Genomic DNA, 57671 nt, shown 5'->3' on the forward strand with positions numbered 1-57671 from the left:
CCTGTCGTTCATCAATAAATTTTGATGAACGACAGGTTTTATTTTTGATCCTAGTAGCGTGATTGGTGAGCCGCAACACTGCGACGAATTGCTTGTTTTGAAACTTCTTCATGATGTTCTTCTGCTTGTTGTGCCGGCTTAATAATTGTGTGACGATAACTAAGTGCTGTAGCAGCAGCTAGAGCAGCTGAACTTAAAATACCAACAATAATACCTGACTTAAATGATTTCATAATAGTAACAACCTCTTTCTTAAGTTTTATTAAAGTCTATTATCAACTATTTTGACGCATTTGTAAATGAATTTAGTATAATTAACTTATGACTATTAAAACACAAATTATTGCGCATCGTGGCTACCGTGCTGTCGCACCGGAAAATACTTTGCCGGCTTTTGAAGCGGCTTTGGCTTATCAACCGGATATGTTAGAAATGGATGTTCATCGGACTATAGATGGACATCTGGTAGTTATTCATGATGAAAAAGTTGATCGCACGACGAATGGTACGGGCTTTGTTAAAGACATGACTTTAGCTGAAATTAAGTCGCTAGATGCTGGTATTTATAAAGAACCAAAAATGGTTGGTGTAACTATTCCAACTTTTGATGAGTTTTTAACTTTTTTGCGGGCGCAAAATTTTGATCAGACACTAATGTTAGAAATAAAAACAGATCATGTTTCCTATCCAGGTATCGAGAAAGAAATATTGGACAAAATTGACACATACCAACCGGAATATCATGTGCTGTACCAAAGCTTCAACTTGAATTCGTTAAAAATTGTCCGGCAATTACAACCAAAGGCAGATATTGCGGCGTTAGTATATTGGGCGACACCGAGCGTTTATTGGTTGAAATGGCGAGGTGTGTTTGATTATATTCATTCAGATATTCGTATTTTAAAAAATAAGCCAAGGATTTTTTGGCGACCTAACGTGCATATGAGAACTTGGACTGTTGATAACGAAGCTGATATGCGACGTGTTTTTAAGGCTGGTTTACGAGGTATGATTACAAATAAAGTGGCATTAGCCACCAAGATACGTCGAGAGATTCAAGGGGATGAACATGACTAAACTGGTCGTTATTGCGGGTCCGACTGCGTCGGGTAAAAGTGATTTAGCCATTGCCATGGCACAAAAATTTAATGGCGAAATTATTTCCGCCGATGCGATGCAAATTTATCGTAAGCTAGACGTTGGTACAGCAAAAGTGACAAAGGCTGAACGTGCATTAGTACCACATCATTTGATAGACATCGTTGATATGACAAGCCAATTCTCTGTGGCTGATTTTATTGCTCGCGCTGATGAGGTAATTGCTGATATTGTGTCACGTGGTAAATTACCAATTATCACAGGTGGGACGGGATTCTATGTCAAAGCATTACTTGGTGAACAACCACTTGATTTTGTAGCAAGTGACGAACAGGAGATCAACGATTTAAAACAACGCGATTTATCTGAACTGATGCGGACATTGCAAATTCTTGATAGTACCTTGGCAGAAAAAGTTGATCAGCATAATAAGCAACGTGTCATTCGAGCGATTCAAATTGCCCGCCATGGTGCACATACCATAAAACAGATACGTCCTAAATATGAGTCACTAGTTGTTGGTATTGATTGGCCACGTGATATGCTATACGAGCGGATTAATTCACGAGCTCAGAAAATGATTGATGCGGGTTTGTTAGCAGAAGCGCAGCTCATTTTGGATGCCGGTGGTGAAGATTGCCAAGCGGGGAAAGCAATCGGTTATAAAGAATTTTTCCCATATTTACTTGGCCAATCAACGCTAAATGAGTCTATAGCAGACATGCAACAAGATTCAAGACGCTATGCTAAGCGTCAACTAACCTATCTTAGACATCAAATTCCAGGATTGATTTGGATTAATGGGGCGCAAGCAAAGGCAGAATTGGCGGTATGTATTGAATCGTGGGTATAAAAATGATGATTTAGTTGGTAGTGTTACGTGCTGTATTTTTTTGCAGAATTGAACGTGTAAAAATTCTAACATAGTTGTTTAAAAAAATAATGAAATCCATGTTTAATTATGATGGATGTCATTATTTTTTATGACGAAACATTATACTTTTGATTCAGTATAGTCATCTGTATCAAATTGTTCGGTTTGATCTAACTGTAACATTTGTGCTTGATTGATTTCTTTGTAAAGCGTACTAGCCATTGGTTGGACAATAGAACCCCCAGAAACACCTTGTTGCACGAAGTCATACTCATATTGGAATGCCTGAATGTAAAGTGCACTACTAACAGGCACAGATTCGTCTTTGTAATCACGTTTCACACGACTGAAGAAGCGATTCATTGCTTCACGAACGAAATAAATATGATCATTATCACTGTGTTGGGCAGCAAGGCGTTCACGTAATTTATTATCTAAATAAGTGTCTGTAGCGTGAGTCAAGTCGTTGTTGAGCGCAATGAGTTCATCACGTGTATCAGTCCATTTTTTAATGTTTGCAGCAAATGTGCTATCAGTTGCTAATTTATTTTTTCGGAAACGCTCGCGTTGTGCACGTGTAATAACGCCATTTGCGATGTGCCAAGTTGATTCGCGCGCATATCGACGAAAAGTACGTTTGAGTTGATGCTTGAATGACATAGTCTGCTTTGGACCATTATTGCGTGTGCGTTGTAAAATTTTAGCGTATATGCCAATTGCGTTTGGGCTGTAAGTTTGTGTGGTAGAATCACTGTGAATATACGCCAAAGCAAAATCTTGTGTATCTGCTAGTAGTTCAAGAAATTGCGGTGAAGCGTGTTTTCTATCATCCATCATGAATAATTTATTTTTTTGTGACTGAAGTTGTGTCGACAGTGTTTCACGGATATTATGATCTGATACATGATCAAGAATTTTTAGTGAAGCGTAATCTATCATTTTATCACGGGTTTGGTTGAGATCATCTACTGTATATGATTCGATTTTTGCAGGTAATTGTAACGGTAAAACAATTGCGCTAACAAGCATGCTGATTAAAATAACTAAAGTTGCAATAATAATGAGTGTTTCGCGGTAGGGAAATGCATGACCTGCAATTTTATAAGGTAAAGAAAAAGCCATGGCTAACGTCACAGTGCCGTGCACACCACTAATAGCAAAAATACGAGCGTAAAATTTATGTTGTTTATTATTACGATCACCAAAAAATAGTGTGAAGCTATTTGATTTACGACGATGTTGTTTATTATGATTGTCGCGCAAAGCCCAAAAGTATCGTAAAATCAGCATGATGACATAGATCAAGACACTCAAAGCTATGAGTTGTAATGTAGCAGACACGCCAAGTTTTGTGATTGATAGCCATACGCCCGGTAACGAAATACCTAAAATTAGAAAAACAATATCATTTAATACATCTGCAATGGTTTGCCAAATCGTCCGCGAGGTTAGTTGCACAGTTGTCGAAGTCAAACGTAAGCGGCTTGACTCCCAGTTATGCACTATGCCAGTTGCCACGACTGCCAAAATACCAGAGGTCCCTAAGTGCTCAGCGAGTAAGTAAACAGCAAATGGGGTTAATAAACTAATGGGAATGATCGTCGTTTCAGGGTTTGACGCACGTTGTTGTAAATTAACGCGTAATGCTACAATGAGAAAGCCTAGAACTGTACCAACAAGGATACCGCCAATTGCCACAAAGAAAAAATGTTCTAACCCATGCACAACTGAAAAAGTGCCTTGTGATAAAACAGATAGTGCTAAATCTAACATCACTAGTCCGGTAGCATCGTTAAAAAGTGATTCAAGCTCTAGAGCCTCACTAACACCTTCAGGCATATCAGTGCCCGCTGTTAATGATTTAACGGCGACAGCATCAGTGGGTGTGATAATAGCAGCTAATGTGATAGCTAAGGGTAGTGTCCAAGTGACTTCAATGTGATTGGTAATGATACCAACAACAAGCGTCGTCATTACAGCTAAAACGACCGATAATAGCCAAATACCTTCAAAACGTTGCTTGATTTTAGCAAATGATTGTTTTTGACCGTCGATAAACATGATTGGCGCGATAATCATTAACATGAAAAATTCAGGTTCAAGTTCAAAATTTTTAAAAATTGATGTAAATGACATAGCAACACCAACAGCAATTAAAATAAAGGCTTCAGGTATTTTTGGGATAAATTCTTTAATGATATTGGTTGCAATAACACCAATCAATAGTAAAGCTAGTGTATATAAAGTAGTCATGTTGTTCCTTATGAATTTTTTATAGGGCAAACTATGTCAAATTAAATAGTCACGGCAAAATGACGTTTTTTTGAGGGGAAAACGTCATTTAACTTATCATAATGAATCACGTAATTGAATAGTAGACGGAATTCGGATGTTTTTAGGCAGAAGGCCATGTTCGTTTATAATCAAATTTAATTTTTCGGCAGCGGTACGACCGATTTCTTGAGGATTTTGTGAAATAGAAGCAATTGCTGGTGAAACCATATCTGCAAATTGGTCATCATCATAACCAATCAATCCGATATCTTCTGGTACACGTAGCTGCTGTGCCTTTAAAAAACGGACAACAGACCATAGTACTTGCCCGTTGAGTGCAAAAATAGCTGTTCGATGATAAGTTGCTAAGGTAGTTTTTAGTATTGATTGCCAATTGGGATCATCGATTTCAATCAAGTGAACTGCTATCTGACTTCCTGTCAGACCAGCTTTTAAACCATTATAGCGATTCATACGACTTGATACACCAGTAATACGATTGGCTAAGACGATGACTGTATCGTAATGTTTTGTCTTAAATATTTTAGCGAGGTCAACCGACTTTTGAAAATTATCAGACACGACGGCGGGCCAAGTAAACGGTTCGGTGTAACGATCGACTTGGACCACTGGTGTTTTTTTATTGATTAAAAACTGATAGTGCTCGGGTTGATGGACTAGTGGTTGCAAAATTATACCATCTACTTGTTCGGTCATCATTTTTTCTAAATTACTTAATTCGCGATCAACGTTGTTATCAGCGTCCATAATTAAAACTTGATAATGTGTTTTTTGAAAATAGTCACCAATGCCTTTTAGCAAACGAGAGGTGTACATATTAGAAATATCAGCCACAGAGACGCCAATTAAAAAAGAATTGCGTGCTTTCAAGGCTTGTGCTTGTCTGTTGGGACGATAGTCAAGTTCAGCAATTGTTTGTTCAATACGAACTTTTGTTGTTTTTGACATATTGTCGAATTTATCATTTAAATAACGAGAAATTGTTGTTTTTGAAACGCCAGCTTTTGCAGCAATATCGTTAATTGTGATTTTTTTATCCATGAAGACATTATACGCTAAATTAAAAATAAGGGCTTGACAAAAATTTGAAAGCGTTTACAATAGATCTTGTAAACCGGTTTCCGAAAACGATAAACTAAAAAGGACAAATGATGGAAAAAGAAAAAATGAGTATCAATCCTGAGAAATTTGCACTACAGTTCATTGCATCTGTTAATTTTGATTTTGATGAAAAAGAACTTGAGAGTATGGCTAAAAAAGAGTTAGCAGCTTATCTTTCTGCTTATTTTCTTGCTGAAAAATTCAATAAAATTGAAAGCAAGAATTTTGATAAATCACAACCACTTGATTTATCAGAGTTAGGTTTTGACGCGTTATTGAAACATGTTGCAGATTTAAACAAATATTAAGGAGTATCTCATGAAAAAATCACAAATTGTTTTGAATCATTTAGTGTTCGCATCAGATCGTGAAAATGGCGGGCAGCAGTTAGATATGTTAAAAAAAGTTGTTGGGTTTGGAATTCAATCTGCTGAGTTACGACGTGAATACTTTGACGATATTATTGCAGAAACATCGGCAATCTCAACTTATGCTAAATCAGAAAATCTGCGTCTTTTCTATTCGGTACCCGATGATTTGTTTGTTAATCATCGCGTTAATCCAAAGCTGAGTCAGTATTATCATGAAGCGATTCAGTTAGGTGTTAGTGTTATCAAATTTAATACGGGAGATTTTGAAACCTTATTGCCAGAAGACATTGCGGCAATAGATAAACTATTACAACTTGGCATTCAAACAAATATTGAAAACGACCAAACACAGACATCTGGTAAAATGCACGCTATTGAAAAATTCATGACAGCAGCACATGCAGCAGATCTTGCTATTGGCTATGTTTATGACATGGGAAATTGGCGTTATGTGGGAGAAAATGAGCTGACAGCAGCAAAGCAGTTAGCATCATATGTCAGATATATTCATGTGAAAGATGATAAAGGTCTAGGGGATAAGTTAGTCACTGTCCCATTAAACGAAGGCGAAATTGCATGGCAAGAAATTTTGCATATCTTGCCGCAAAATGTGCCAGTAGCTATTGAGTATCCAACTGCAAGTGAACAGACCATTCTTGATGGTATCCAAGCACTTAAAGTGTTTAGTTGAGGTGTATGATGACCAATATTATTATTAGTATTTTACTGTTATTAACGTTTGTCGGCTTCATCTACTATATTGTTAAAGGTGGCAATTTAGTGATTGGTTTCTTCATTATGGCGCTACTATGGTCAGTCATTGGCCTGGTTCCTTTTAATGTCGTGATTCAAGATGTCATTGCAAAACCAGCACTTAATTATGGGCCGACAATTATATATATCGTGTTTGGCTCGTGGTTTGGTCGCGTATTAGTGGATTCTGGTATTGCCGGATCCATCTCTGCTCAAACTGAAAAAGTTGGTCGGAAGGCGCCGATTCTCGCGGCAATCTTAGTTGTATTAGTCACAGCTCTGATTTTTTCGTCAGCTTATGGTGTCGGATCAGTTATTGCGATTGGGGTTATTTTGATTCCAATTCTGTTATCCATTGGTGTTCCCAAAAAGGTGGCCATTCCAGCATTTACAATGGCTATTGGTGCGCCAATGTATATTAACGTGGTTTTGTTTAATCAAATTAAAGCTTTTTTTCCATCAGTTAGTTTCTCCGGTAAATATTTAATTTTTGGTTTAGCAGCCATGAGTGTCCAATTGATTGGTGTGATTATTTTTATTTTAGTGAACAGTAAAAGTATTAAAAACGGTAAAATTGAAACGATTGCTACCAACAGTCAGGTTGAATTCAAAAAGACACATCCAATTACTTTCATTGTACCCGTCATACCAGTTGCCCTAAATATGTTTTTTCATTGGGATGCCATTCCAGCGTTGCTGTTAGCAACAATTATTGCTTTACTTTTAACTGGCCAAATGAAATCTTATACTGGCTTGGTTGCATTTATCAATAAAACAGTTTCACAAGCAATTAATGACATTTCTGGTTTAATTATCTTTTTGATGGCATTGGTTATGTTTGCCGGTGCTGCGACGGTTAATGTTCCTCATTTTAAGGGTATCATTGAAGTGATTTTGCCTCATAGCCCCTTAGTTTTGGCCATTGCAGTTGGTATTTTGGCACCATTAGCCTTATTCCGTGGACCGCTTCATGTTTGGGGTGCTGGTGCAGCAACGGCAGCAGTCTTGGCGGCAACTGGGACATTCCCACCAATTTTTTTGTTACCACTGCTATACACAGCAAGTATTATGGCGGTTTCTATCGACTTAACACAATCATGGAACACATGGGCATTAACGTACTCTAAACTTGAAACAAAAGAGTATTTAAAAATGGGTATTCCAGTGATGTGGCTAGTGTCGATTGTTAATGAATTATTAGTGTTTGCTTTTTTTGGACATTAGGACGATCAATTTAAGGAGAATAAAATGAGTGAAATTTTAACATTAGGTGAACCAATTGTTACTTTTACATCAACTGATTTGAATGCGGGATTAGTGGATAGCATTAATTATTATAAATTTTTGGGCGGTGCTGAACTTAATGTTATGATTGGCGCCAGTCGTTTAGGTCATAGCACTGAATACATTTCGCAAGTGGGGGCCGATCCATTAGGGCAGTTTGCAATCAAAGAAATATCAAAATACCATGTTGGTAATCATTATATTTCAACTGATGACGATAACTGGACCGCTTTTCAGTTAAAAGAGTTAGTTGATCAAGGTGATCCAACCACCTTTAATTTCCGGCGTCGGTCGGCAGCGGCACATTTTGATAAATCAAATATTGATCATATTGACTTTACTGGGGTTAAAATAGCACATTTATCAGGTATTTTTCCAGCTATTTCAATGCAGGCACGAGAAGCATTTCGTTACTTCGCTGAGCAACTTATTGTACGTGGTATTCAAACAACTTTTGACCCTAATTTACGTCCAGCTCTATGGGAATCACAGGCGGTAATGATTGAAACAATTAATGATTTAGCTAAATATGGTGAAATTGTTTTACCTGGTATTAATGAGGGCGAAATTTTGATGGGATCACGCGACCCTGAAAAAATTGCCGACTTTTACTTGGCTAATAGCGACAGAACGAAGACCGTAGTGGTAAAACTTGGGCCAGAAGGTGCGTATGTCAAAAATAAGTCCGGTGATAGTTACATAGTTAAAGGGTTTAATGTTAAGAAGGTAGTAGACACGGTTGGTGCGGGGGATGGTTTTGCACTAGGGTTGATTACGGCGCTAATTGAGGGATTACCAATGACTAAAGCTGTTGAACGTGGAAATGCGGTTGGTGCTTTACAGGTGCAAACAACTGGTGACAATGATGGCTATCCAACACGCGAGCAATTGACACAATACTTAGTATCAGAACAGAAAGAGGATTAAACATGACAAAGCAAGTATATTTACCAGATGATATTCCGTCAGTCGGTAAGAAAATTTTAACTGATGCCGGTTTTGAGGTTGTCGTTGGTTCTGGACGTGAACGTCAAACAATGCAAAAAGAAGGTGCTCAAGCATTCGCAGTTTTGATTGGTACGCAGACTTTTGATGGTGATATTATGGACAGCATGCCCAATTTAAAAGTGATTGCCCGTAATGGTGTTGGTTACGATGCGGTTGATGTTGATGCAGCCACAAAACGTGGTATTTACGTGGTGAATACACCCAAAGCCTTATCTGGCTCAGTTGCTGAAACAGCTGTCTCTGAATTATTAGCGATTAGTAAAAACTTGTATCAAAATTCAGCAGCAATTCATGAAAATAACTGGAACTACCGTAAGGCGCATCCTGGTCGTGATGTTGCAGGTAAAACAGTAGGTATTCTTGGTTTTGGTCGCATTGGCCAACAGGTAGCTAAAAAGTTAAGTGGATTTGATGTCAAAATAATTGCTTATGATCCATTTGCAAAATCAACAAATGATGTTGAAATTGTTGACCGTGAAACGATTTTTAAAACTGCTGATTATGTCATGGTTCATTTACCGGCAATACCTGAAACAAAACACTCAATTGGTTCAGCCGAATTTAAAATGATGAAAAACGACGCTTATTTGATTAACATGGCTCGTGGGGTGATTATTGTTGAATCAGAGTTAGTGACTGCTTTAAAAAATGGCGACATTGCTGGTGCTGCTCTGGATGTTTTTGAAGAAGAACCATTGCCAGTGACCAATCCTTTAGTTGGTTTAGACAATGTTTTGTTAACACCACACATTGCGTCTAACACGATTGAGACAAAGGCACAGATGGCAACTGATGCAACAAAAGATATTGTGCGTGTATTGCAGGGGAAAATGCCAGAAGCTAATGTGAATCAGTTAAATTAATATTTGTTTTTTAAACGTTCTTGATGAGGGACGTTTTTATTTTAAACGTGTATAATGGAATTATTCTAACAATTCCAAGGAGAAATTATGGCTGAATTAACACGATTTTATAATACATTTCAACCGAACCATTATGATATATATTTGGATATCGATCGTTCGTCAAAAAAAATTAGTGGGAAAACAACGATTTCAGGGGTAGCGCAAACTTCAAAAATAGCCCTGCATCAAAAGGATTTGTCTGTTAGTGCCGTACAAGTTGATGGTCAGCAAGTGCCATTTATGCTTGATAGTGAACTAGATGCACTTAACATAACATTGCCAAAATCTGGGGAAATACAGGTAATCATTGACTATACCGCACCGTTAACTGATACGATGATGGGTATTTACCCTTCTTATTACGAAATTGACGGTGAAAAAAAGCAAATTATTGGGACACAGTTTGAAACAAACTTTGCACGTCAAGCTTTTCCTTGTATTGATGAGCCAGAGGCTAAAGCAACATTTGATTTAGCAATTAAATTTGATGAACAGGCAGACGAAACGATATTGGCTAATATGCCAGAACTACGCGTTGAAAATGATGTTCATTATTTTGATACCACGGTAAAGATGTCAACTTATTTAGTTGCATTTGCATTTGGTGAGTTACAAAACAAGCAAACGCAAACGGACAGTGGGGTTAAGGTTGGTGTTTATGCGACAAAGGCACATGATCCTAAAACACTTGATTTTGCATTAGATATCGCTAAACGTTCAATTGAATTTTTCGAAGACTTTTATCAAACACCTTATCCATTATCACAATCAAATCAACTGGCATTACCTGACTTTTCAGCGGGCGCCATGGAAAACTGGGGCTTGGTCACTTATCGTGAAGCGTATTTAGTACTTGATCCAGACAATACGGCGTTAGAAGCCAAACAGGTTGTGGCAACAGTGATTGCCCATGAACTCGCGCATCAATGGTTTGGTGATCTGGTGACGATGAAATGGTGGGACGATTTGTGGCTAAATGAAAGTTTTGCCAACATGATGGAATATGTTGCTATTGATGCGCTTGAACCTGATTGGCATATTTGGGAATTATTCCAGATATCTGATGTACCAGCAGCTTTACGTCGTGATGCAACCGATGGCGTGCAAGCAGTGCATGTTCAAGTAAATCATCCAGCTGAGATTGACTCACTGTTTGATGCCGCCATTGTTTATGCAAAGGGGGCACGTATGCTTGTCATGGTACGTGCGTTAATTGGCGATGATGCTTTGCGTGAAGGCTTGAAGAATTATTTTGCTGCGCACAAATATAATAACGCCACTGGTGCTGATTTGTGGCAAGCCTTGGGTGAGGCCTCCGGGCAAGATATTTCAGCTATCATGAATTCATGGTTGGAACAACCAGGCTATCCAGTCCTTTCTGCTGAAGTGCTTGATGGACAGTTAACTTTAACACAGCAACAATTCTTTATCGGAGAAGGGCAAGATGCCAATCGTTTGTGGCAAATACCTGTTAACAGTAACTATGAAGTAGTACCCAAAATAATGACTGAACAAAAGGTTGTTTTAGGTGATTATGTGACGTTAAGACGAGATGCGGGCGAAGCATTTTATCTTAACATGAGAAACGATTCACATTTTATTGTCAAATATGACGCAACTCTCTTACAAGATATTTTAATTAATGTTGACCAACTAGATGCGATTACACAACGTCAAATCATTCAAGATATGCATATGCTTGCTCAGGGACGACAAATCGCATTTGCAGAAATTGTGCCGTTACTCTTACGTTTTGCTAACAGTGAATCTAAAATTGTTAATGATGCAGTATATACTGTTGCACAAGACTTACGTCAGTTTATGACACCTGATTCTGATGAAGAAAAGAACTTGAAGCAATTTTATGACAAACTGAGCCGTCAGCAATTTGAACGGTTAGGCTGGCATGCAAAAGATAATGAGTCATTAGATGATGAATTAACGCGTCCTTATATTGTTGCTGCGGCGTTATATGCCGAAAATACCGTAGCAACAACACAAGCGCATGAGTTATTCAAAACACATGAGGGCGACTTGCAGAATTTAGCAGCAGAAATACGGTTGTTCATTATTCGCAATGAGGTTAAAAATTACGGCAATCAGGCGTTATTTGATACATTGTTCTTAAACTATCGCAAGTCCTCTGATGCGAGTTACAAAAAAGATTTGTGTGCTGCGATTACGAGTGTGACAGATCCACAACTTATTAGTCAACTAGTGACGGCATTTAAAAATTCGGATGTGATTAAACCACAAGATTTACGGGGATGGTTTGGTAGTGTTTTGCGTAATCCACATGGCCAACAAGCCGCTTGGGATTGGTTACGACAAGATTGGGATTGGTTAGAATCTAAAGTTGGGGGTGATATGGAATTTACAACCTACATTACTGTGGCAGCTGGTATATTAAAGACAGCTGAACGTTTAGAAGAATTTAAGTTATTTTTTGAACCAAAAATTGATCAACCTGGCTTAACTCGCGAAATTAAAATGGATACACGTGTGATTAGTGGTCGTGTGGCACTGATCGAATCTGAAAGAAATGCAGTAAATCAAGTGATAATTGATAATATTTAATAACGAAGGAGGAACCATAATTTTGGTTCCTTTTTATTGTAGAAAAAAATAAAAAATCAAGATAATGATAAAGTTATGAAGCACTTAGCTGTTTTATTTTGATAAAAAAAGAAATAGATGTCTGTATTTTAATAAAAATGTCAAACGTTTAATTGCTTCTTATCTTTATTTATGGTTTAATATTTAACGGACAAAATAAAGGTTGCCAGTGAGCAATCATTTTGAAGGGGAATTATTAATGATACAAAGTCAGTCAAGTAACAAAGAAGACAATTTAATGTCAAGCAAGATGACTAGTGAACAAAAGGTGGTACTTGGATCTACAACACTTGGATTCACATTAGACCATATGGACGCAACATTTTTATCATTTGCTTTGGCACCAATGATTGCAGAATTGCACATTACTGGGGCGCAAGGTGGTATTATTGCTGCCATGTCTAACTGGGGTGCATTACTCGGTAGTGTCCTGTTTGGCATATTAGCTGATCGCATTGGTCGTGTACGTGTTTTGTCTTATACAGTGATGTTAGTGACATTTGCGACTGTTATTCTAGCATTCTTAGATAATGCACATACGATTTATGCCTCTCGGTTCTTATTAGGTATGGGCACTGGTGGTGAATACGGTGTCAGTATGGCATTGATTGCTGAAAGTTTTCGTGCTAATCGTGTCGGCAGAATGAGTTCAATTACAGCAATTGGTGGTCAAGTTGGGGCTATTTTGGCAGCGATTTTGGCAACACTCATTATGCCAGCATTTGGTTGGCGTGGTTTATTCATGATTGGTTTCTTACCACTAATCGTCGTTTATATTGTTCGTCGTCATTTAAAAGAAACACCAGCGTTTGAACAACTTAAATCAGATTATAAATCAGGTCGAAAAAAATTCAGCTTTAAGTTTATCGCCAATACGCCAAAACGTGCTTACACGTCACTTGTGTTGATCATTATGTTAACCATTCAAACGTCGGGGTATTATGGCTTGATGAATTGGTTACCAACAATCATGAGAAAGCAGTTGGGGATAACGGCAACTGTGACAGCAGGCTATGTGAACTTAGGCATGATCCCAATTATTATGGGAATGGCAGTTGGAATGATGACATTTGGGACTATTTTAGATAGAATTGGGCCACGACAGGCATTTGCTATTTTCTTGATTGGTTCTGCTATCATGATTTACACGTTTACGTTTGCTTATAATATGTGGACGCTAACCATATTGGGAGCTATCGTTGGTTTTTTCTCTAATGGCATGTACGGTGGTTTTGGTGCCGTTATTAGTCGTCTGTACCCAGCAGAAATCAGAGCAACGGCGGCTAACACGCTCATGGGATCGGGACGTGCTTTAGGCGCTTTCTCGTCAGTTGTTATAGGTTGGATCATGGATAATTATGATGTCGCCGCAGTTATGTTGAGTTTGACAGTTATGTACTTGATTAGTTTGGCATTCATGCTAACAATCCCAGACTTTAAAAAACTGGGTGCAAATAGTCAGTATCAAGAAACAAATTAATGAATCTTGTAGTCCGCAAATCATTTAACAATAAATGTTTTGTGGATTTTTTGATGTCGTCTTAATGGGTGTATAATGAGAATAATTATTGAAAGGCATGTTAAAATGACAAATATACAACAATTCGGCAAAAAAATAGTGGATAAATCAACTGAAATATCTGAATTATCAACAATTGGCTTTTATGATGAGACATGGGCAAAAGCAGATATTTTAAATCATTTAATACGTCAGGCGTTGCCTGAGTATCATAGTCATGCCTTAGAAAATGACTGGTTAACTGATCATCTGGCCACACTAGAGTTAACAATATTAGATTTTTTGAGAAGCCGACAACCGTTAACGATACCTATTTTTTATACAATTGCTGCACAGTTATTAGGCTTTGACGACGAAGTGCAGGCGACTAATTTTGATGGGCGACAGGTCTTTAAAAATATTGGGCTTACCACAACTGACGTATCAGATATTTATCACGCATGGTATGTCCTTTTAAACACACATACGAAAAATGGCTTAATGTTTGTTGACGAGTTAGCAAGCCATGGTTATTTTAAAGCCACCAATCAGCGTATCTTATTTAATGGTAAGTCCTTAGTGACTTACGATACGACAGATTTAATTCAAGAAACCGTCTGGGTAGAAACAACAGTCGATTCGGATAATGATGGTCAACTAGATCTTGTGCAAGTTGACATTCAACGACCAAGATCTCTTGAAAAGTTACCAGTTTTATTTACGGCGTCGCCGTATTATCAGGGGATGATGGTGAAAGAAAACGATGCGAAAATTCATGATGTTAATCAACCGTTGACCTATAAAACGCCGACGCTAGTGATTGATACGCCGACCTTTCATCATGATATGCAACATACGCCGACAATTTTACCACGATCAATTGTCGGTGCAACAACAACTGCAACAAAAACCTTTACAGATCTTGCAGGTCGTGCTTGGGACTTGAATAATTATTTTCTATCACGCGGTTTTGCGGTAGCTTATGCTGCTGGTGTTGGTACGAGGCATTCTGATGGCATGCAAGACACTGGTTCACCAGAACAGGTTGAATCTATGAAGAACGTTGTAGAGTGGCTAGCAGGCAATCGTGTGGCTTTCACGGACAGGACAAGTCAGGTTGCAATTACTGCTGACTGGTCTAATCATAAAATTGCCATGACTGGCCGTTCATATTTAGGTACGTTAGCAACCGCAGTAGCGACAACAGGTGTTGAAGGCTTGGAAACAGTTATTTCTGAAGCGGCTATTTCTGATTGGTATCAATATTATCGTGATAACGGTTTAGTGATTGCGCCAGGTGGTTTTCCAGGTGAAGACATGGATGTGTTAGCTGAATTAGTTTATAGTCGCATGCAGGATCCTGCTGATTGGTTACGTACACAAGCATCTTGGCATGCCTATCAAAATAACACGACGCGGTTTCAAGATCGTCAAAATGGTAACTATGATGGTTATTGGGATGCACGAAATTATCTGAATCATGCTAAAAATATCAAGGTAGACATCATTTCTGTGCATGGCTTAAATGATTGGAATGTGAAGCCACGTCAAATTTATCGTTTGTGGCAAGCACTGCAGGGCCAAAGTCATCGGCATAAATTAATTTTGCATCAAGGACAACATATTAACATTAACAACAATCGGTCGCTTGATTTTGCTGATCAAATCAACTTGTGGTTCTCTGACAAGTTATTAGATCTTGATATTAACGCCACAGCAATTTTACCAACAGTGACTTGGCAAGATAACACACAAGCGCAAACTTGGTATAAATTAAATAATTGGGGCGTATCAGAAAATGAGAAGACATATTATTTGGCAAAAAATCAACTAACTTTAGCGCCTGCAAGTGGTGAAGGGAGTTTTACGGATTATTTGCCTGAGGTATTATTTAAAAAATATACAACGAATTTTAATCATTGGCGTGATCAAACTTTGCAACAAGTGCCAGAATTAGCACACACGCAACAACATTTTAGAAGCGACTTTATCACAAAGTCACAGATTATTAATGGTGAAAGCGTCCTACATTTGCGCGTTAAATCATCGAAAAATATTGGGCTGATCAGCGCGATGCTAATTGATTATGGCGATGATGATTATATAAAGCCCTACCCGACTAATCAAAACGTCATGGTTGATCGTGGTGTTAATTTTGCTAAAGTCCTGTTACAAGAATTTGAGCTACAAAAAGCGAATAGAAAAATGATTACTATTGGGCATATTAATTTGCAAAATCGCACAAATGCCTGGCAAAATGATACATTAGTTGCCAATGAATATGTATCAATAACCCTTAAATTGCAACCAACATTGTACAAATTACGCGCGGGACATCAATTAGGATTAATTATTTATGCCACCGATTTTGAAATGACGATACGAGGCAATCAGGATATTACTTACACAATTGATTATGAAAATAGCAAGTTGACGTTACCGCAATAAAAAATTGCCCCGCACCCACTAGACTTATATGTTGTCTCTGTGAATGCGGTGCAATTTCGGCTAACCTGTTATTTAACTCTCGGGATTTGGCGTCGTGAGTGAATTATTGTGAATATAGCTACGAAATGTTTTAAAGGTATCCGCAAATAATTCGTCAGGTTCGATGCTTAACATTTCTTTTGGAAAATAGAATCGTTTATCAAAAGATACCTGTCCTTTAATGGCAGCAACAAGTGGAGACAATTCTGATAACTCTCTATGTGAGCCATCATCTAATACAAAGTCAATTTGCGTTCGTGGTTTGGCGACGTTGGGCTTGTAGTCATCATAAGGCAAATCAAACGCATCATTACGTGCTGTGTAGTAATTAGCATTATAGCCGGCAATGCCAACTAGCTGGTCTAGATCTTCTAGCAGTGGGGCTGTTTCATCATTAATAATAATAGATTTTAGTGGCCGTCGATCTAAGAAACGTTGTGATAGGTCAGATAAAATGGGATCTGGGTGATGGCGCCACATAGCAATATAAGTCATAAAAACATGATCATCAATTTGTAAATAGTCATAAATACTTAGAGGTGCGTCACTAAATAATGGTGTCAGTAATGTGCCAACAAAGTCTTTTTCATGTGTCCCACTGGCACGATATAATTCACGTGCACGTTGCAATAAATGTTCAAGCAAAACCTCCATACCACGTGATACGGGATGGAAGTACACCTGTAGGTACATTTGATAACGGCTGACAACATAATCTTCAACAGCGTGCATACCCGCAATGTCAAAGGCAATACCATTTTTGGTCGGCTTCATTGTCCTCAAAATACGGTCGATATCAAACTCACCGTATTTCGTGCCAGTAAAATACGCATCACGCAATAAATAGTCCATACGATCAACATCTAGTTGGCTCGAAATTAACTGCACAACTTGTGGATTATCGTAGGTTTTAGCAATGACACTGGCAACTTTATTGGGAAAATCCGGTGCAACGCTGGCTAATACGGTATGTATTTCTGTATCACCCATGATAATTTCGCGTGTAATAGCCTCGTGATCTGTACCGAAGAGGTGTTCAAAAGTATGTGAAAATGCCCCATGACCAATGTCATGCAGTAAAGCTGCCGCTAAGGTCACTAAGCGTTCGTCTTTTTGCCATAAGCCGTCACCAGGTGCTTGAGACAGATAGTATTGTTCAAAGTGCTCCGTGATACGTCTGGCAATCTCGTAAGCGCCAACAGAATGACCAAATCGTGAATGCTCAGCGCCATGAAAAACAGCACTCGTGATACCTAGCTGCTGGATACGTCGTAGGCGTTGAAATTCACTTGTGTTGATTAAATCAAGAATGACCCGATCTTGAATATGAATAAAGTTGTGAATAGGATCACGGAGTACTTTTTCGTTCAATAATTTATCTTTTAACATATTGTGCCCTTTTTGTCTTTCTTATATTATAATTGATTTCTAAAGAAAATAATAACAAAAGTTGTATTAATGTGCCAGAAGGGTAAAATAGTGTGTTTACTTGGTATATTAACAATTGATTTTACTTTAAAATAGTTGAAATGAGAAATAGAATGGCAAATGATAACGTCAATATTTATTTAAAAACAACAATTAATCAAGCGGGCGAGTCTGAAGTTTTTGAATTTGACACAACAGGTGAAGTGTTAATTAAAAATGGGGAAATTTTTTTGCGCTATATTGAAGTTATTGCTGGTCAAAATCAAACAAAAGTGTTGTTTAAGATAGCAGGTGATCGTGCGCGATTAAATCGGAGTGGTGATGCGTCGACAAAACTTTCTTTCTCAGAAGGCAAACGATTACCGGCGCATTATCAGACACCAGCAGGACAGATGCAGTTAGAAACTTATACGACAGCCTTGTCAAGTCGACTTGATTTAATACATCTATCAGGTTTAGCAACTATTAGCTATGATCTTTACGCAAACGATGCAATTATAGGGCAATATGATATTTTGTTGCAATTTACTCAAAAATCTAGTAAACTTAATTAGTTAGAAACTCGAAAGGACGTGCACTATGGCACTCACACAATTAAGCAGTCACCCAAAAGAAGAATTAGCGTTGGTTGAAATTGCTTCTGAAATTTTGGCGGAACATAAAAACGTTATGCCGTTTAGTTCATTAGTACAAGAAATTCAGGATTTTTTGGCAGTTGATGCCGAGACGTTCCAGTCACGTCTCTCACAATTTTATACAGATTTAAATACAGATGGCTCATTTATTTCCCTTGGAAACAATGAGTGGGGATTACGTGCCTGGTATCCAGTCGATGCTATTGATGAATCAATTCATGAAATTGATGATGATGACGATACACCAAAGCGTAAAAGAGTTGCAAAGAAAGTTAACGTTTTTGCGGATGCTTCCACAGATGATGATGTCATTGATTACAATGATGATGATCCAGAAGATGAAGATTTCGGTGAAGTTAGTAACGATGAAAACGGTGCTGATGATTCGGAAGTTGCAGATGACGACGATGATGACGATGACGAAGATATTGCTGTTGGCGATGATGAATCGATTGATGAAAATTTGACAGAACTTACTGGCACAAATGATTTAGATGATTTGAGTGACGGTGATATTGAAAAATGATCGTATTAAAAATTCGCGAAAGCGATTTTTTTTTGCCATAAAACACTGTTATATCAGTGTTTTATAAAAATAATTACAAATATAATTAATAAACTTTCTGAAAAAGGTTGCTTTTTTAGAAGAATGTCTGTAGTATATATAAATGTGCTACGGCATTGTTTGCTCCTTTAACTCAGTTGGTTAGAGTAGGGGATTTTTAATCCCAAGGTCCTCGGTTCGAGTCCGAGAGGGAGCACTGATTTAACAATCAGGAGACCTTGGGATATTCCATTAAAAGCAAGTAACTTCGGTTACTTGCTTTTTTTTGTCCTCAAAAAATTTGCACAAAAAGATAAAACATAGTATTATTAATTACAAGCGTTGAGACGGACATTTTGTGAGATTACCCTTGAATAAGAGACATCATGCACGGTGAAAATGATGGAGGGGACTAGCAAAGACTACCGTTGAGGTTTGGTGTGAGTAAGCTAAAAGCTGAAATTACCATCGGAGTAATTGGTCGTTAACCTAATTGTTTTAAGGAGTACGTATATTTTACGTCTAAAATTGGGTTGGTACCGCGCAAAAGCGCCCCTAGATTAAGTTCTAGGGGCGCTTTTTTTTACGCTGATATCTTTAAATTATAGGAGAAACATGTTGGAGGAGTACTGCTAATGGTAGAAAAACAGAACAGAGAATTAAATAGAGACCTATCGTCCCACCAAATGCAGATGATAGCCCTTGGTGGGACAATTGGTGTTGGCCTATTTATGGGATCAGCCTCAACAATTCAGTGGACAGGGGTTTCCGTTATACTGGCGTATGCACTTGCAGGATTTGTACTTTACCTGGTCATGCGTGCGTTAGGTGAGATGCTATATGTTGATCCGTCTGTCGGATCTTTTGCAAACTACGCAACAAAATACATTCATCCACTGGCTGGCTACTTAACAGTTTGGGCAAACGTATTTCAGTGGCTCACAGTTGGCATATCAGAGACGATTGCGGTTGGCTTGTACTTAGACTTCTGGTTTCCTGGAATTCCTAGCTGGGTAACAGGAGTGGTTGTATTAGTAACGCTAACATTAGCAAATCTAACTACGGTCAAAGCTTATGGCAATATGGAATCGTGGTTCTCCATGATTAAAGTTGTGACAATTATTCTGATGATTGTTCTAGGCCTAATGGTTATTTTGTTTGGTTTTGGTAATCACTGGCAACCTATTGGTTTTTCTAATCTTTGGCGTCATGGTCCTTTTTTTGCGGGTGGCTTTAAAGGATTTATGTTTGCCTTATCAATTGTTATTACATCATATCAAGGTATCGAAGTGATTGGTATCACTGCCGGTGAAACTGAGAATCCAAAGCATGCAATCGTGGCGTCAATTAGATCAATTGTTGCACGAATTTTAATTTTCTATATTGGGGCAATTTTTGTTATTATTACAATATATCCATGGAATCAATTGGATCAAGTTGGCTCACCGTTTGTGGAAACTTTTTCACGTGTTGGCATTACGGCAGCTGCTGGAATCATTAATTTTGTGATGTTGACCGCTGCAATGTCAGCGCTAAATTCTGGTATTTTCAGTTCAAGTCGTATGTTATATACTTTGGCACTGAATAAAGAATTACCGCCAAAATTTTTAAGATTATCAAAACATCATGTACCCACATTACCAATTTTAGCCATTTCAGGTGGTATTTTGCTGGGAATCATACTAAATGCGATATTACCTTTTTTCTGGCGTGGCAGTTCAAATATTTTCGTGTTAGTATATTCTGCTAGTACATTGCCTGGTATGGTACCATGGTTCATTATTTTGTGGAGTCAAATAAAGTTTAGACGTGAAAATGAGCAACATCTGGTCGAGCATCCGTTCAAAATGCCTTTAGCGCCTTACACAAATTACTTTGCCATGATAATGCTGCTGATTACTCTTGTATACATGGTAATCAATCCGGATACACGAATACCATTATTTATTGGTTTGGGATTTCTGATCATCATGTCGATTATTTTTTTGTTGACACGTAAAAGGCATGCTAGAAAATAAGTAGCAAATTAAGAGCATGTTATTGATATAAATGATACGATAGGTAAATATTAAACACGGAGGAAATATGTTTGGCATTGTGAATAAAGACAGTACCCTTTATTTTTGATTATCATAGACAAATGGTATCAAAAAATTAGGATGATAACTGTTGCATTAGATGATGACAGGCATTTCTAAAATTATGAAAATAGCAATAGATGCAATGGGTGGCGATTTTGCGCCACTAGAAATTGTTAAAGGTATTGAACAAGCACGCGATCGCTACAAAGATATTGCATTTCAGCTGTATGGCACAGAAAATAAGGTTAAACCTCTAGTCCAAAATTGGGAACGCATTGAATTGATTCCGACGACAGAGGTCATAGAGATGGGTGACGAACCCGTGAAGGCGATGCGCCGTAAGAAAGACTCATCAATGGTACAGGCTGCTATGGCTGTTAAAGAAGGCCGTGCTGACGCATTATTTAGTGCTGGCAACACAGGTGCGTTATTATCAAGTGCAATTTTCTTGATTGGTCGCATAAAAGGCGTTGATCGTCCTGCATTGGCATCAGCATTACCAAGTTTTAATGGGCCTCATGATCAATTTGTGTTTATGGATTTAGGCGCAAATGCCGAAAATAAGCCATCACATTTATATCAATATGGGATCTTGGGCAGCTTCTACGCAACACATGTCTTAGGCATAAAAAATCCGCGGGTTCGACTGCTCAATAATGGGGCAGAAGAAGATAAAGGTGATGAAGTTCATAAAACAGCACATATGTTAATGAAAAATGCACCATCATTTAATTTCATTGGTAATATCGAAGCACGTGAGCTACTTGAAGGTACTGCTGATGTTGTTGTTGCTGATGGTTTTTCAGGTAATGCCGCTTTGAAAGCAACAGAAGGTACAGCCTTGATGATGTTAAAACAAATTAAAAATGCTATTATGTCATCTGGCATTAAAGGTAAAATCGGGGGTGCGTTGCTTAAACCAGCCTTTCGAGATGTTCAAAAAAAGTTGGATTACAATGAAGCTGGGGGTGCCGTGATTCTGGGCGTCAAAGCACCAGTGGTTAAGACACATGGTTCAGCAAAAGCTAACGCGGTGGCTAATACTATGGGACAAATCAAGACAATGATTGATAATCAATTAGTGTTAGATATACAGACGTATATTACAGCCCATAAAGAGGAACTCCAATCTGGTAAAGAAGTGCTGCATGCACAACTCACTGATTAGTGGTATACTATTCACTTGAGATAATTGATTAAATAAATATTGGAGAACCAGTAATGGCTATGGAAAAAGAAGCAATCTATAATATGATGGCTGATGAGATTGCAGAACGTTTCAATATAAAACGTTCTGCCGTTACACCTGATTTAAATTTTTTGACCGACATTGATGCAGATTCTATTGATTTTGTTGAATTAATTTTGGAAGTTGAAGATATGTTTAATATCAGCATTTCAGATGAAGATTCAGAAAACTTAATCACATTACAACAGACTGTTGATTATATTGTGGCGCATCAAAGTTAAAAGGTGAGCACAGTCTAATTGACACTTACTAAAAATAAGTTTATACTAATTTGAAAGTTCGTTGAATAAAACTATTGTGTCAAAAAAAGTATGTGGTTTAAACAAAGAATTGTCCGTTTGAATGATGAACATGCTAGGGTTGTGGTTGCACGGTCATGTTAAATCAATAGCGCCATGTCATCTTTAGCATTTCTGTACAAATGAAATATTTGTGCGGAAATGTTTTTTTAATAATTGAAGCGCAACTACAGAAACTTGAAAAAATTTGAGGATTAGAATATGTCAGAAATTCAAAGAAATATGCCGTTAATTTCGCAGTTATTAGACACGTGGATCAAAGGTGAAACTAGTGAGAAATATACCCTTGCTAATTACGCTAATGCTGCCGCAATTATATTTCAAAACGTTTCTGCAGTGAATTGGGCGGGATTTTATTTGTATCATTCAGAAACGGATACGTTAGCTTTAGGGCCGTTTTTAGGCAAACCAGCCACTGCTTTGATTGCACCTGACAAAGGTGTTGTGGGCAAGGCATTTACTGCGCAGGAAACAATTGTTGTGCCAGATGTGCGTGCCTTTTCCGGACATATTGTATGTGACGTTGATTCAAATGCAGAAATCGTGATACCAATTACCACTGCAAACGGTCAAAAAATTGGTGTTTTGGATATTGACTCAACAGAAATCAGTCGGTTTGGTAAACAAGAACAGGCTGATTTAGAACATTTTGTTCAAACCTTGTTACAGTATGTTAACGCATTTTAGTTAAGTGGTGAATCACGTTGAATGCTTTTAACAAAATTAAGCGAAACGATCGGGAAACAACTAATAATACTCAAAACATTGATGTGATGACACAAAATGAGCTGCAAGTGCTTGTCATGCAAATTTCAAAAAAATATTTTGGGTTGCCATTTAAGCATATTGCAAGATTTAATACACGGTTAAAAACGACCGGGGGTCGCTATTTATTGGCCAGTCATGATTTGGAATTTAATTTTAAAATGGCTAATTTACCAGAATTTGAAGGTATCATTAAACATGAATTAGTTCATTATCATTTGCACATAAAACAACGAGGATATCAACATAAAGATTTAGATTTCAAAAAATTACTTGCACAAGTGGGTGGGTCACGCTTTGCGCCATCTTTAAAACAGGGACAAACAACACGATATTTTTGGTTATATTGTTGTGAAAATGGACATAATATTCCACGAAAACGGCGTTTTCAAGAAAAAAATTATCGTTGTGGTCAGTGTGGTGAAAAAATACGCTTTGTGGGTCAAACTAGCAATAAATGACCGTCTTCAGGTATAATGAGTGTAGACGAAATACGAAAGTGAGAATAACATGATTCAGTTGATTTTATCCGATCTTGATGAAACACTCTTAAACGATGATGGATCCATTCATCAAAAAAATATTGATGCGATTCAAAAATTTACGCAAAATGGTGGTTATTTTGTGCCAAACACTGGGCGATCATATAAATCAGTTACTGGAACGTTAAACACGTTAGGTTTAAATCAGACGAGGCAATATGTCGTGTCATATAATGGTGGAGCAATTATTGCTATTGAACCTGATGGTAAAGAAGAAGTTGTTGCCCAGCACAATATGTCGCTTGATTTAGCAAAAAAAATTTTTGAGCTTGGGCAAATTCAAGATGACGTTGATACACATATTTACACATTAGATAAATTATTTATTTATAACATCTCACCTGCTGATAAGCAGTATATGAGCGAACGACAAGTACCATATACTGAAATAACGAGTGATGATTTAACTTTTTTAGCTAATGAAAAACCAATTATGAAAGTTATTTTTGAACATAGTGAGCCAGCCGTACGGCAAAAAATTGCTGATAACGTAACAAATGAGTTAGCGCTATCAGTTTTGTTGACGTTTAGTTCAAATCGTTATGTTGAATTTAACCCCAAAGGGGTCGATAAGGGTGTAACGGGATTAGAATTGGCAGATATACTACATATCGACCATGATAATACAGCCGCTTTAGGTGATAACTTAAATGACGCTGCACAAATTAAAGCGGCAGGTATAGGTGTTGCTGTTGCCAACGCCAAACAAGAAATTAAAGATATTGCTGATATTGTGTTAACAACGACTAACAATGATGCCGCAGTTGCTGATTTTATTGAGAATTATGTGATCTAATATGAAAAATCGGCTTGCTCGTGTCATACTTGGTGTGATAACACTTATACTATTTACAGGCATTTTTTTTCTGAGTGATAGTCAACATTGGCCTGTTCATGTCACAATTGGTTTGACAATCATTTTATTTGTTATTATTAATGTTGGATTTACATGTCTTTTTTGGCAATCGCGTAAGCACTACTTAAACGAAGAAGAGGAAAATTAGATTTGCTTGATTTAACGCACGAACCGCAACCAAAATATTTTTTTCAAAGAATGATAAATTTTATTATTGTCACTTTGTTAATCATGATGGCGCCAGTACTGTTAGGTATTGCAACATTGCAAAATTCTGTTGCACGACAAGTATTTTTTGTTTTGCTAATGTTTTTAATATATGGTGTCATTGGTTATTATGCCTATCGGTTGTTAAAAAAAACCACAATAAAACCTATTTTCCATAAACCAAATATAAGATATTGGCAGCATATTTGGTTTATTGTGGGCGCTTTTCTTGTCATGATAGTTTTAGAAACAGTCATTAATCTTTTACGAATAAACTTAACCGGTGTTTCGACAACGGCAAATCAAACAGCTATTGAAAAATTAACTTCAAATTTGAATGTGACGATGGTTGGTATGATTATATACGGGGTTTTTTTGGCACCTGTTGTTGAAGAAATCATTTTCCGAGGACTAGTTATTAATTATTTTTTTCGCCAATCATGGTGGTGGGCCAGCATTATTTTATCCGGCCTGTTGTTTGCCTTCCCACATATGGGCCAGATACCGACCAATCTGGCTGATTTATTGAGCTATTTGATTTATACGAGTATGGGTATAGTGCTGGCCGTGGTATATAAAAAAACTGGCAACTTACAAGATAGTATCATGATTCATTTTATCAATAATGCGATTACAATGCTGCCACTGCTCATTATGGCAATTAGTAAGGCTATGTAATATAAAAGATGTCCTTAACTAAAATATTTTAGTTAAGGACATCTTTTTATATTGATTAATTAAAATCTTAATAATTCTTTAGATGTATGTGTATAGGAAACAAAGCCATCGTGGCTCATGTAGCCTGAATCTTCAATTCGAACGCCAGCAACACCTGGAATATAAATACCTGGCTCAATTGAAAAAACCATACCTTCTTGTAGCATAAGATCATTACCAGCCATGATTGAGGGAAACTCATGAACAGATGATCCAAGACCGTGACCTAAACGGTGTACAAAATAGTCACCATAACCTGCTTTAATAATGATATCACGCGCAATTTTATCCAGTTCACTAGCAGTCATGCCGATTTTTGCTTGCGATTGGGCGGCTAGTTGGGCTTCTAATGTCACTGCATGAATTTCTTTAGCCTTGCTGCTGACTTCTCCAAAGGCTACCGTGCGAGTGGCGTCAGAAGCATAGCCTTCTGTCATTGCACCTAAATCAAACAGTGCCATATCTCCTTGTTGTAGAGGACGTGTTGAAGTAGCGCCATGAGGGTCGGCAGCATGATCACCAAATTGTAGTAATGTGTCAAAACTCATAGCAGGGACGCCAGATTTTTTGAGATCATATTCTATTTTTGCCGCAACTGCTAATTCTGAGATGCCTTCAGCTAATGTGCGGAACCCAATATCAAATGCACGATCTGCATCATGGCCAGCAGCAACCATATGCTTAATTTCTGCTGGAGTTTTAATCAGCCTTAGATGGTTAATTTGATCAGTAATATCACTATTGAACGAGGCTGATGGATAAGCCGCTTGTAACGCATGATAGCGTGAAATTGATAGGTTATCGGCTTCGATTGCAAAAGACTGACCTGATATTGCATCTTTGATATGGGCTACAAGCTTTTCCCAAGGATTTTCTTGATCTTCGTAACCAAATGCTTGAAATTCCCAACCACTCTCTTTCATGCTGTTGACTTCCAAGGCCGGACCAAATAAAAAGGGTGATTTTCCTGATATGAGTACGAGTGCCAGCACGCGTTCAATAGGATCTGATTCAAATCCGGATAGATAAGCAATACTATGGAAATCAGTTATTATAGCGCCAGTAAGTGCCTTTTCTTCAAGCCAAGTTGTTAATGTTACTATTTTTTCCTTGTTCATAAAATAGATCCTTTTTTAAATTATTTATTAAGTACATTTTAACACTTACAATAAAAATTATCTTTTCTTGTAACAAACAGAAACAATGATGAAAACTTGTAGAAATGGCATTGTAAGCGTTTGCAATTTACTGTTTTTTTGATATAATAGGAAGGGGTCAATTATGAGGATTTTTAATTGAATAAAAAATAACAAAGAAGGTCAATTATGCAGAAAAAAAATTCAGCAACAATTTACGATGTCGCCCACCGTGTAGGCGTATCTTTAGCAACAGTTTCTCGTGTTGTTAATGGTAACAGTAATGTACGTGACTCAACAAAGCGTAAGGTTTTAGATGCAATCGAAGAACTTGGTTATCATCCAAATGCTGTTGCACGTGGCTTGGCATCGAAAAAAACAACAACAATTGGCGTTGTCATGCCAGACATAACCGATGTTTACTATTCGGAATTAGCGCGTGGCATTGATGACGTGGCAAATATGTATCATTACGATGTGCTGTTAACAAATACTGATGAAGATCCCGTGCGTGAAACAATGGCTGTGAATAATTTGGCTAGTAAGCAAGTTGATGGTATTATTTTTATGGGTAACGAGCTGGATCATGAAGTTGTGAATACAATTTCTGGGGTCAACGCGCCAGTTGTTTTGGCAGGTTCTGTTGATAGTGAAAAAAAATTACCAAGTGTCAACATTGATTATGTAGAAGCCATTAAAGAGGCCATGGAAGCGGTCATTAAAAATGGTCACGATCGTGTGGCCATCGTGACCGGACCAGTAGAACATGCAATTAACGGCATGCATCGTTTAGTTGGCTATAAAAAGGCACTTGAAGAAGCGCAAATAGAATTTGACGACTCTTTACTGTTTTCAACGCATCAAGATTATGCGGCAGGCCTTCAGGTTGCTGAAAAAATTCTGGCTACGGGTGCGACAGCAGCGCTGACATATGATGATGAGGTTGCAGTTGGTATCATGAACTATTTGCGTGATCATGGTAAAAAAATTCCCGAAGATTTTGAAATTATCACATCAAACGACACTAAATTTACGATTATAACACGACCACAAGTCACTTCTATAGGACAACCTAAGTATGATATTGGTGCCGTTGCTATGAGAATGCTGACAAAACTAATGAATAATGAAACGATTGAGCTCACACAGGTTAAATTACCGCATACTTTAGAACGACGTGGTACGACACTTAATTAAAATTATACGTTAAAGAAATAGAACCGTAACAATTGACATTCAAGCGTAAAGAAAGTAAACTGGTAAAAGTGGTTTGCTTTTTATTTTGAAGAAATATACTAGGGAAGGCTTATTTTTCAAATGGGAAAAAGACGTTACATTACAGGCTTTGATGGTTTACGTGCGATTGCAGTTATTGGTGTGATGCTTTTTCATCTGATGCCAACTAAAATTATTGGGGGCTGGCTGGGTGTGCCACTTTTTTTTGTGCTCTCAGGATATTTAATAACAGATCTTTTGATTCAAGAGTATGATAATACACAGTTTATTGCACCTATAAAATTTTATATTCGACGATTGAAACGTCTCTATCCGGCTTTGGTTTGTATGTTATTGATCAGCACTACAATTATTTTGTTGTTTGATCAACAACTTATTTACAATTTGCGGCATGTATTGATTACTAATCTGGGTTATGTGTATAATTTTTGGGCTATTAATAATGGGCAATCATATTTTCAACAATTTGGTGGCGCCTCACCTTTTACACATCTGTGGTCATTATCAATTGAAGGGCAATTTTATTTTGTTTGGCCATTTGTTGTGTGGGGTGTTTTAAAATTACGCATTAAAAAGAGATACATTTTTCTATCTTTGTTGCTTCTTTCAGGAATGAGTGCGATTTTAATGGCTGTTTTGTATCAACCAAATGCCATTAATCGCGTATATTATGGCACAGATACACGGTTATTTGCAGTTTTGTTGGGGTCTGCTTTAGCATTTGTTTGGTCATCAACTGCGTTACGGCCAGTAGTAAATAACAAAGCGCGAAACTTACTTAATAGTACAGGAATCATTTCATTAATGATTGTGATTGGTGGATTTTTGTGGCTAAATGGGCAAAAAGATGCGACTTATCAAGGTTTAATGTATCTGTTCACTATTGTGATTACCGTTTTAATCGCAGTTGTTGCGCATCCAGCATCGTGGTTTTCAAAAACATTTGATAACAAATTCTTAAACTATCTTGGCAAACGCAGCTACAGTATTTATCTCTACCAATTACCAGTATTCGTTTTTTATGAAAAATTTGTGCCGCACTATAAAACATCTTTCTTAAATATGATGATTGAGGTATTAATAGTTCTTGGCATTAGTGAGTTAAGCTATCGATACGTTGAGAAGATTTTCCGTTACACCAAGTCATTTAAACATATATTACATTGGTTTGTAGCATCACGTAATCGCTTTTTTGGTGGTGTCGTTGTCATTTTAACGTATATGTTGTTTCTAGGAAATGGGATAACTGATCATCGTGCGGGCATTGCTTTACCAGAAACAAAATTACAAAAAACATTAAAAAAGAATGAGGTTGAAGTGGCTAAGCGCAATGCAATGGCTGAAAAAGAAGGGCATACATCTGCCTCTAAAAAACAAAAAAGGACAACACTGACAGCTGATCAAAAAAAGATTGTGTCAGCTTATGGTTTAAAATCAGAACAGTATCTTGCTTTTAAAGACTTGCCGTTTAAAGCAGTTGGGGATTCCGTTATGCTAGATGCGGCGCCCTATTTGCAAGAAGTGAACAGTAATATGGTAGTTGATGCCGAAGTTGGTCGGCAATCTTATCAGACACCACAAATTATTGAACAATTAGCTAAAAGTGGGAAACTAGCCCCAAACATGTTGATTGGATTAGGAACAAATGGTGAAATTAAACGTGCAGATTTAGACCAAATAATGAAGATTTTTGGTAAAAAACGCCAAGTTTATTGGATGAATAATTTTGTCCAGAGCCGTTCATGGCAAGATGAAAATAACAAAATGCTATGGGATGCTGCAAAACATTATCCGAATTTACATGTGATTAATTGGTTCGAACTTGCTGAACAACACATTGACTGGTTTGCTGATGATGGCGTGCATCCAGGCGCAGTAGGTGATCGTAACTATGTGCGCTTATTAGTGGAGAAAGTGAGCCAAGTAAATCATATTAAATAACATGTCTGGGTCTTTACAGTCTGATTATATTCGCTTAGAATACAAGTATGGAGGAAGTGTGTAGATAAATACACACGTAAAAAATAAAAATGACTAGTTTATATCAACATGGTACGTTAGCAATGCTTATGGGTAAACAGCTTCAGGGAACAATAACAGCTGCTGAACTTTTAAAACATGGTGACACGGGTATGGGTACACTGACTGGACTCAATGGTGAAGTAATTATTTTAGAAGGTCAAGTGTATCAGGCGCAAAGTGATGGACGAGTTAATCATATTACAGACTTAGACACGTTATTGCCATTTGCATCAATTCATTTTTATAAACCAACCCAAACTTTACCTTTTGATCAGGTTGATTTTGAAACACTGAGTGATAAATTAAAATCAGCACAGTTACAAAATATTTTTTCATCAATTAAATTTCATGCTGATTTTTCGCGGATGCACATTCGTATTGCGCCACAGCAAGTACCACCATTCCCAAGCTTATTAGAAGTTGCCACGAATCAACCAGAATTTGAGGTGGCAGATATATCAGGTACTTTAATGGGTTACTATGCACCTGAAATATTTAATGGCCCAACAGCAGCTGGCTGGCATTTACATTTTTTGTCCGATGACAAATCTTTTTCGGGACATGTTTTGGATTTTTCGGCAATCAATGTGACTGGTACCCTACAAGTATTTGATGAATTTGTGCAGCATTTTCCAATTGAAAATGCTGGCTTCCGAGGCATGTCACTTGACCTAGATGGCTTACATGCTGGTATTGAAGCCAGTGAAGGAGGAAAAAAATAATGGTTCAAAAACCATTAGTGATTGGTATTACAGGTGGATCTGGTTCGGGCAAGACAACGGTTAGTCGCGAACTCGTGCGCCGTTTAACAACGGACGGTTCTTCTGCAATTTTGTTACAACAAGATTCATATTATATAGACCAATCTGAAAAACCAATGTCTGAACGTATATTAACCAATTATGATCACCCAGATGCTTTCGAAACAGATTTGTTTGTTTCGGATTTGCGTCGTTTGTCACGGCATGAATCTATTAATAAGCCAATATATGATTATGAACAATATACACGTTCTCAAGAAGTTGAAAGTGTTGGGCCGGCAGATGTTGTGATTGTTGACGGGGTCTTATTATTTAATGATGCGCGTGTGCGTGATTTACTTGATATGAAAATTTTTGTTGATACAGATGATGATATCCGTTTCTTGCGCCGCTTAGAACGTGATATTGAAGAACGGGGTCGCACTGTTCGTGGTGTGATTGAACAATACTTGGCGACTGTTAAACCAATGTATCATCAATTCGTTGAACCAACGAAGCGCTACGCAAATATTATTGTCCCAGAAGGGGGCGAAAATTTAGTAGCAATTGATATGTTAACAAATCAAGCCAAGGCGATGATTAATCACTCTAAATGATATGTTTTGGCCATGACTTATGACTTGGCGAAAAAAAGATTGTCCAATTTGGACAATCTTTTTTAGTGTGAACGCGTTTCTTCAATAACATTCCGCATAGTATCAACAACATTTTGTGTGTTTTTAGATAATTGTGAACCGACAATTGTAAATAAGGTATCAATAATAGTAATTTGAGCAATCAGAGAACTCATAGACTCGCTTCGAAAATTGATTTCTTCAGCAAGCGAGAGTAAAACCAGATCGGCTGCTTTAGATAAAGGTGAATCAGCAAAAGAAGTGATTGCAATAACTTTGACGCCATTTTCCTTTAGTTTTTGAGCAATAAGTAAAGTATCTTTATTACGACCTGAATGAGAAATGACAACTGCAGCATCATCTGCATCTAATTTGACTGCTTGCATCAGTTGTATATCATAATCAGGATGTGCAATAACATCAAGTGGCGTGCGTAAAAACTTGTGATAGGCATTAAAAGCTACAATAGACGAGCCGCCTATGCCAAAAAAGCCGACACGTTTAGCATGAATCAAGTATTGGCTGGCATCATCTAGCAAAGCAGGTGTCAAATTATTAATGGTCGCGTTTAGTGCATTAGTCGCGCCAGCAAAAACTTTTTGTCCGATCGCTGCAGTATCATCGTCATCAGTAATTTCACCAAAGAAGTCAGATGTCGCTGACATTGGTGCGCTTGCCAATGCGACAGAAAAATCACGAAAAGAATCGAAGCCGACTTTTTTTGCAAAGCGAGAAATAGTTGCAGTAGAAACACCAGATCCAAGAGAGAGTTCTTGAATAGTTGATTCTCCCGCAAGATTAGTTTCTCGAATGACATAATCAATTAATTTATTTTCGGTTGTATTGAATTGTTTTTTTTGAGCGCGAAGCTGCGCTATAATGTTGTGTGACATAGTTTAATATTTCCTAAATGAGTTTAGTCGAAAATGTGACTTTTTTGCAACGCAGTAATCTTTTGCAATATCGATTGAATACATTAAGTATACAAGATTAGAAAATTATTTACAATAATAGGTTGCAATATGTAAATAGTTTTCATATAATGAATATGTAACAAAAATACAAAAAATAAGAGGTAAGCAAAACATGAAGTTTGCGATGATCGGCCTTGGTAAGATGGGCTTGAACTTAGTTAAGAACGCTGTTGATAATGGTCATGAAGTTGTAGCATTTGATTTGAATGCTGATTTCGTTAAGGAAGCAACCGACTATTCATCATCAGTTGAAAGTGCATCAGACATCGATGATATGTTGTCAAAGTTGCCTTCACCTAAGGCTGTTTGGGTAATGGTACCAGCAGGTATCCCAACAAACTCAACAATCGATACTTTGATTGAAAAGATGGACAAGGGCGACATCATTATTGATGGTGGTAACTCTAACTATAAGGACAATTTGGAGCAAAACAAACGCACAACTGCTGCTGGTATTAAGTTCTTTGATGCCGGAACATCTGGTGGTATGAGCGGTGCCCGTAATGGTGGTAATTTCATGATTGGTGGCGATGATGCTCAAGCTTGGAAGATTATTGAACCACTCTTTGAATCAATTGCTGAAGAAGATGGTTACTTGTACACAGGCCGTCTTGGTTCTGGACACTATTTGAAGATGGTTCATAATGGTATCGAATATGGTATGATGCAAGCAATCGCTGAAGGCTTTGAAGTTTTGGAAGCGTCACAATTTGATTATGATTATGAAGCAGTTTCAAAATTGTGGAACCACGGATCTGTTATCCGTTCATGGTTGATGGAACTAGCCGAGGAACAGTTTGCCAAGGATCCTAAGTTAGATGCCATTGCTGGTCGTATGCACTCATCTGGTGAAGGTCAGTGGACTGTTCAAGAATCATTAGACCTTGGCGTGCCAGCACCTGTTATCTATTTGTCACTTGCAATGCGTTACCGTTCATTACAAGATGACACGTTTACAGGTAAGGTTGTTTCAGCCTTGCGTAACGGCTTTGGCGGTCACGCAATGGATTCATCTAAATAATTAATGATATAAGTGCTGTTCAATAGTTGAACAGGGGCTCCCGGTAAGGGAGCTTTTTCTGTCTTGAGTGAATATTGTTTAGCGGTTAGCAAAGAGTTAAGGAAAAATTATGGAATATATGATTGGCGTCGATTTAGGTACAACAGCGACAAAAGCAGTTTTATTTGATGATCAGAATCAAGTTGTTACAACTGTTAGCAAAGCATATCCGTTATACCGTGATTTACCAGATATGGCTGAAGAAGATTTAGACGAAATCTTTGATGCGCTAATGGATGCTTTGCATGATATTGTGCGTGAAGCTCACTTTAAGAAGGACGATGTGGTTGCTGCCGTCTCATTTTCATCGGCTATGCATTCATTAATTGCATTTGATGAAGATTGGCAACCACTGACTCGTGTTATTACATGGGCCGATACACGTGCTGTAAAATATACAGAAAAATTAAAAGAATCGGGTCTTGGTGACGAAATCTATAAAAAAACCGGCACACCGATTCACCCAATGGCACCTTTATCAAAATTACTATGGTTGCAAGCAGAACATCCTGATATTTATAATCGTGCCGCACATTACTTAGGTATCAAGGAATATTTATTCCATCGTTTGTTTGGTACAAACAAAATGGATATTTCTTTGGCTTCCGGTACGGGATTATTTAACATTTTCAATCTTGATTGGGATGAACAAGCTTTAAAAGTTACTGGTATACATAAAGAACAATTGCCAACACCGGTTGAACCATATGAATACGAAACTGAAATGGCGACAGAGTATGCTGTGATTACGGGCCTACCAAGTAGTACACCATTTGTTTATGGTGCAGGTGATGGTCCCTTATCTAATTTAGGTGTTAATGCGGTTAAACCTGGTGTTGCAGCAATTACGATTGGGACGTCAGGTGCCATTCGTGTCGTCTCAGATCAACCAGTGATTGATCCAAAGGGGCGAACATTTACTTATGCTTTGGATAAGGATCATTGGGTAATTGGTGGACCTGTTAACAATGGTGGGGATGTCTTTCGATGGGCGCGCGACAATATGTTTGATGCCGAAAAATCAACGGCTGCTTTGCTTGGAACGGATGCTTACGATTTAATGACACAGATTGCTTCGCGAGTTCCTGCGGGTTCTGAAGGTTTGATTTTTCATCCCTATTTAGGTGGGGAACGTGCACCCATTTGGGATGCAAACGCTCGAGGGTCATTCTTTGGTTTAAATCACGGACATACACGAGCACATATGTTGCGAGCTGTTCTTGAAGGTATCACATTTAATATTTATATGGTTAGTTTAGCGTTAGAAGAAGTTGTTGGTGATCTAAAATCGATTCAAGCAACTGGTGGATTTGCGCGTTCACCATTATGGCGTCAAATGTTTGCTGATATTTTTGAACAACCTGTTACTGTACCAGAAGCGTTTGAGTCTGGGGCGCTAGCTGCAGTGATTGTGGCACAAAAAGCTTTGGGAAAAATTGATGATTTATACGAAATTGAAAAGTACGTTGGCAATTCAAATACGTATCAACCAATGCCTGAAAATTTTGACGCCTATCGTGAATTAGCGCCTATTTTTATTCGTTTATCTCGACAGTTACAGACTGAATATGAGAATATTGCAAATTATCAAAGAAAACATGCTAAGTAAATACAGATAATAAGTGAGTCAGTTAATTTTTTCATATTTGATTCATTAATATCTCTTGTTATAATAAATAATTGTTTAGGAGAAAACGCGTTGTTAAGGATACGCGTTATATAAATAACATGGAATTTGTCATGTTGATTGTATCAATTTTGATCTTGTTGCTCTTGATAGCTAAGTTCAAATTAAATACATTCGTTTCATTAATTATTACAGCTTTTATTTTGGCTTTGCTACTCGGTATGAAGCCTATGCAAATTCCAGATGCTGTATTAGGATCACAAGGTGTTGGGAATATCTTGGGACCTAATTCTGTTATCTTTATTTTTGGTGGCATGATTGGTCGACTAGTTGCCGATGCTGGCGGTTCATATCGCATTGCTAAAACGTTGATTGACTGGTTTGGTGTCAAGCGCTTACAGTGGGCGGTATTGATTGCGTCGTTTATTATTGGTATTTCAATGATCTTCGGTGTGGGCATGGTATTATTAATTCCTATTGTGTTTGCTGTTGCGATTGAATCAGGGGTACCATTACTTTATCTCGGTATCTCGATGACTGCCGCACTATCATCTGCACAAGGATTTTTGCCGCCTCAGCCAGCACCAACGGCGGTTGCGTCAGCATTGGGTGCTAATATTGGTATGATGCTGATCTTTGGACTAGTTGTCTCAGTTATCACAGCTATTGTTGCGGGACCACTATTTACAAAATTGGCACAAAAATATGCGCCTGATGCATTTCAATTTAAAACTGAAATTGCCGCAGTGGGCCCCGTGAAAGAATATGATTTAAAAGCAACACCTAATTTTGGATTATCTGTGTTAACTTCGATATTTCCGTTAATATTTATGATTATTGCAACAATTTATAAACTGATTTACACGGGTGGTGTGACACCCAAAAATCCAACTTTGATGGATCAAATTATTGAATTTGCTGCTAATCCGGCAGTTGCAATGACGATTGCTTTGGTTTTTGCAATATTTACAATGGGTATTTGGCAACATAAGTCGATGACCGAGGTGGGCAAATCACTGAATGCCGGTATGGCAGCAGTCGCTGGTATTTTGTTAATTGTTGGTGGCGGTGGCGCTCTGCGTGGTGTATTGGTGACATCAGGTTTGTCAGATAAAATTGCATCGACATTCCAGTCGGGTGGTGCCATGAGCCCAATTGCTGTTGTACTATTTGCTTGGGGTGTTGCAGCAATTTTGCGTATTTCAGTTGGTTCAGCTACGGTAGCTGGTATGACAGCTGCAGGTATTGTCACAGGTATTTTAGCTGCTAATCCAGGTAATACACTATTACCAGTGTTCGTGGCATTAGCTATTGGTGCAGGTTCACTCATTGCGTCACATGTCAATGATGCCGGTTTTTGGATTTTTAAAGAATTTTTCGATTTATCGGTTAAACAAACTTTTCAAATTTGGACAGTGCTTGAAACAATCATTTCAGTGACTGGGCTAGTAATCATTTTAATTATGACGGCTATATTTGCATAATATATTTAAAACAGAATTTCGATTCTGTTTTTTTGTTGACAATAAGATTAGAAAATGTTAATATTGTCAAGTAACTTTTGTAACCTTTGGAGGGATAAATATATGTCGGAATCAAAATTAAAAACTGGGTGGTTTCATAAAGCGAGCCCATCGAGCTTTGCTAGTAGTGATGCACACCTACGTAAAACACTAGGGGTTAAAGAGATGTTGGCACTAGGGATTGGTACAATTGTATCAACTGCCATCTTCACACTGCCTGGTATCGTGGCTGCGAATCATGCTGGACCGGCGGTTGCAATTTCGTTTGTCATTGCTGCTATTGTATCTGGGTTGGCCGCTTTTGCTTACTCTGAATTTGCGTCTGCTTTACCATTTGCTGGTTCAGCTTACACTTGGGCAAATGTTGTTTTTGGAGAAGTGTTTGGCTGGATTGCTGGCTGGGCGCTTTTAGCGGAATATTTTATCGCCGTTGCCTTTGTTGCATCTGGTTGGTCAGCAAACTTTAAACTATTTCTTGGATCACACAATCTAGTCTTGCCGCCTGCCTTAGCAGGATCATTTGCTGCTGGAAATGGTGGAATGATCGATATCGCTTCGTTATTTGCAGTTTTAATCGTAGCTGTTTTATTATGGCGCGGAACGAATACAACAGCTCGTGTCGAAAATGTACTGGTTGTTGGTAAAGTGTTAGTTATTTTGATTTTCATTGGCGTCGGTTTAACTGCCATTCATCCAGGTAACTACGTACCATTTATTCCAGCTCATAAGCCTGGTACAGACTTTGGTGGTTGGTCTGGAATATTTGCTGGTGCCTCTCAAATTTTCTTGGCTTATATTGGGTTCGACTCTATTGCTGCAAGCTCAGCTGAGGCCAAAGATCCCAAAAGAACGATGCCACGGGGTATTATCGGGTCTTTGATTATTGCAACAATACTTTTTGTAACAGTAGCATTGGTCTTAGTTGGTATGTTCCACTATTCAAAATATGCCAATAATGCGGCTCCTGCTGCATGGGCATTGTTGCACTCTGGACATGAATTTACATCTAATTTGTTATCGATTGTGGCTTTGATTGGTATGTTTACGGCAATTATCGGTATGATGCTTGCTGGTTCACGATTATTGTATGCCTTTGGTCGAGATGGTCTACTACCTGCTTTCTTAGGAAAAGTTAATGATAAGGGTCTCCCTAACAATGCTTTGTTAGTATTGTCAATTATTGCTATTTTGATTGGTTCTGTATTTAGCTTTACAGAGTTAGCCGGATTAATTTCTGCGGGTACATTAATTGCATTTATAATTGTTTCACTTGGGATTTATGCATTGCGTCCCCGTGAAGGCAAAGATATTCAAGAACCAGGATTTAAAATGCCATTTTATCCAGTCATGCCAGCGCTGTCAGCATTAGGATCTGGATTTATTTTCTATGAATTAGACAATCAAGCAAAATTATATGCTTTTGGATGGTTTGTTATAGGTTTAATTATTTACGCTGTTTACGGTGCTAGACACAGTAAAATATCACGCAAATAAATTTTGAAAGTCCTGTGAAATCAGGGCTTTTATTGTAAGCAAAAAGAAGGTGAATGTATGTCAAAAAATCAAGATATTTTGAATGAAGAAAAAATGCATTTAGCAGATGCAACTCGGGTTAAATATTTTGATATTGTCCTTGACCATGGTCAAGGAGCGATAATCACTGACGCAGATGGTCGTGATTATATTGATCTTTTAGCCAGTGCTAGTGCAACTAATACTGGGCATTCACATCCAAAAGTTGTAGCAGCGATTACGGCCCAAGCCAAAAAGCTCATTCAATATACACCGGCCTATTTTGCTAATACAACGACAGCTGCTCTAGCGCAGCGATTAACTGAGTTAGCACCTGGAAATTTTGATAAACAAGTTGCCTTTGGTAATTCGGGTTCAGATGCAAATGATGCGATGATTAAATTTGCTCGAGGATTCACGGGTCGGCAATATATTGTGAGCTTTACTGGTGCCTATCATGGCTCAACATATGGTGCATTGTCTATTTCTGGTGTGAGTTTAAATATGTCACGTCATATTGGGCCACTTTTACCAGGAATCGTTAAAGTGCCGTTTCCAGATCAAACGCAAAGATTACTTGGAGAATCGGACGATGATTTTTCAGAACGCTTATTTAAACAATTCAAATTACCATTTGATACTTATTTACCAGCAGATGAAGTCGCTTTAGTCATCATTGAACCTATTCAGGGTGATGGTGGCATCATTAAGGCACCACAAAAGTATATGTCATTAGTTTATGAGTTTACTAGAGAAAATGGCATTGTTTTTGCTGTTGATGAGGTTAATCAAGGTTTAGGGCGGACAGGGAAGATGTGGTCGATTGATCATTTTGGTATCGCACCGGATATGATGAGTATTGGAAAATCAATTGCAAGCGGTCTACCATTAAGTGCTGTTATTGGTCGTACTGAGATTATGTCAAGCCTGTCAGCACCAGCTAACGTCTATACAACCGCAGGTAATCCTGTTACTGCCGCAGCGGCATTAGCAACACTTGATGTCATTGAAGAAGAGCAGTTGGTGGCGCGTTCTGAAAAATTAGGTTTACTAGCGCAAGAATTTTTTGAACAGGCAGCACAACGTTATACATTTATTGGTGATGTGCGGTTATATGGGTTGAATGGTGGAATTGATATTATAGATAGTTCTGGGATGCCGGATAATGTGGCAACGACAAAGTTAATTTATCGCATTTTTGAATTAGGCGCAATCATGATTAGCCTACTTGGGAATACATTGCGTTTCCAGCCACCATTGGTGATAACAGAAAAACAATTAACCCACGCTTTTAATATCATAGAACAGGCGTTTAGTGAGTTAGCACATGGTTACTTAACTTTGCCAGAAACTGATAATCATATTGGTTGGTAATGTGCTATAATAATTTATGAAATCTGAATATGCAAAATTTTTAGAACGTTAATTTAGAAATGTGTTGGTTAATGTAAAACACACGTCATGAATTTTGTGCTCTCGGATCATGTTGTAGCTGAAAAGTTACCGCGCCTCAGCGTTATGAGATTTAAAGGTAAAGATTAAAGATCATTACAAATTGCGGTGGTACCACGGTCACGCGTCCGCACTTTGTTATGGTCTTTTTATAGTTAAATAAAGGAGAAATTAATTATGAAAGAACTCAATTCCTCACAAATCCGTCAAATGTTTTTAGATTTTTTTGCATCAAAGGGACATGAAATTGTACCTTCAAAAAATCTTATTCCACAAGATGATCCAACTTTATTGTGGATTAATTCAGGTGTTGCGACTTTGAAAAAATATTTTGATGGATCAGCTGTCCCAGAAAATCCAAGAATTACTAACGCTCAAAAGGCAATTCGAACTAATGATATTGAAAATGTCGGTAAAACAGCACGGCATCATACATTATTTGAGATGATGGGTAATTTCTCAATTGGCGATTATTTTAAAGAGGAAGGAATTCCTTGGGCGTGGGAATTATTAACAAGTCCTAAGTGGTATGGCTTGGATAAAGACTTATTGTATGTCACAGTTTATCCTAAAGACACTGAAGCTAAAAAAATCTGGCAAGAAAAAACTGATATTCCAGAGGGACATATTTATGAAGTAGAAGATAATTTTTGGGATATTGGTGAGGGACCGTCAGGACCAGATTCAGAAATCTTCTTTGATCGCGGTAAAGATTTTCAGGACTTGCCTGACAATGACCCAGAAATGTATCCTGGTGGTGAAAATGAACGGTATTTAGAAATTTGGAATATTGTCTTTTCACAATTTAATCATCTACCAGGTTTGACAGATAACGCCCAATACCCAGAGCTGCCACATAAGAATATTGATACTGGTATGGGCCTTGAACGGGTGGTCTCAGTTTTCCAAAAAGGGCGTACTAATTTTGATACAGACTTATTTTTACCAATTATTAAAGCAACGGAAGCCATGTCAGATGGTTTTAAATATGATAGTCTTATCAACTCAGAAAGTAATACAAGCTTTAAAGTTATTGCCGATCATATTCGTGCGGTAACATTTGCCATTGGCGATGGGGCACTACCTTCTAATGAAGGGCGTGGCTATGTCATTCGACGTTTACTGCGTCGCGCGGTTTTGCATGGTCAAAAATTAGGCATATCAGGTGAGTTTTTAACACAATTGGTCCCTGTTGTAGGTAATATTATGCAAAGTTATTATCCAGAGATTTTGGAAAATACAGCTAAAATTCAAAAAACAATTGCTGCTGAAGAAAAACGTTTTAATGCAACATTAACTGGTGGCTTAGCCTTGCTAAACCAGGTCATTAATCAGGCTAAGGCAGAAGGCAAGACACAATTATCGGGCGGTGATGCTTTTAAATTATCTGATACCTATGGTTTTCCTTTGGAATTAACACAGGAGCAGGCTGCTGAATCTGATTTGACTGTGGATATTAAAGGATTTAATGATGCGCTTCAAGCACAGCGTACGCGCGCACGTGCCGCACGCACAACTGACAAGTCAATGGGCATTCAAAATGCAGTATTGACGGATTTGAAAGTTGATTCGCAGTATGTTGGGTGGTCAGTTACTGCGGTTGATGATGCCAAAATTATGGCTATTATTGGTCAAGATGATCAAGGTGTTGATGCTTTATTAAGTTCAGCTGTTACAGGTCAAAAGTTACAACTCGTATTTGATAAAACACCATTCTACGCTGAGATGGGTGGGCAAGTGGCTGATTATGGTGAGGTGTTAACTACCTCAGGTAAAGTTGTTGCGCGTGTCATTGATGTGCAAAACGCGCCAAACGGGCAACATATTCATACAGTCAATGTGCTGTGTGATTTTAATTTGATGGACACAGTGAATTTGCAAGTAGATATATCACGTCATATTGCAATATCTAAAAACCACACGGCAACCCACATGTTGGATCAATCTTTGCGTAATATTATTGGCGGTGACATACATCAAGCTGGGTCACTTGTGGAGCCTGAATATTTACGTTTTGATTTCACCAATGAAGGACCTGTTTCAGAGGAAAATATAGAAAAAATTGAAACGTTGATGAATCACGAAATTGCTAATAACTTACCCGTGTCATGGTTAGAAACTGATATTGAATCAGCTAAAAAGATGGGTGCTGTGGCTGTGTTTGGCGAAAAATATGGCGTATTAGTTCGTGTTGTGTCAATTGGTGATTTCAATAAGGAGTTTGATGGTGGCACACATGTTAAATCTACTTCAGAACTTGGCTTGTTTAAAATTGTTTCTGAATCAGGTATTGGTGCAGGGGTTCGTCGTATTGAAGCAGTAACAGGGTTACAGGCTATTGCTTTGTATAAGGCAGAAGAAAATGCTTTAAAAGCCATTGCGACGACTGTCAAAGCGCAAAGACTAACAGATGTTCCCTCAAAAGTGGCCGATATTCAAGCAGAATTGAAAGCGACGCAACGCACATTGGAGTCACTAGAGTCTCAATTAGCTAACGCTGCTGCTGCTGAAGTATTTTCTGATGTAAAAACAAGCCATGGGCACTCATATATTACAGCACAACTACAAGTTTCAGGAATGGATGGTTTGCGACAGGTGGCCGATAATTGGAAAACGAATTATCCGTCAGATGTTTTGGTATTGGCTGCTACTGTGGATGGTCGGGTTAATCTCATTGTAACAGCATCACCAAGCGCAAATGCTGCGGGTATTAAAGCAGGAGACTTAATTAAAACTATCGCTCCACGTGTTGGTGGCGGTGGCGGTGGGCGCCCTGATATGGCACAAGCAGGTGGTAAAAATCCTGCAGGCATTTCTGAAGCATTTGCTGAAGTAGCTAATTATTTAGCTAAAGTGTAAACAAAAAGTTGGATTCTTTACCTGATTGTTATGTTACGGTTATAATAATTGGTTATAGTAGTGGTATGTAACAAATTGCGGTTTGTATATGATCATTAAGATATCATAAATTTTTTCAAGGAAAGGAGCGTGTACGATGTCAGTAGGAGATGAAACAGCCATATTTGATTTTGGTAATCAAATGCCAAAGGATATTCATGATACATTAGAAATAGTTTATAATGCTTTAGAAGAAAAGGGTTATAATCCGATTAATCAAATTGTTGGTTATTTAATGTCAGGCGATCCAGCTTATATTCCGCGTCTTAATGATGCACGTAATTTAATTAAACGTCATGAACGTGATGAAATTATTGAAGAACTTGTACGCGCCTATTTAAAAAAATAATGCGCATATTAGGATTAGATGTAGGAAGTCGTACAGTCGGTGTATCAGTTAGCGATCCTATGGGATGGACCGCCCAAGGTGTTGAAATTATTCGTATTAATGAGGACGAAAAGGAATTTGGATTGAAGCGACTTGGTGAAATTATCAAGGAAAAGCAAGCGAAATCTGTCGTTGTTGGTTTACCAAAAAATATGAATAATTCTGAAGGGCCACGAGCAGAAGCTGCACGTAATTATGCCAAGATGGTCGAAGAACATTTTGAATTGCCAACAGATTTTCAGGATGAACGACTTACCACTGTGCAAGCGGAGCGTATGTTAATTGAAGAAGCAGATGTGTCACGAAAAAAGCGAAAACAAGTGATCGATAAAATTGCTGCTGAGTTTATTTTACAAAATTATTTGGATGCCAATGGTAAATTAACAAAATAAGTCAAAACAACGTTTCTATACGAAACGTTGTTTTTACGTTATAATAAAGTTACTAACTTTGAAGGGAATGCGTGAACAAGCTGTTATCATGACAGTATTCACGCGCTAATAAATATGACAAATCAAAACGAGATACAAAATATCACATTAGTTGATGAAAATGGGGATGAAACACTGTATGAAATACTATTCACATTTCACTCTGATGAGTATAGCAAAGATTATATTTTGCTTGTTCCAGAGGGTGTTGAAGATGATGAGGAAGTCGACATTCAAGCCTATATCTTCAATCCCGATGAAAACGGGGAGGCCACTGAAGAAGATTTGATTCAAATAGAAGATGATAAAGAATGGGATATGGTTGAAGAAGTATTAAATACATTTTTAGATGATGATAATAACTTTGAATAAATATTGAGGACGCAGTTTGCGTTTTTTTTGTTACAAAAATTTAACAACTTAACTGCTTATCAAGTGATAAACTAGAAATTGGAGATGATACAGGGAATAAACAATGTCTCTTAGTATCTTTATTAGTTAAAAATGAATGATGAGTTACTTTTCAGTAAAGATAAGCGCTGGTCATAACTTTGGAGGAACGCATGGTTACATTAGTAGGCATCCTGGATTTAGCAAGATTTCAGTTTGCAATGACAACGATATTTCACTTTTTTTTCGTACCAATGTCAATTGGTTTGGGTGTTGTGGTATCGGTTATGGAAACATTGTATGTCATCAAAAAGGATGAGATGTACAAAAAAATGGCACAGTTTTGGGGCAAAATATTTTTACTGAGTTTTGCCGTTGGTGTTGTGACAGGTCTAATTCAAGAGTTTCAATTTGGTATGAATTGGTCTGCGTATTCAAGATATGTCGGAGATATATTTGGTTCGTTGTTAGCCATAGAAGCCTTAGTGGCGTTCTTTGCCGAATCAACGTTTATTGGTTTATGGTCATTTACATGGGATCGGTTTAAGCCTGGTGTCCATGTTTTGTTTATTTGGATAACAACCATTGGATCTGCGATATCATCGCTTTGGATTTTGGCTGCAAACTCATTCATGCAAAATCCTGTTGGTTATGCCATTGATAATCACATGGGACGTGCCCAGCTAGTTAGTTTTGGTGCGTTACTCAAAAATAAACAATTATGGGTTCAATTTCCACACGTAGTTGTTGGGACACTAGTTACAGCCGGTTTCTTGGTTGCTGGGATGTCCGCATTTAAATTATTAAATTTGAAAAAAGGTGATAGCCAAATACTGTTTTTCCGGAAATCAATTAATATTGCCTTGATTATTGGTATGATTGGGATAGCTGGTGCACTAGTGACGGGTGATCGGCATGCTTTTGATTTACAATCTATGCAACCTATGAAGTATGCAGCGATGGAAGGTGTCGATGAAACAATTAAATCATCTGACAGAAAAGACAAAGCTCAGCCATGGTCGCTCATCTCTGTTACGAATCCCGATACACACAAGGTTATTGCAAAGATAGAAATACCATATGTATTATCAATCTTGGGCCATCATTCATTAACCGGTGGCGATACAGTTGGGACGACAGAACTTGAAAAGCAATTCCAAAAGAAATATGGCAAAACACATGGTGACATAAAAAATTATTATGTGCCTGAAAATACATTGTTTTATGCATTTCGTGTGATGGCCGTTGGTGCTGGTGGCTTACTCATGTTAGCAGTTGTTGCCTTGTGGATGAACCGTAAAAAATCTCAACTTATTTTGACGCAGCGTTGGTTTTTGTGGATTTTAGGTATTTGCATTTACGTACCGTTTGCGATAAACACTGCTGGCTGGTTGGTCACAGAGCTCGGTCGTTATCCATGGGTTGTTTATGGCTTAATGCCAATTAGTGATGCTGTTTCACCAAATGTTTCGGTAGCCTCGCTCTTGATCTCAAATATTATATACTTTTTGACTTTTGCAGTAATTGGTGGTGTGATGGTTTGGTTAGCACGTAGAACATTACATGCAGGACCATATGCTGAAGAGGAGGCACAGTTGTCACAAAGTGATCCTTATAGTCATTTATCAGAAGGGAGTGAAGCTTAATGAGTACTTTGGAAATTGTTTGGTTTGTTTTGATTGGTATTTTATGGGCAGGCTTCTTCTTTTTAGAAGGTTTTGATTTCGGTATTGGGATGCAATTTGTTCTTAATGCGCGTGACCAAAAAGATCGTGACGCTTTGTATCAAGCTATTGGTCCAAACTGGGATGCAAACGAAGTGTGGTTAGTTACTGCTGGGGGTGCCATGTTTGCAGCTTTTCCATTTTGGTATGCCTCTTTGTTCTCGGGATTTTATTTAATGCTATTTATTGTTTTATTATCATTAATTTATCGTGGTGTGTCATTTGAGTTTCGTGAGCAAATGCCAACGATTCAAGGTACGCAACTTTGGGAACGTTTAATTGCACTAACTTCATTTTTAGTACCGTTCTTCTTAGGCATGATTTTCACCGCTATGGTGTCTGGGACACCAATAGATGCTCAGGGTAATTTATCGGCAGGATTTTTTGATTATGTGACACCCTTTACATTAGTTGGTGGTGTGGCAGTATCGTTAATGAGTTATGTGCACGGTTTAAATTACACACGATTGCGTATAGATGGTCCGTTACGTAAGCGGGCAATGACACAGTTGAAATATTTGTATCCGATTTTATTAGCTGGTGAGGCGTTGTTTGCCGTATTGTTGTTTTTCTACACAGATTTTATACAAACTAAAACAATATTAATACTTATTCTTTTGTTAACACTTGTTTTGACGACTGTCATAGGTTGGGTATTAGCTGTGAAAAAACAGCAGGAAATTGTACCATTTATCTTGTCGGGTCTAGCATTAATTGAAGTTGTTGTGTTACTATTTGCCGGACTATTTCCACGCGTGATGGTGGCTAACAATCCATTACACACATTAAAGATTGTGACGACATCATCTTCTGCTTATACATTAAAGGTCATGACCATTGTTGTGTTAATAGCGTTGCCCATCACACTCGGTTATCAAATTTGGAGCTTCTGGGTTTTCCGTAAACGCATTGTGTCACACAAAGTGGTAGAATAAAATTAGCAAAAACGTTTACAATTGTATGTAGGCGTTTTTTATTTTAAAATATGTTCAGTATATCAAAAGGTTTTTAAAATTAACATCAATAGATGTAGGAATAAAGTAAAATGATAGACAAAAGACTTTTTAAACTTGAAGGTATCATAAGTACGCTAATTGTACTTGTGTTTATGACCGGGATTCAAGGTTTGGCAATCTTGGCACAAGGTATATTTCTGGCAAGAGCCATTGTTGATTTCTGGCAAAATAAATTATCATCTGAAACGAGCCTTAACATTGCTTTATTTGCGCTAGCTTTTTTTGTACGACAACTTTTAGTTGTTATAAAAAATAAATATATGGCAGTTTATGCTGACAAAGCAGTTGAGACTTATCGTATTAAACTGTTAGAAAAATATACAGAGATAGGATCGACTATAATTGCTGATCAAGGAACAGGCAATGCGGTGACAACCCTTGGTGTTGGTTTAGATAATGTTAAAAATTATTTTCAACTTTTATTGATTAAGGTATTTGATTTAAGCATCATTCCTTGGTTGATTTTAATGTATATTTTGTATACTAAATGGGAACAGGGACTGTTTTTACTGTTAATTTTTCCAGTTGTAATTATCTTCTTTGTCATTTTAGGTTTGGCAGCACAAAGCAAAGCGGATGCGGAGTTTGTTAACTTTAAAAATTTAAATAATCGTTTTGTTGATGCATTACGTGGTTTACCAACTTTAAAACAACTTGGATTGGCAGATCAGTATAGTGATGAAATTTATCAAATATCGGAAGATTATCGAAAAACAACTATGCGGACACTACGAATTGCAATGACTTCAACTTTTGCTTTAGATTTTTTTACGACACTTTCCATTGCCGTTGTTGCTGTTTTTTTAGGATTTGATTTGTTGAATGGTGTGATGACACTTTTACCTGCTTTAACAATATTAATTCTAGCCCCAGAGTACTTTTTACCATTGCGCAATTTTTCTGATGATTATCATGCGACATTAAATGGTAAAAATGCTTTAACTGATGTGTTATCAATGATTGATAGACCGACAATTAAAGATCAAGATAAATTGACGTTAACGACATGGCATAATCAGGCACAATTAACTTTAGCACATGTTGATTTTTCCTATAGTGAACAAGCTGTTTTAAAAGATATTAATATACAAGTTACAGGTTATCAAAAAATTGCCGTCGTGGGCGAAAGTGGTTCAGGCAAGTCAACTTTGCTTAATATTATAAGTGGCTTTTTATTACCAACTGGTGGACAAATTAATGTCGCGAATCAAGCAATTCCGCATTTAGCCCAAGTAGATTGGCAGAAGCAATTCTTTTATATGCCACAGCATCCTTATATTTTCCATGATACGCTCAGAGAAAACATAACGTTTTACGCGAAAAATGTAACGGATGAAAAAATAAAGATTGCTACGCAAAAAGCCGGGTTAACTGAACTTGTTAACGAATTGCCAGAAGGTTTGGATAGTATTGTTGGTGAAAGTGGTCGACAGGTTTCTGGTGGGCAAGCACAAAGAATAGCATTAGCAAGAATGTTATTAGATGATCAGCGAAAAATTTTATTCTTTGACGAACCAACTGCACACCTTGATATTGAAACTGAATATGATTTAAAACAGACCATGGCACCGATTTTGTCTTCACATTTGGTATTTTTTGCAACACACCGGCTTCATTGGTTAGATCAAATGGATTATGTTTTAGTGATGCGGCATGGCAAAATAGTAGAACAAGGTGAACCACAACAATTGTTAGCCGACGGGCACAGCCAATTAAATCAATTACGTCATGACTTAGGAAGTGTATAGTGAATAAGATAAAGCATTTATTAGCACGTGATCAATGGATTGTACCTTTTTTGAAGACACAAAAATCAGGTTTTTTTTGGTCGATATTGCTAAATTTATTAACAATAGTAGCCGCCAGTGCGTTAATGTTTGTTTCCGGTTACTTGATATCACGAGCAGCGCAACGCCCTGATAATATCTTGTTGATTTATGTGCCTATTGTGCTAACGCGTGCTTTTGGTATTGCACGTCCGATTTTTCGTTATGCACAGCGGCTAGTATCACATAATTGGGTATTACGCTTTGTTTCAAAGTCTCGTCAACGTCTCTACGAAAGTGTTGCTAGTACAGCGAGCAGTATTCGTGGACGATTCCAAACAGGCGAAGTTTTAAGTTTACTGGCAGATGATTTAGATCAGTTACAGAACTTGTATTTAAGAACATTATTTCCATTAGGTACCGGTTTATTAGTATATTTATTTGTTAGCGTAGCTGTTGGTACTGTTAATTGGCTATTTATGCTGTGGTGGTTAGTCATGCTGACTATCATTATGATTATTGTGCCTACGATGAGTTTTTTGATGAATCGGGCGCGGGTGCACAAACAAAAGCAATTACAGTCGCAATTATATACTGATGCAACTGATGCTGTGTTGGGCTTACAGGATTGGGTATTATCAGGTCGACAAAAAGATCTCGTGGCGCAACAAGGCTATATCATGGCTAATTTGGCGAGAACAAAAAATGCTGGTATGACATTTGGGTGGTGGCGTGATTTTGTGCTTCAAATATTAGTTTTAATTTTGGTGATCACTACCTTAACATGTGTCGGTTGGCAATTCAAAAATAATCACATGGCGGTTAATTTCATTGCTGCCTTTACATTGGCAATATTTCCCCTTGTTGATGATTTTATTGGGGTCAACCAAGGTGTTAGTGAGGCGTCTTTTTATGAGGATAGCATTGAACGTTTGAATACCTTGCCACTCCCAGAAACAAGTCAAATTAAAGCTGAAAAATTAAATGATACAACAGTGGTTTTGAATCATGTCACTTTTAAATATGATAACAAAAAAATTATTGATGAAGTAGATTTGGTCGTTCATCCAGGTGAGAAAATAGCATTATTAGGGCGATCTGGTTCTGGGAAAACAACACTCTTAAAATTAATCGCCGCAGATATTGCGCCGCTGTCTGGTAGCATCACCATTGGGAACCAACCAGTTAGTAAATTACAACATCAATTATCAACACTCGTTGCTGTATTAGATCAACAATCCTATTTATTTAACACGTCAATTTTAAATAATGTGCGCATGGGTAATATAAAAGCCACAGATGATCAGGTGAAATTGGCGATTAAACAAACCGGTTTGCAGCCTCTAATTGACAGTTTACCAAATGGGTATGAGACACAAATGCAAGAGGCAGGAGCTAGATTTTCAGGTGGTGAACAACAACGTTTTGCTTTAGCTCGTATATTGTTACAAGATGCGCCCATTGTTATTTTAGACGAACCAACTGTGAGTTTGGATCCAAAAACTGAATATGATGTGTTAACACAAATTTTTAAAGTATTACAAAACCGAACAATTATTTGGGTAACGCATCATTTAACAGGTATTGATTATGTAGATCAGGCATATTTTTTGGAAAAGGGCCGATTTGTACTGGCGGACACGCCTAAAAATTTGCGTAAAACATCAGCGCACTTTCAACAATTATTAGCAATGGATGGCATTAATTAATGGCAAAAAAAAGAAAAAGACGTACAAAAAAAAGATTATTAAAATTAAATTTATGGCTATGGGTGAGTAGTATTTTAATTATAGCAATTGGTGCCACTTTTTGGTCGCAAACGCTTATTTATGATAAGCAACAACCCACAAGTCAAGATGCAGTACGTCAACAAAAAATTGATTGGATTAATCAACTGGCGCCGTATGCTAGACAAATGCAAGAAAAGTATGGTGTTATTGCGTCGATTAGTATTGCGCAAGCCATTTTGGAATCGGATTGGCATACATCAACATTGGCAACACAATACAATAATTTATACGGTATTAAGGCTGATGCGAATCAAAAAAGTGTTGTTTTACCAACACAAGAATTTGAAAACGGCCAGTGGGTAACAATTCAAGGTCGTTTTGCAGCCTATGATACATGGCAAGCGAGCATGAAATCACATGCAAAACTGCTGTATCATGGAACGAGTTGGAATACTGCGCAATATCAACATGTCTTACAAGCGCGTGATTATAAATCAGCAGCTCAGGCATTAACCCAAGATGGTTATGCCACTGATCCGATGTATGCAAAAAAATTAATTGCGATTATTCAAGAATGGCAATTATCGCGTTTTGATATACCAAAAAAGTAAACGAGAGTTATCTCGTTTTTTTATTTTTTATAGCGAACTGATGTTCGCTATAAAATCTGGTATAATATGTAGAAGTTAATTAACACTTTAGGAGCACACATGTCAGTAGAAGAACTTATTAGTGGAATGAACGATAAACAGGCCGAAGCAGTCCAAATCACGCAAGGACCCCTTTTGATTATGGCAGGCGCTGGTTCAGGTAAAACGCGTGTTTTGACGCATCGCATTGCACATTTAGTGCAGGATTTAAATGTCTTTCCATGGCGTATATTAGCCATTACATTTACTAATAAAGCAGCAAAAGAGATGCGAGAGCGAATTAGTGCGTTATTGTCGGAAGAAATTGCACGTGATATATGGGTATCAACCTTTCATGCGTTAGCTGTGCGTATTTTGAGGCGTGACGGAGAAAGTATTGGTTTAGCCCGTAATTTCACAATTATAGATACGAGTGCTCAGCGCACATTAATGAAACGTGTGATTAGTGATTTGAATTTGAATACCGACCAATATGATCCACGTACTATTTTGGGTATGATTTCAAACGCTAAAAATGATATGTTACGACCACATGATTACGCAAAGCAAGCAGACAATGCATTTCAAGAAACGGTTGCAGAAGTGTACACCTCATACCAAGCGGAGCTAAAACGTTCACAGAGTGTTGATTTTGATGATTTAATCATGTTAACGATTGATCTATTTCAGTCTTCCCCTGAAGTGCTTGAACGTTACCAAAAGCAGTTTGAATATCTGCATGTGGATGAATATCAAGATACAAATGATGCGCAATATACAATTGTTAATCTGTTGGCGAAACGTTCGCAAAACTTAGCTGTGGTTGGTGATGCAGATCAGTCTATTTATGGCTGGCGTGGTGCTAACATGGATAATATTTTGAATTTCGAAAAAGATTATCCAACAGCACATACTGTGATGCTAGAACAAAATTATCGTTCAACACAAAATATTTTGGATGCTGCAAATGCTGTCATTAATCATAATAATGAACGTGTCCCGAAAGAATTATGGACACAAAATGGTAAAGGCGATAAAATAACGTATTACCGTGCACAAACAGAGCATGATGAAGCGAATTTCATCTTATCAAATATTTCGAAAATGCGATCCGAAAGTAAAATGGCGTATAGTGATTTTGCCGTTTTATACCGTACAAATGCGCAGTCTCGTAACGTTGAAGAGTCTTTGGTTAAAGCAAACATGCCATATACTATGGTTGGTGGTCATAAATTCTACGAACGTAAAGAAATTTTAGATATTATGTCGTATATGAATTTGATTACAAATCCTGATAATAACGCAGCATTTGAGCGTGTAGTTAATGAACCTAAACGTGGCATAGGAGCGACTTCATTAATACGTTTAAGAGAATTAGCTAATCGCTTAAATGTTTCTTACATGACAGCAATTGACAGCATTGAGCTTGCGCCAGAAATTTCAACTCGAGCAGCTACTAAATTTTTAACTTTTGCAGAGATGATGCATGATTTGCGTCAGCAATCAGAATTTTTAAATGTGACAGAACTTGCTGAAATGGCTATGACAAAATCTGGCTATCGCCAAATGTTGGCTGAAAAAAATGATCCGGATAGTCAGGCAAGATTAGAAAATTTGGAAGAGTTTTTGTCTGTTACAACGGAATTCGACGTTAAGTATAATCCAGAAGATCCAGAAGCAGTCGATCCAATGACTGATTTTCTAGGATCAACAGCCTTGATGAGTGATTTAGATGATTTCGAAGAAGGCGATGGATCTGTCACCTTAATGACACTGCATGCGGCTAAGGGCTTAGAATTTCCGGTTGTATTTTTGATAGGCATGGAAGAGGGCATTTTTCCACTTTCACGATCACTAATGGATGAAGAACTTCTTGAAGAAGAGAGACGTTTAGCCTATGTTGGTATTACCAGAGCAATGAAAAAGCTGTTCATGACGAATGCTTTTTCACGTTTACTGTATGGGCGAACGCAGGTTAATGAAGCATCACGTTTTATAGATGAAATTTCACCAGAGTTACTTGAGTCACACCAGGTAGCAACACACAGTGAAAACAATCGTGTCATGCCATTTGATCGTAAAAGACAAATGGCAACAGCTACAACATATCAATCAACACCAGTGATGAAAAAAATAAGTGGTACTACTGGTGGTGATAGTATTGTTTGGCAGGTGGGGGATAAAGTTTCACACAAAAAATGGGGAACGGGAACAGTTGTGTCAGTGACTGGTAGTACAAATGATCAGGAATTGAAAGTAGCCTTCCCATCTGAAGGTATTAAACAATTATTGGCGGCCTTTGCACCAATTACAAAAATGGATTAAAAACAAGCAATTTGCGCCAAATGAATCAAGCTAGATTAGGAAAAAATATGTTACCAGAATTAAGACCAATTGAACAGTTATCGACAGAAGCAGCACAACAAGAAATAGCCAAAGTACAAGATGATTTGAGGCAATATGGTATAGCATACTACGAGCAAGATGCACCAATAGTGGAAGATTATATATATGATGCGATGTATGCGCGCCTTGTTGCTTTGGAAGCTGCATTTCCGCAGTTCGTAAACCCTGATTCACCGACCCAAAATGTTGGCGGTGCAATGACTAAGTCTGGGTTGGATAAAGTTGTACATCCAGCACCAATGCTGTCGTTAGGTGATGTTTTTAGTTTAGAAGAGCTTGACGAGTGGGATTCACGGACCACTAAATCGTTAGGTTTCCAATCAGATTATAACCTTGAACTGAAAATTGATGGTTTGGCAGTCGCATTAACGTATGTTTCTGGCAAGCTTGTGCAGGCGTCTACTCGTGGAAATGGTACAATTGGGGAGGATGTAACAGCAAATGTGAAAATGATTAAGGCAATCCCGCAGGTATTGAATGAACCAATTACTATTGAAGTTCGCGGTGAAATTTATATGCCAAAATCTAGCTTTTCGACTTTAAATAAGCAAAGAGAATTAGATGGATTAGCACCTTTTGCTAATCCGCGTAACGCTGCTGCTGGATCATTGCGACAATTAAATGCAAAAATTATGAAGCAACGTAATTTATCTGCATTTGTGTACTATACAGTCGAACCAGATATCTTAGGAAGTACAACACAAAGTGATGCTTTGAAGCGATTTGCGGCGTTGGGGCTGCCTACAGATACACATAACCGCGTGATTACCAAAATGTCAGATATTAATAATTATATAACTGAATACACTGTTGCACGTGATAATTTAGCCTATGGTATTGACGGCGTTGTTGTCAAAGTTAATCGGCTAGATGATCAACTTGATTTAGGCAATACGGTTAAAATTCCGCGTTGGGCAATTGCCTACAAATTTCCGCCAGAAGAAGCGCTGACAGTTGTGCGTGCTATTGAATGGACGGTTGGCCGAACTGGGGCAGTTACACCAACAGCAGTCATGGATCCTGTTCAGCTTGCTGGCACTACGGTACAACGGGCTAGTTTACATAACCCAGACTATCTTAATGAAAAAGGTGTTAGACTAGAAGATACAGTAACATTGCATAAAGCTGGGGATATTATTCCAGAAATTGGCCAAGTTATCTTGTCTAAAAGGTCAACTGATAGTAAGGCATACGAGATACCGTTCTTTTGCCCTGCCTGCCAATCAGAACTGGTACATATTGAAGGTGAAGTTGCTCTTAGATGTATTAATCCGTTTTGTTCAGCGCAGATACAAGAAGGATTGACACATTTTGCTTCACGCAATGCAATGAATATTGAGGGGATGGGGCCAAGAGTTATTGCACAGCTACTGAAGGCAGGTTATATTAAAGATGTAGCTGCTATTTATCGTTTGACGTCAGAACAGTTATTTTCATTGGATAAATTCAAAGAAAAAGCGGTGACTAATTTATTGATGTCAATTGCACGTTCAAAAGACAATTCACTTGAACGATTGTTATTTGGATTAGGCATACGGATGGTTGGTGCTAAAGCAGCGCGTGTTCTTGCTGGAAAATTTAAGAATTTACAGTCAATTGCAACAGCAACAACTGAAGATATTGCTAATATTGATGGCATTGGAGACAGAATTGCACGATCGATTGTACAATATTTTGAGATGCCAGAATCAAAGCAATTGTTGCAAGAATTAACAGACGCTGGTGTTAATCAAAAATATTTGTCTGATGTTGAAATTGATGAAAATTCTTTTTTCTATCACAAAAAAATTGTTTTAACGGGTAAGCTTGAAAAAAACAGCCGTTCTATAGTCACAAAATGGCTACAAGATCATGGGGCAAGTGTTTCAGGGGCTGTATCAGCAAAGACTGATTTACTTATAGCAGGTGAAGCTGCTGGTAGTAAACTGCGAAAAGCAAATGAACTAGGTGTGCCGACATGGACAGAAGAAGAATTCATTAGTGCGCAAGTAAAAGAGGAAATTGATAAATGAGACGTATAGGTTTTCGCGGGTATATGGTAATTGTAATTGTAATTGTGGCTCTTGCTATTGGCGGACTGTATTTTTTTAATATAAATCGTGTAGCACCTACAGCAACAAATAAAGCAAATGGTGTTCAAATCACACAAAGAGCATCTGGGCAATATCAAACTGTGATTAAAGACGGCCGTTATTTGGTAAGTGCTGCGCGAGGAATTACTGCAACCTCTGAGCCAAACAATTTAGATGTTAAACATTTTGAATCAAGTTTGTTGAATTTATCAAAAACGCAATTTAAACCTAGTCAATATATTTTTCAAGAAGGGCAGTATTTATCAGCAGATACTGTTAACAATCTACTAGAGCGGAAAAGTAATAATAATCCAAACGGGTTAAACCCGGAAGATAATGGCAAAACTGATTCATCGCGTAATCCTATATATGTTCAAACTTTGACAGAGCAAGATTTTATGACTAAGTCAGGTAATAATTTAAAATTGTCTGGAATAGTTGTTGGTGTTGCAATGAACACACAAGATGAGTATCAAAAAGAGCAATATGGCACGACTTATAAACAAGAAATTTCTGAAGCTGACAGAGTAGCCTATGGTAAAAAAGTAGCACCGCAAATCATTAAACAAATTCGTCAGCAATCGGGTGTATCCGAAAATACGCCAATTGTCGTTGCAATGTATGCCAACTCAGCATCTGATTCGTTGGCGCCGGGTGGCTTTTATGCTGAAGTAAGAAGTAAACAAGGTACTGATTTATCTGAATGGTCGGATATTAGCGATAAATCAATTGTGTTACCAAAAGAAGCAACTGATACATCAAGCTTAGGTAATGACGAAAACAATGGCTTTGCCAATTTTAAAAATGATGTGTCAAATTTTTTCCCAAACATTGCTGGTGCCACTGCAGTAGCAAACTTTAAAAAAGGCACGTTGTCCGGGCTTAATGTGACGGTTACGACACAATTTTATAGTCAAACAGAAATTGATAGTTTTACAACCTATGTGTCGCAGTCGGCTTTAAAATTCTTACCTGCTAATGTACCAGTCCGTATTGTGGTACAAACAGCAAATGAATTGCAAGCGATACTCATTCGTAATGCGAATGATAAAACATTTTCGACAACAATCCTCGATTAAGCATAGTACGCTATGCTTTTTTGTATATATGCATAAAAATGGTATAATTTAACTATGTCTGAAACAAAAAAATATTTGACAATTAGCGCATTAACTAGCTATTTAAAACGTAAATTTGATGCCGATCCTTACTTAGAAAAAGTTTATCTTACAGGCGAAATTTCTAATATGGGTCGACGTCGTGGACGACACTTGTATTTTTCAATGAAGGATCCAAATGGTGGCGCTGTTATTTCTGCTGCGATGTTTTCTTACGCTAACCGTTTGAAATTTGAACCAGAAGAAGGTATGAAAATTAATGCCATCGGTCGCGTTCAGATATACGAACCAAGTGGGACCTATTCAATTATATTGGAACAAATGGCACCAGATGGCATTGGTGAATTGTTTTTGGCGTATGAACAGTTGAAAAATAAATTATCTCAAGAGGGATTATTTGATCTACCCAAAAAGAAGCTGCCGATATTTCCAAAAAAAATTGCTGTTGTCACGTCACCAACTGGTGCTGTCATTGAAGATATTGCACGTACTGTACAAAGAAGATATCCAAGTGCTCAGATTGTTCTTTTCCCCGCAGTGGTACAGGGTGAAAAGGCAGCGGCGACAATTATTCAACAAATTTTACGTATTGATGAGTCAGGAGACTACGACACCTTGATTGTGGGTCGAGGTGGTGGCTCAATAGAAGACTTATGGGCATTTAATGATGAAAAATTAGCACGTGTAATTGCTGCAGCGCAGGTACCAATTATCAGTTCTGTTGGGCATGAAACAGATAATACGCTGGTCGATTTTGTTGCTGATCAACGTGCTGCTACACCGACAGCTGCTGCAGAATTATCGACACCCGTTACTCTAGAACAAGTGATTAGCCGTTTAAATGAGTTGCAGATACGATTGAATTTACGCATGAAGCAACTGGTGGATGTCCGTCGTCAACGCGTTGAACGTGTTACGCAGCATATTATTTTTCAGCAACCAGATCGATTGTATACAGGGTATAATCAACGTGTTGACCAATTATGCCATACGTTAACACAAGTCTTACAACAGCGCCTTAAAACAACTAAACACCAGTTGATGATTCTTGTTCAAAGACAACTACAAGCTAGACAATTATTGTTGCGACAGCCCCAGGAACAAGTACAACTCATGGCAGCAAAATTAGATTTAGTCAGTCCACTGAAAATATTAAAGCGTGGCTATGTTCTCATTGAAAAGGACTCACAGGTGGTACGCACGATTAATGATATTCAGAAAAACGATACGATCGACTTGCGTTTTTCTGATGGTATGGCAAAAGCTAAAATTATAGAAACGAGTGATTTGAAAAATGAGTGAAACGAAGACATTTGAAGAAAAATTACAACAATTAGAAGATATTGTAAGCCAACTTGAAAAAGGTGATAGGCCCTTAGAAGGTGCCTTGGCTGACTTTCAAAACGGTGTTGGCTTAGTGAAAGAGCTACAAGGCACTTTAAAAAATGCAGAACAGACGTTAGCAAAAGTAATGGCTGATAGCAATGAATTGACTGATTTGGAACAAACCAATGACTAAATTAGCAGCTTTTCAATCGGAATGGTTACCAAAAATTGAACAACAATTGAAACA

Annotated in this window: 50 protein-coding genes and 1 tRNA gene (1 of these 51 running past the window's edge); 45 read left to right on the forward strand and 6 right to left on the reverse strand. The window is 37.8% G+C overall.

What is annotated here, in order from left to right:
* Positions 1-50: 50 nt before the first annotated feature.
* Positions 51-233: a DUF3042 family protein gene (locus EUI_RS0104820; RefSeq protein ID WP_010016500.1), complete on the reverse strand. Its 183-nt coding sequence runs from the start codon at positions 231-233 to the stop codon at positions 51-53.
* An 88-nt stretch (positions 234-321) separates the two neighbouring features.
* On the opposite strand from EUI_RS0104820, the gene EUI_RS0104825 reads away from it, so the two are divergent.
* Both EUI_RS0104825 and miaA read left to right on the forward strand, forming a co-directional pair.
* Positions 322-1077 carry a glycerophosphodiester phosphodiesterase family protein gene (locus EUI_RS0104825; RefSeq protein ID WP_010016501.1) on the forward strand — a complete coding sequence of 252 codons (756 nt, stop codon included), beginning with the start codon at positions 322-324 and terminating at the stop codon, positions 1075-1077.
* Entirely contained in the window at positions 1070-1951 is an 882-nt protein-coding gene (gene miaA, locus EUI_RS0104830) for a tRNA (adenosine(37)-N6)-dimethylallyltransferase MiaA (RefSeq protein WP_010016502.1), read from the forward strand. Before EUI_RS0104825 ends, miaA begins: the two co-directional genes overlap by 8 nt.
* Positions 1952-2092: 141 nt before the next feature.
* On the opposite strand, the gene EUI_RS0104835 is transcribed toward miaA, so the two are convergent.
* Both EUI_RS0104835 and EUI_RS0104840 read right to left on the reverse strand, forming a co-directional pair.
* Positions 2093-4225, reverse strand: coding sequence for a cation:proton antiporter (locus EUI_RS0104835; RefSeq protein WP_010016503.1), 2133 nt, complete (start codon positions 4223-4225; stop codon positions 2093-2095).
* A 96-nt stretch (positions 4226-4321) separates the two neighbouring features.
* Positions 4322-5308 carry a LacI family DNA-binding transcriptional regulator gene (locus EUI_RS0104840; RefSeq protein WP_010016504.1) on the reverse strand — a complete coding sequence of 329 codons (987 nt, stop codon included), beginning with the start codon at positions 5306-5308 and terminating at the stop codon, positions 4322-4324.
* A 110-nt stretch (positions 5309-5418) separates the two neighbouring features.
* Here EUI_RS0104840 and EUI_RS0104845 point away from each other — a divergent pair, with 110 nt between their 5' ends.
* From EUI_RS0104845 to EUI_RS0104880, 8 genes are all read left to right on the forward strand, one after another.
* Entirely contained in the window at positions 5419-5676 is a 258-nt protein-coding gene (locus EUI_RS0104845; protein ID WP_010016507.1) for a hypothetical protein, read from the forward strand.
* Positions 5677-5686: 10 nt separating this feature from the next.
* Positions 5687-6430, forward strand: a complete 744-nt coding sequence (locus tag EUI_RS0104850; protein ID WP_010016508.1) for a sugar phosphate isomerase/epimerase family protein — start codon at positions 5687-5689, stop codon at positions 6428-6430.
* Positions 6431-6438: 8 nt separating this feature from the next.
* Positions 6439-7716, forward strand: a complete 1278-nt coding sequence (locus EUI_RS0104855) for a hypothetical protein (RefSeq protein ID WP_010016509.1) — start codon at positions 6439-6441, stop codon at positions 7714-7716.
* A 24-nt stretch (positions 7717-7740) separates the two neighbouring features.
* A complete protein-coding gene (locus EUI_RS0104860; RefSeq protein ID WP_010016510.1) occupies positions 7741-8703 on the forward strand; it encodes a sugar kinase in 963 nt (320 codons plus the stop codon).
* 2 nt (positions 8704-8705) lie between these two features.
* Positions 8706-9647 carry a phosphoglycerate dehydrogenase gene (locus EUI_RS0104865; protein ID WP_010016511.1) on the forward strand — a complete coding sequence of 314 codons (942 nt, stop codon included), beginning with the start codon at positions 8706-8708 and terminating at the stop codon, positions 9645-9647.
* An 87-nt stretch (positions 9648-9734) separates the two neighbouring features.
* Complete coding sequence (locus EUI_RS0104870) at positions 9735-12266, forward strand: M1 family metallopeptidase (protein WP_010016513.1); 2532 nt, start codon at positions 9735-9737, stop codon at positions 12264-12266.
* Between the two features lie 238 nt (positions 12267-12504).
* Complete coding sequence (locus EUI_RS0104875) at positions 12505-13785, forward strand: MFS transporter (protein ID WP_010016515.1); 1281 nt, start codon at positions 12505-12507, stop codon at positions 13783-13785.
* A gap of 105 nt (positions 13786-13890) precedes the next feature.
* Entirely contained in the window at positions 13891-16251 is a 2361-nt protein-coding gene (locus EUI_RS0104880) for a Xaa-Pro dipeptidyl-peptidase (protein ID WP_010016516.1), read from the forward strand.
* A 72-nt stretch (positions 16252-16323) separates the two neighbouring features.
* On the opposite strand, the gene EUI_RS0104885 is transcribed toward EUI_RS0104880, so the two are convergent.
* Complete coding sequence (locus EUI_RS0104885; protein ID WP_010016517.1) at positions 16324-17679, reverse strand: HD domain-containing protein; 1356 nt, start codon at positions 17677-17679, stop codon at positions 16324-16326.
* A gap of 152 nt (positions 17680-17831) precedes the next feature.
* Between EUI_RS0104885 and EUI_RS0104890 the strand changes: the two genes are divergently transcribed.
* The 11 genes from EUI_RS0104890 to EUI_RS0104940 all read left to right on the forward strand — a co-directional run bounded on the left by EUI_RS0104890 (position 17832) and on the right by EUI_RS0104940 (position 25574).
* Complete coding sequence (locus EUI_RS0104890; protein ID WP_010016518.1) at positions 17832-18272, forward strand: YwiB family protein; 441 nt, start codon at positions 17832-17834, stop codon at positions 18270-18272.
* 25 nt (positions 18273-18297) lie between these two features.
* Positions 18298-18879, forward strand: a complete 582-nt coding sequence (gene rpoE, locus EUI_RS0104895) for a DNA-directed RNA polymerase subunit delta (protein WP_010016519.1) — start codon at positions 18298-18300, stop codon at positions 18877-18879.
* A gap of 161 nt (positions 18880-19040) precedes the next feature.
* Positions 19041-19114: transfer RNA gene (locus tag EUI_RS0104900), tRNA-Lys, on the forward strand.
* Between the two features lie 418 nt (positions 19115-19532).
* Positions 19533-20915, forward strand: coding sequence for an amino acid permease (locus EUI_RS0104905; protein WP_010016521.1), 1383 nt, complete (start codon positions 19533-19535; stop codon positions 20913-20915).
* Positions 20916-21099: 184 nt separating this feature from the next.
* Positions 21100-22146, forward strand: a complete 1047-nt coding sequence (plsX, locus tag EUI_RS0104910; protein ID WP_029508521.1) for a phosphate acyltransferase PlsX — start codon at positions 21100-21102, stop codon at positions 22144-22146.
* Between the two features lie 53 nt (positions 22147-22199).
* Positions 22200-22448: an acyl carrier protein gene (locus tag EUI_RS0104915; RefSeq protein WP_029508522.1), complete on the forward strand. Its 249-nt coding sequence runs from the start codon at positions 22200-22202 to the stop codon at positions 22446-22448.
* 279 nt (positions 22449-22727) lie between these two features.
* Entirely contained in the window at positions 22728-23213 is a 486-nt protein-coding gene (locus EUI_RS0104920; RefSeq protein ID WP_010016524.1) for a GAF domain-containing protein, read from the forward strand.
* A gap of 86 nt (positions 23214-23299) precedes the next feature.
* Positions 23300-23752 (forward strand): SprT family protein, encoded by a 453-nt coding sequence (locus tag EUI_RS0104925; protein WP_029508523.1) that lies wholly within the window; start codon positions 23300-23302, stop codon positions 23750-23752.
* 49 nt (positions 23753-23801) lie between these two features.
* Complete coding sequence (locus EUI_RS0104930) at positions 23802-24629, forward strand: Cof-type HAD-IIB family hydrolase (protein ID WP_010016527.1); 828 nt, start codon at positions 23802-23804, stop codon at positions 24627-24629.
* Position 24630: 1 nt separating this feature from the next.
* Complete coding sequence (locus EUI_RS0104935; protein WP_010016528.1) at positions 24631-24837, forward strand: hypothetical protein; 207 nt, start codon at positions 24631-24633, stop codon at positions 24835-24837.
* Positions 24838-24839: 2 nt separating this feature from the next.
* Positions 24840-25574: a CPBP family intramembrane glutamic endopeptidase gene (locus EUI_RS0104940; protein WP_010016529.1), complete on the forward strand. Its 735-nt coding sequence runs from the start codon at positions 24840-24842 to the stop codon at positions 25572-25574.
* Positions 25575-25633: 59 nt separating this feature from the next.
* On the opposite strand, the gene EUI_RS0104945 is transcribed toward EUI_RS0104940, so the two are convergent.
* Positions 25634-26731: a M24 family metallopeptidase gene (locus EUI_RS0104945; protein WP_010016530.1), complete on the reverse strand. Its 1098-nt coding sequence runs from the start codon at positions 26729-26731 to the stop codon at positions 25634-25636.
* 207 nt (positions 26732-26938) lie between these two features.
* Here EUI_RS0104945 and ccpA point away from each other — a divergent pair, with 207 nt between their 5' ends.
* The 4 genes from ccpA to udk all read left to right on the forward strand — a co-directional run bounded on the left by ccpA (position 26939) and on the right by udk (position 31364).
* A complete protein-coding gene (ccpA, locus tag EUI_RS0104950; RefSeq protein WP_010016532.1) occupies positions 26939-27946 on the forward strand; it encodes a catabolite control protein A in 1008 nt (335 codons plus the stop codon).
* A 120-nt stretch (positions 27947-28066) separates the two neighbouring features.
* On the forward strand, positions 28067-29926 hold the full coding sequence (locus EUI_RS0104955; protein WP_010016534.1) for an acyltransferase family protein: 1860 nt from the start codon (positions 28067-28069) through the stop codon (positions 29924-29926).
* An 89-nt stretch (positions 29927-30015) separates the two neighbouring features.
* A complete protein-coding gene (gene budA / locus EUI_RS0104960; protein ID WP_010016536.1) occupies positions 30016-30729 on the forward strand; it encodes an acetolactate decarboxylase in 714 nt (237 codons plus the stop codon).
* Complete coding sequence (gene udk / locus EUI_RS0104965; RefSeq protein ID WP_010016537.1) at positions 30729-31364, forward strand: uridine kinase; 636 nt, start codon at positions 30729-30731, stop codon at positions 31362-31364. The genes budA and udk overlap by 1 nt, the downstream gene beginning before the upstream one ends.
* Positions 31365-31426: 62 nt before the next feature.
* Here udk and EUI_RS0104970 read toward each other — a convergent pair whose 3' ends face one another.
* Positions 31427-32275, reverse strand: a complete 849-nt coding sequence (locus tag EUI_RS0104970) for a MurR/RpiR family transcriptional regulator (RefSeq protein ID WP_010016538.1) — start codon at positions 32273-32275, stop codon at positions 31427-31429.
* A gap of 193 nt (positions 32276-32468) precedes the next feature.
* Here EUI_RS0104970 and gnd point away from each other — a divergent pair, with 193 nt between their 5' ends.
* The 20 genes from gnd to EUI_RS0105070 form a co-directional block, all read left to right on the forward strand.
* Complete coding sequence (gene gnd / locus EUI_RS0104975; protein WP_010016539.1) at positions 32469-33377, forward strand: phosphogluconate dehydrogenase (NAD(+)-dependent, decarboxylating); 909 nt, start codon at positions 32469-32471, stop codon at positions 33375-33377.
* 109 nt (positions 33378-33486) lie between these two features.
* Positions 33487-35025, forward strand: a complete 1539-nt coding sequence (gntK, locus tag EUI_RS0104980; protein WP_010016540.1) for a gluconokinase — start codon at positions 33487-33489, stop codon at positions 35023-35025.
* Between the two features lie 119 nt (positions 35026-35144).
* The gene (locus EUI_RS0104985; protein WP_010016541.1) at positions 35145-36527 is read left to right on the forward strand and encodes a gluconate:H+ symporter; all 1383 of its coding nucleotides are present in this window, start codon (positions 35145-35147) and stop codon (positions 36525-36527) included.
* A 102-nt stretch (positions 36528-36629) separates the two neighbouring features.
* Positions 36630-38060, forward strand: a complete 1431-nt coding sequence (locus EUI_RS0104990; RefSeq protein WP_010016542.1) for an APC family permease — start codon at positions 36630-36632, stop codon at positions 38058-38060.
* Positions 38061-38117: 57 nt separating this feature from the next.
* Positions 38118-39452 carry an aspartate aminotransferase family protein gene (locus tag EUI_RS0104995; RefSeq protein WP_010016543.1) on the forward strand — a complete coding sequence of 445 codons (1335 nt, stop codon included), beginning with the start codon at positions 38118-38120 and terminating at the stop codon, positions 39450-39452.
* 255 nt (positions 39453-39707) lie between these two features.
* Positions 39708-42389 carry an alanine--tRNA ligase gene (gene alaS, locus EUI_RS0105000; RefSeq protein WP_010016544.1) on the forward strand — a complete coding sequence of 894 codons (2682 nt, stop codon included), beginning with the start codon at positions 39708-39710 and terminating at the stop codon, positions 42387-42389.
* A 136-nt stretch (positions 42390-42525) separates the two neighbouring features.
* On the forward strand, positions 42526-42777 hold the full coding sequence (locus EUI_RS0105005) for an IreB family regulatory phosphoprotein (RefSeq protein WP_010016545.1): 252 nt from the start codon (positions 42526-42528) through the stop codon (positions 42775-42777).
* A complete protein-coding gene (gene ruvX, locus EUI_RS0105010) occupies positions 42777-43208 on the forward strand; it encodes a Holliday junction resolvase RuvX (protein WP_010016546.1) in 432 nt (143 codons plus the stop codon). The genes EUI_RS0105005 and ruvX overlap by 1 nt, the downstream gene beginning before the upstream one ends.
* Positions 43209-43322: 114 nt before the next feature.
* Positions 43323-43619, forward strand: a complete 297-nt coding sequence (locus EUI_RS0105015) for a DUF1292 domain-containing protein (RefSeq protein ID WP_010016547.1) — start codon at positions 43323-43325, stop codon at positions 43617-43619.
* A gap of 191 nt (positions 43620-43810) precedes the next feature.
* Positions 43811-45283 (forward strand): cytochrome ubiquinol oxidase subunit I, encoded by a 1473-nt coding sequence (locus EUI_RS0105020; RefSeq protein WP_010016549.1) that lies wholly within the window; start codon positions 43811-43813, stop codon positions 45281-45283.
* A complete protein-coding gene (gene cydB, locus EUI_RS0105025) occupies positions 45283-46296 on the forward strand; it encodes a cytochrome d ubiquinol oxidase subunit II (protein WP_010016550.1) in 1014 nt (337 codons plus the stop codon). Before EUI_RS0105020 ends, cydB begins: the two co-directional genes overlap by 1 nt.
* A 110-nt stretch (positions 46297-46406) precedes the next feature.
* A complete protein-coding gene (cydD, locus tag EUI_RS0105030) occupies positions 46407-48125 on the forward strand; it encodes a thiol reductant ABC exporter subunit CydD (protein ID WP_010016551.1) in 1719 nt (572 codons plus the stop codon).
* Positions 48125-49852 carry a thiol reductant ABC exporter subunit CydC gene (gene cydC / locus EUI_RS0105035; protein ID WP_010016552.1) on the forward strand — a complete coding sequence of 576 codons (1728 nt, stop codon included), beginning with the start codon at positions 48125-48127 and terminating at the stop codon, positions 49850-49852. The genes cydD and cydC overlap by 1 nt, the downstream gene beginning before the upstream one ends.
* On the forward strand, positions 49852-50484 hold the full coding sequence (locus tag EUI_RS0105040) for a glycoside hydrolase family 73 protein (RefSeq protein WP_010016553.1): 633 nt from the start codon (positions 49852-49854) through the stop codon (positions 50482-50484). The genes cydC and EUI_RS0105040 overlap by 1 nt, the downstream gene beginning before the upstream one ends.
* Before the next feature lie 99 nt (positions 50485-50583).
* Positions 50584-52827 carry a DNA helicase PcrA gene (gene pcrA, locus EUI_RS0105045; RefSeq protein ID WP_010016555.1) on the forward strand — a complete coding sequence of 748 codons (2244 nt, stop codon included), beginning with the start codon at positions 50584-50586 and terminating at the stop codon, positions 52825-52827.
* 47 nt (positions 52828-52874) lie between these two features.
* Positions 52875-54920: an NAD-dependent DNA ligase LigA gene (gene ligA / locus EUI_RS0105050; RefSeq protein ID WP_010016557.1), complete on the forward strand. Its 2046-nt coding sequence runs from the start codon at positions 52875-52877 to the stop codon at positions 54918-54920.
* The gene (locus tag EUI_RS0105055) at positions 54917-56059 is read left to right on the forward strand and encodes a CamS family sex pheromone protein (RefSeq protein ID WP_010016559.1); all 1143 of its coding nucleotides are present in this window, start codon (positions 54917-54919) and stop codon (positions 56057-56059) included. Before ligA ends, EUI_RS0105055 begins: the two co-directional genes overlap by 4 nt.
* 54 nt (positions 56060-56113) lie before the next feature.
* Complete coding sequence (gene xseA, locus EUI_RS0105060; protein WP_010016560.1) at positions 56114-57400, forward strand: exodeoxyribonuclease VII large subunit; 1287 nt, start codon at positions 56114-56116, stop codon at positions 57398-57400.
* Positions 57393-57617 carry an exodeoxyribonuclease VII small subunit gene (locus EUI_RS0105065; RefSeq protein WP_010016561.1) on the forward strand — a complete coding sequence of 75 codons (225 nt, stop codon included), beginning with the start codon at positions 57393-57395 and terminating at the stop codon, positions 57615-57617. The genes xseA and EUI_RS0105065 overlap by 8 nt, the downstream gene beginning before the upstream one ends.
* A protein-coding gene (locus tag EUI_RS0105070) for a polyprenyl synthetase family protein (RefSeq protein WP_010016562.1) crosses the window boundary here: on the forward strand, positions 57610-57671 show its beginning. The gene runs 862 nt beyond the window's last position; the window shows 62 of its 924 coding nt (coding positions 1-62); its start codon is at positions 57610-57612; its stop codon lies beyond the right edge, outside the window. The genes EUI_RS0105065 and EUI_RS0105070 overlap by 8 nt, the downstream gene beginning before the upstream one ends.

The sequence above is a fragment of the Leuconostoc gelidum subsp. gelidum KCTC 3527 genome (assembly GCF_000166715.1).
GTDB classification, from domain to species: Bacteria; Bacillota; Bacilli; order Lactobacillales; family Lactobacillaceae; genus Leuconostoc; species Leuconostoc gelidum.

Bases quoted from the DNA above. Each gene is read 5' to 3' on its own strand.
- EUI_RS0104820 (WP_010016500.1), bottom strand. From the start codon at position 233: ATGAAATCATTTAAGTCAGGTATTATTGTTGGTATTTTAAGTTCAGCT.
- EUI_RS0104825 (WP_010016501.1), top strand. From the start codon at position 322: ATGACTATTAAAACACAAATTATTGCGCATCGTGGCTACCGTGCTGTC.
- miaA (WP_010016502.1), top strand. From the start codon at position 1,070: ATGACTAAACTGGTCGTTATTGCGGGTCCGACTGCGTCGGGTAAAAGT.
- EUI_RS0104835 (WP_010016503.1), bottom strand. From the start codon at position 4,225: ATGACTACTTTATATACACTAGCTTTACTATTGATTGGTGTTATTGCA.
- EUI_RS0104840 (WP_010016504.1), bottom strand. From the start codon at position 5,308: ATGGATAAAAAAATCACAATTAACGATATTGCTGCAAAAGCTGGCGTT.
- EUI_RS0104845 (WP_010016507.1), top strand. From the start codon at position 5,419: ATGGAAAAAGAAAAAATGAGTATCAATCCTGAGAAATTTGCACTACAG.
- EUI_RS0104850 (WP_010016508.1), top strand. From the start codon at position 5,687: ATGAAAAAATCACAAATTGTTTTGAATCATTTAGTGTTCGCATCAGAT.
- EUI_RS0104855 (WP_010016509.1), top strand. From the start codon at position 6,439: ATGACCAATATTATTATTAGTATTTTACTGTTATTAACGTTTGTCGGC.
- EUI_RS0104860 (WP_010016510.1), top strand. From the start codon at position 7,741: ATGAGTGAAATTTTAACATTAGGTGAACCAATTGTTACTTTTACATCA.
- EUI_RS0104865 (WP_010016511.1), top strand. From the start codon at position 8,706: ATGACAAAGCAAGTATATTTACCAGATGATATTCCGTCAGTCGGTAAG.
- EUI_RS0104870 (WP_010016513.1), top strand. From the start codon at position 9,735: ATGGCTGAATTAACACGATTTTATAATACATTTCAACCGAACCATTAT.
- EUI_RS0104875 (WP_010016515.1), top strand. From the start codon at position 12,505: ATGATACAAAGTCAGTCAAGTAACAAAGAAGACAATTTAATGTCAAGC.
- EUI_RS0104880 (WP_010016516.1), top strand. From the start codon at position 13,891: ATGACAAATATACAACAATTCGGCAAAAAAATAGTGGATAAATCAACT.
- EUI_RS0104885 (WP_010016517.1), bottom strand. From the start codon at position 17,679: ATGTTAAAAGATAAATTATTGAACGAAAAAGTACTCCGTGATCCTATT.
- EUI_RS0104890 (WP_010016518.1), top strand. From the start codon at position 17,832: ATGGCAAATGATAACGTCAATATTTATTTAAAAACAACAATTAATCAA.
- rpoE (WP_010016519.1), top strand. From the start codon at position 18,298: ATGGCACTCACACAATTAAGCAGTCACCCAAAAGAAGAATTAGCGTTG.
- EUI_RS0104905 (WP_010016521.1), top strand. From the start codon at position 19,533: ATGGTAGAAAAACAGAACAGAGAATTAAATAGAGACCTATCGTCCCAC.
- plsX (WP_029508521.1), top strand. From the start codon at position 21,100: ATGAAAATAGCAATAGATGCAATGGGTGGCGATTTTGCGCCACTAGAA.
- EUI_RS0104915 (WP_029508522.1), top strand. From the start codon at position 22,200: ATGGCTATGGAAAAAGAAGCAATCTATAATATGATGGCTGATGAGATT.
- EUI_RS0104920 (WP_010016524.1), top strand. From the start codon at position 22,728: ATGTCAGAAATTCAAAGAAATATGCCGTTAATTTCGCAGTTATTAGAC.
- EUI_RS0104925 (WP_029508523.1), top strand. From the start codon at position 23,300: ATGACACAAAATGAGCTGCAAGTGCTTGTCATGCAAATTTCAAAAAAA.
- EUI_RS0104930 (WP_010016527.1), top strand. From the start codon at position 23,802: ATGATTCAGTTGATTTTATCCGATCTTGATGAAACACTCTTAAACGAT.
- EUI_RS0104935 (WP_010016528.1), top strand. From the start codon at position 24,631: ATGAAAAATCGGCTTGCTCGTGTCATACTTGGTGTGATAACACTTATA.
- EUI_RS0104945 (WP_010016530.1), bottom strand. From the start codon at position 26,731: ATGAACAAGGAAAAAATAGTAACATTAACAACTTGGCTTGAAGAAAAG.
- ccpA (WP_010016532.1), top strand. From the start codon at position 26,939: ATGCAGAAAAAAAATTCAGCAACAATTTACGATGTCGCCCACCGTGTA.
- EUI_RS0104955 (WP_010016534.1), top strand. From the start codon at position 28,067: ATGGGAAAAAGACGTTACATTACAGGCTTTGATGGTTTACGTGCGATT.
- budA (WP_010016536.1), top strand. From the start codon at position 30,016: ATGACTAGTTTATATCAACATGGTACGTTAGCAATGCTTATGGGTAAA.
- udk (WP_010016537.1), top strand. From the start codon at position 30,729: ATGGTTCAAAAACCATTAGTGATTGGTATTACAGGTGGATCTGGTTCG.
- EUI_RS0104970 (WP_010016538.1), bottom strand. From the start codon at position 32,275: ATGTCACACAACATTATAGCGCAGCTTCGCGCTCAAAAAAAACAATTC.
- gnd (WP_010016539.1), top strand. From the start codon at position 32,469: ATGAAGTTTGCGATGATCGGCCTTGGTAAGATGGGCTTGAACTTAGTT.
- gntK (WP_010016540.1), top strand. From the start codon at position 33,487: ATGGAATATATGATTGGCGTCGATTTAGGTACAACAGCGACAAAAGCA.
- EUI_RS0104985 (WP_010016541.1), top strand. From the start codon at position 35,145: ATGGAATTTGTCATGTTGATTGTATCAATTTTGATCTTGTTGCTCTTG.
- EUI_RS0104990 (WP_010016542.1), top strand. From the start codon at position 36,630: ATGTCGGAATCAAAATTAAAAACTGGGTGGTTTCATAAAGCGAGCCCA.
- EUI_RS0104995 (WP_010016543.1), top strand. From the start codon at position 38,118: ATGTCAAAAAATCAAGATATTTTGAATGAAGAAAAAATGCATTTAGCA.
- alaS (WP_010016544.1), top strand. From the start codon at position 39,708: ATGAAAGAACTCAATTCCTCACAAATCCGTCAAATGTTTTTAGATTTT.
- EUI_RS0105005 (WP_010016545.1), top strand. From the start codon at position 42,526: ATGTCAGTAGGAGATGAAACAGCCATATTTGATTTTGGTAATCAAATG.
- ruvX (WP_010016546.1), top strand. From the start codon at position 42,777: ATGCGCATATTAGGATTAGATGTAGGAAGTCGTACAGTCGGTGTATCA.
- EUI_RS0105015 (WP_010016547.1), top strand. From the start codon at position 43,323: ATGACAAATCAAAACGAGATACAAAATATCACATTAGTTGATGAAAAT.
- EUI_RS0105020 (WP_010016549.1), top strand. From the start codon at position 43,811: ATGGTTACATTAGTAGGCATCCTGGATTTAGCAAGATTTCAGTTTGCA.
- cydB (WP_010016550.1), top strand. From the start codon at position 45,283: ATGAGTACTTTGGAAATTGTTTGGTTTGTTTTGATTGGTATTTTATGG.
- cydD (WP_010016551.1), top strand. From the start codon at position 46,407: ATGATAGACAAAAGACTTTTTAAACTTGAAGGTATCATAAGTACGCTA.
- EUI_RS0105040 (WP_010016553.1), top strand. From the start codon at position 49,852: ATGGCAAAAAAAAGAAAAAGACGTACAAAAAAAAGATTATTAAAATTA.
- pcrA (WP_010016555.1), top strand. From the start codon at position 50,584: ATGTCAGTAGAAGAACTTATTAGTGGAATGAACGATAAACAGGCCGAA.
- ligA (WP_010016557.1), top strand. From the start codon at position 52,875: ATGTTACCAGAATTAAGACCAATTGAACAGTTATCGACAGAAGCAGCA.
- EUI_RS0105055 (WP_010016559.1), top strand. From the start codon at position 54,917: ATGAGACGTATAGGTTTTCGCGGGTATATGGTAATTGTAATTGTAATT.
- xseA (WP_010016560.1), top strand. From the start codon at position 56,114: ATGTCTGAAACAAAAAAATATTTGACAATTAGCGCATTAACTAGCTAT.
- EUI_RS0105065 (WP_010016561.1), top strand. From the start codon at position 57,393: ATGAGTGAAACGAAGACATTTGAAGAAAAATTACAACAATTAGAAGAT.